The organism is Halomonas campaniensis, from assembly GCF_002211105.1.
Classification (GTDB): domain Bacteria; phylum Pseudomonadota; class Gammaproteobacteria; order Pseudomonadales; family Halomonadaceae; genus Vreelandella; species Vreelandella campaniensis_A.
The window spans coordinates 242,955-294,616 of the sequence record NZ_JPUA01000034.1; the positions used below are offsets into that span (position 1 = coordinate 242,955).

The 51,662-nt window shown below is 52.3% G+C and carries 49 protein-coding genes and 1 pseudogene (1 of these 50 only partly in view); 31 read left to right on the forward strand and 19 right to left on the reverse strand.

Translation table 11 applies throughout. The features are described 5' to 3' along the window. A protein-coding gene (gene argA, locus JI62_RS13630) for an amino-acid N-acetyltransferase (protein WP_088700676.1) crosses the window boundary here: on the forward strand, positions 1-723 show its 3' portion. 591 nt of this gene lie to the left of the window's left edge; only the last 723 of its 1,314 coding nucleotides appear in the window; its start codon lies off the left edge, out of view; it ends in the stop codon at positions 721-723. A gap of 37 nt (positions 724-760) precedes the next feature. On the opposite strand, the gene JI62_RS13635 is transcribed toward argA, so the two are convergent. Further along, positions 761-1,327, reverse strand: coding sequence for a carboxymuconolactone decarboxylase family protein (locus JI62_RS13635; protein WP_088700677.1), 567 nt, complete (start codon positions 1,325-1,327; stop codon positions 761-763). A gap of 59 nt (positions 1,328-1,386) precedes the next feature. After that, the gene (locus JI62_RS13640; protein WP_088700678.1) at positions 1,387-2,712 is read right to left on the reverse strand and encodes an aspartate aminotransferase family protein; all 1,326 of its coding nucleotides are present in this window, start codon (positions 2,710-2,712) and stop codon (positions 1,387-1,389) included. 140 nt (positions 2,713-2,852) lie between these two features. On the opposite strand from JI62_RS13640, the gene JI62_RS13645 reads away from it, so the two are divergent. Beyond that, on the forward strand, positions 2,853-3,740 hold the full coding sequence (locus JI62_RS13645; protein ID WP_088700679.1) for a MurR/RpiR family transcriptional regulator: 888 nt from the start codon (positions 2,853-2,855) through the stop codon (positions 3,738-3,740). Between the two features lie 43 nt (positions 3,741-3,783). On the opposite strand, the gene JI62_RS13650 is transcribed toward JI62_RS13645, so the two are convergent. The 3 genes from JI62_RS13650 to JI62_RS13660 all read right to left on the reverse strand — a co-directional run bounded on the left by JI62_RS13650 (position 3,784) and on the right by JI62_RS13660 (position 6,368). Then, on the reverse strand, positions 3,784-5,043 hold the full coding sequence (locus tag JI62_RS13650; RefSeq protein ID WP_088700680.1) for a type II toxin-antitoxin system HipA family toxin: 1,260 nt from the start codon (positions 5,041-5,043) through the stop codon (positions 3,784-3,786). Continuing rightward, a complete protein-coding gene (locus JI62_RS13655) occupies positions 5,030-5,284 on the reverse strand; it encodes a helix-turn-helix transcriptional regulator (protein ID WP_088700681.1) in 255 nt (84 codons plus the stop codon). The genes JI62_RS13650 and JI62_RS13655 overlap by 14 nt, the downstream gene beginning before the upstream one ends. 229 nt (positions 5,285-5,513) lie before the next feature. After that, the gene (locus JI62_RS13660) at positions 5,514-6,368 is read right to left on the reverse strand and encodes an SDR family oxidoreductase (RefSeq protein WP_088700682.1); all 855 of its coding nucleotides are present in this window, start codon (positions 6,366-6,368) and stop codon (positions 5,514-5,516) included. Between the two features lie 432 nt (positions 6,369-6,800). Between JI62_RS13660 and JI62_RS22640 the strand changes: the two genes are divergently transcribed. Beyond that, complete coding sequence (locus JI62_RS22640; RefSeq protein WP_170938554.1) at positions 6,801-6,944, forward strand: hypothetical protein; 144 nt, start codon at positions 6,801-6,803, stop codon at positions 6,942-6,944. Positions 6,945-7,016: 72 nt separating this feature from the next. Here JI62_RS22640 and JI62_RS13670 read toward each other — a convergent pair whose 3' ends face one another. The 3 genes from JI62_RS13670 to JI62_RS13680 are packed head-to-tail and all read right to left on the reverse strand — an operon-like array spanning position 7,017 to position 9,971. Next, entirely contained in the window at positions 7,017-7,988 is a 972-nt protein-coding gene (locus JI62_RS13670) for a hypothetical protein (protein ID WP_088700684.1), read from the reverse strand. A 44-nt stretch (positions 7,989-8,032) separates the two neighbouring features. Then, the gene (gene xseA / locus JI62_RS13675; RefSeq protein WP_088700685.1) at positions 8,033-9,376 is read right to left on the reverse strand and encodes an exodeoxyribonuclease VII large subunit; all 1,344 of its coding nucleotides are present in this window, start codon (positions 9,374-9,376) and stop codon (positions 8,033-8,035) included. Positions 9,377-9,380: 4 nt separating this feature from the next. Then, positions 9,381-9,971: a DsbA family oxidoreductase gene (locus JI62_RS13680; protein WP_088700686.1), complete on the reverse strand. Its 591-nt coding sequence runs from the start codon at positions 9,969-9,971 to the stop codon at positions 9,381-9,383. 170 nt (positions 9,972-10,141) lie between these two features. Here JI62_RS13680 and guaB point away from each other — a divergent pair, with 170 nt between their 5' ends. From guaB to JI62_RS13700, 4 genes are all read left to right on the forward strand, one after another. After that, positions 10,142-11,611: an IMP dehydrogenase gene (gene guaB, locus JI62_RS13685; RefSeq protein ID WP_088700687.1), complete on the forward strand. Its 1,470-nt coding sequence runs from the start codon at positions 10,142-10,144 to the stop codon at positions 11,609-11,611. Between the two features lie 96 nt (positions 11,612-11,707). Then, a complete protein-coding gene (guaA, locus tag JI62_RS13690; RefSeq protein ID WP_088700688.1) occupies positions 11,708-13,285 on the forward strand; it encodes a glutamine-hydrolyzing GMP synthase in 1,578 nt (525 codons plus the stop codon). 154 nt (positions 13,286-13,439) lie between these two features. Next, positions 13,440-15,992, forward strand: coding sequence for a toll/interleukin-1 receptor domain-containing protein (locus JI62_RS13695; protein WP_088700689.1), 2,553 nt, complete (start codon positions 13,440-13,442; stop codon positions 15,990-15,992). A gap of 360 nt (positions 15,993-16,352) precedes the next feature. Next, on the forward strand, positions 16,353-16,787 hold the full coding sequence (locus JI62_RS13700; RefSeq protein WP_088700690.1) for a TIR domain-containing protein: 435 nt from the start codon (positions 16,353-16,355) through the stop codon (positions 16,785-16,787). Between the two features lie 129 nt (positions 16,788-16,916). On the opposite strand, the gene JI62_RS13705 is transcribed toward JI62_RS13700, so the two are convergent. Further along, positions 16,917-18,158, reverse strand: coding sequence for a tetratricopeptide repeat-containing protein (locus JI62_RS13705; protein WP_088700691.1), 1,242 nt, complete (start codon positions 18,156-18,158; stop codon positions 16,917-16,919). Between the two features lie 559 nt (positions 18,159-18,717). Here JI62_RS13705 and JI62_RS13710 point away from each other — a divergent pair. Then, positions 18,718-19,068 carry a DUF808 family protein gene (locus tag JI62_RS13710; protein ID WP_240513242.1) on the forward strand — a complete coding sequence of 117 codons (351 nt, stop codon included), beginning with the start codon at positions 18,718-18,720 and terminating at the stop codon, positions 19,066-19,068. Here JI62_RS13710 and JI62_RS13715 read toward each other — a convergent pair. Continuing rightward, a complete protein-coding gene (locus JI62_RS13715) occupies positions 19,065-19,985 on the reverse strand; it encodes a DMT family transporter (RefSeq protein ID WP_088700692.1) in 921 nt (306 codons plus the stop codon). The two genes, JI62_RS13710 and JI62_RS13715, sit on opposite strands and share 4 nt — an antisense overlap. Positions 19,986-20,078: 93 nt before the next feature. Here JI62_RS13715 and JI62_RS13720 point away from each other — a divergent pair, with 93 nt between their 5' ends. The 3 genes from JI62_RS13720 to JI62_RS13730 all read left to right on the forward strand — a co-directional run bounded on the left by JI62_RS13720 (position 20,079) and on the right by JI62_RS13730 (position 22,366). Continuing rightward, positions 20,079-20,987, forward strand: a complete 909-nt coding sequence (locus tag JI62_RS13720; protein WP_088700693.1) for a LysR substrate-binding domain-containing protein — start codon at positions 20,079-20,081, stop codon at positions 20,985-20,987. 359 nt (positions 20,988-21,346) lie between these two features. Further along, the gene (locus JI62_RS13725; protein ID WP_082072634.1) at positions 21,347-21,616 is read left to right on the forward strand and encodes a hypothetical protein; all 270 of its coding nucleotides are present in this window, start codon (positions 21,347-21,349) and stop codon (positions 21,614-21,616) included. Positions 21,617-21,619: 3 nt separating this feature from the next. After that, complete coding sequence (locus JI62_RS13730) at positions 21,620-22,366, forward strand: hypothetical protein (protein ID WP_240513243.1); 747 nt, start codon at positions 21,620-21,622, stop codon at positions 22,364-22,366. A gap of 40 nt (positions 22,367-22,406) precedes the next feature. On the opposite strand, the gene JI62_RS13735 is transcribed toward JI62_RS13730, so the two are convergent. Further along, positions 22,407-22,781 carry a GFA family protein gene (locus tag JI62_RS13735; RefSeq protein WP_088700694.1) on the reverse strand — a complete coding sequence of 125 codons (375 nt, stop codon included), beginning with the start codon at positions 22,779-22,781 and terminating at the stop codon, positions 22,407-22,409. Positions 22,782-23,012: 231 nt separating this feature from the next. Between JI62_RS13735 and JI62_RS13740 the strand changes: the two genes are divergently transcribed. Beyond that, positions 23,013-23,834 (forward strand): type IV toxin-antitoxin system AbiEi family antitoxin, encoded by an 822-nt coding sequence (locus JI62_RS13740; protein WP_088700695.1) that lies wholly within the window; start codon positions 23,013-23,015, stop codon positions 23,832-23,834. A 102-nt stretch (positions 23,835-23,936) separates the two neighbouring features. Then, positions 23,937-24,887 carry a DUF808 domain-containing protein gene (locus tag JI62_RS13745; RefSeq protein ID WP_205737522.1) on the forward strand — a complete coding sequence of 317 codons (951 nt, stop codon included), beginning with the start codon at positions 23,937-23,939 and terminating at the stop codon, positions 24,885-24,887. 30 nt (positions 24,888-24,917) lie between these two features. Here JI62_RS13745 and JI62_RS13750 read toward each other — a convergent pair whose 3' ends face one another. Next, a complete protein-coding gene (locus JI62_RS13750; RefSeq protein ID WP_240513244.1) occupies positions 24,918-25,853 on the reverse strand; it encodes an AraC family transcriptional regulator in 936 nt (311 codons plus the stop codon). Positions 25,854-26,053: 200 nt separating this feature from the next. On the opposite strand from JI62_RS13750, the gene JI62_RS13755 reads away from it, so the two are divergent. Together JI62_RS13755 and JI62_RS13760 are read left to right on the forward strand one after the other, a co-directional pair. Further along, on the forward strand, positions 26,054-26,788 hold the full coding sequence (locus JI62_RS13755) for an SDR family oxidoreductase (protein ID WP_088700698.1): 735 nt from the start codon (positions 26,054-26,056) through the stop codon (positions 26,786-26,788). A 906-nt stretch (positions 26,789-27,694) separates the two neighbouring features. Continuing rightward, positions 27,695-28,828, forward strand: coding sequence for a GGDEF domain-containing protein (locus JI62_RS13760; protein WP_088700699.1), 1,134 nt, complete (start codon positions 27,695-27,697; stop codon positions 28,826-28,828). 145 nt (positions 28,829-28,973) lie between these two features. Here JI62_RS13760 and JI62_RS13765 read toward each other — a convergent pair whose 3' ends face one another. Continuing rightward, positions 28,974-29,282: a hypothetical protein gene (locus JI62_RS13765; RefSeq protein ID WP_088701336.1), complete on the reverse strand. Its 309-nt coding sequence runs from the start codon at positions 29,280-29,282 to the stop codon at positions 28,974-28,976. Between the two features lie 142 nt (positions 29,283-29,424). Next, complete coding sequence (locus tag JI62_RS13770) at positions 29,425-30,054, reverse strand: TetR/AcrR family transcriptional regulator (RefSeq protein ID WP_088700700.1); 630 nt, start codon at positions 30,052-30,054, stop codon at positions 29,425-29,427. 249 nt (positions 30,055-30,303) lie between these two features. On the opposite strand from JI62_RS13770, the pseudogene JI62_RS13775 reads away from it, so the two are divergent. The 6 genes and pseudogenes from JI62_RS13775 to JI62_RS13800 all read left to right on the forward strand — a co-directional run bounded on the left by JI62_RS13775 (position 30,304) and on the right by JI62_RS13800 (position 37,280). Then, positions 30,304-31,448 (forward strand): annotated as a pseudogene (locus tag JI62_RS13775) (MFS transporter). Positions 31,449-32,061: 613 nt separating this feature from the next. Continuing rightward, entirely contained in the window at positions 32,062-33,072 is a 1,011-nt protein-coding gene (locus JI62_RS13780) for a TRAP transporter substrate-binding protein (RefSeq protein ID WP_088700701.1), read from the forward strand. An 84-nt stretch (positions 33,073-33,156) separates the two neighbouring features. Beyond that, positions 33,157-33,660 carry a TRAP transporter small permease gene (locus tag JI62_RS13785; RefSeq protein WP_088700702.1) on the forward strand — a complete coding sequence of 168 codons (504 nt, stop codon included), beginning with the start codon at positions 33,157-33,159 and terminating at the stop codon, positions 33,658-33,660. Between the two features lie 4 nt (positions 33,661-33,664). After that, positions 33,665-34,945: a TRAP transporter large permease gene (locus JI62_RS13790; RefSeq protein WP_088700703.1), complete on the forward strand. Its 1,281-nt coding sequence runs from the start codon at positions 33,665-33,667 to the stop codon at positions 34,943-34,945. 24 nt (positions 34,946-34,969) lie between these two features. After that, entirely contained in the window at positions 34,970-36,568 is a 1,599-nt protein-coding gene (gene ggt / locus JI62_RS13795) for a gamma-glutamyltransferase (protein WP_088700704.1), read from the forward strand. 25 nt (positions 36,569-36,593) lie between these two features. After that, the gene (locus JI62_RS13800) at positions 36,594-37,280 is read left to right on the forward strand and encodes a TetR/AcrR family transcriptional regulator (RefSeq protein ID WP_088700705.1); all 687 of its coding nucleotides are present in this window, start codon (positions 36,594-36,596) and stop codon (positions 37,278-37,280) included. 37 nt (positions 37,281-37,317) lie between these two features. On the opposite strand, the gene JI62_RS13805 is transcribed toward JI62_RS13800, so the two are convergent. Then, on the reverse strand, positions 37,318-38,157 hold the full coding sequence (locus JI62_RS13805; protein WP_088700706.1) for an AraC family transcriptional regulator: 840 nt from the start codon (positions 38,155-38,157) through the stop codon (positions 37,318-37,320). Between the two features lie 107 nt (positions 38,158-38,264). On the opposite strand from JI62_RS13805, the gene JI62_RS13810 reads away from it, so the two are divergent. The 3 genes from JI62_RS13810 (at position 38,265) to JI62_RS22915 (ending at position 40,707) form a co-directional block, all read left to right on the forward strand. Beyond that, entirely contained in the window at positions 38,265-39,074 is an 810-nt protein-coding gene (locus JI62_RS13810; protein WP_088700707.1) for a sulfite exporter TauE/SafE family protein, read from the forward strand. A gap of 176 nt (positions 39,075-39,250) precedes the next feature. Next, the gene (locus tag JI62_RS13815) at positions 39,251-40,174 is read left to right on the forward strand and encodes a bifunctional helix-turn-helix transcriptional regulator/GNAT family N-acetyltransferase (protein WP_088700708.1); all 924 of its coding nucleotides are present in this window, start codon (positions 39,251-39,253) and stop codon (positions 40,172-40,174) included. A gap of 236 nt (positions 40,175-40,410) precedes the next feature. Next, positions 40,411-40,707, forward strand: a complete 297-nt coding sequence (locus JI62_RS22915) for a hypothetical protein (protein ID WP_240513245.1) — start codon at positions 40,411-40,413, stop codon at positions 40,705-40,707. Positions 40,708-40,785: 78 nt separating this feature from the next. On the opposite strand, the gene JI62_RS13825 is transcribed toward JI62_RS22915, so the two are convergent. Next, the gene (locus JI62_RS13825; RefSeq protein WP_088700709.1) at positions 40,786-41,160 is read right to left on the reverse strand and encodes a GFA family protein; all 375 of its coding nucleotides are present in this window, start codon (positions 41,158-41,160) and stop codon (positions 40,786-40,788) included. A gap of 533 nt (positions 41,161-41,693) precedes the next feature. On the opposite strand from JI62_RS13825, the gene JI62_RS13830 reads away from it, so the two are divergent. Both JI62_RS13830 and JI62_RS13835 read left to right on the forward strand, forming a co-directional pair. Further along, positions 41,694-42,704, forward strand: coding sequence for a hypothetical protein (locus JI62_RS13830; RefSeq protein WP_088700710.1), 1,011 nt, complete (start codon positions 41,694-41,696; stop codon positions 42,702-42,704). Between the two features lie 193 nt (positions 42,705-42,897). Further along, positions 42,898-43,848 carry a DUF808 domain-containing protein gene (locus JI62_RS13835; protein ID WP_088700711.1) on the forward strand — a complete coding sequence of 317 codons (951 nt, stop codon included), beginning with the start codon at positions 42,898-42,900 and terminating at the stop codon, positions 43,846-43,848. A 165-nt stretch (positions 43,849-44,013) separates the two neighbouring features. Here JI62_RS13835 and cml read toward each other — a convergent pair whose 3' ends face one another. Next, complete coding sequence (cml, locus tag JI62_RS13840; RefSeq protein ID WP_205737540.1) at positions 44,014-45,207, reverse strand: CmlA/FloR family chloramphenicol efflux MFS transporter; 1,194 nt, start codon at positions 45,205-45,207, stop codon at positions 44,014-44,016. A gap of 311 nt (positions 45,208-45,518) precedes the next feature. Between cml and JI62_RS13845 the strand changes: the two genes are divergently transcribed. The 3 genes from JI62_RS13845 (at position 45,519) to JI62_RS13855 (ending at position 47,403) form a co-directional block, all read left to right on the forward strand. Then, positions 45,519-45,863: a TSUP family transporter gene (locus JI62_RS13845; protein ID WP_276206574.1), complete on the forward strand. Its 345-nt coding sequence runs from the start codon at positions 45,519-45,521 to the stop codon at positions 45,861-45,863. 211 nt (positions 45,864-46,074) lie between these two features. Further along, on the forward strand, positions 46,075-46,602 hold the full coding sequence (locus JI62_RS13850) for a virulence RhuM family protein (protein WP_205737523.1): 528 nt from the start codon (positions 46,075-46,077) through the stop codon (positions 46,600-46,602). A 15-nt stretch (positions 46,603-46,617) separates the two neighbouring features. Further along, complete coding sequence (locus JI62_RS13855) at positions 46,618-47,403, forward strand: PhzF family phenazine biosynthesis protein (RefSeq protein ID WP_088700713.1); 786 nt, start codon at positions 46,618-46,620, stop codon at positions 47,401-47,403. Between the two features lie 229 nt (positions 47,404-47,632). On the opposite strand, the gene JI62_RS13860 is transcribed toward JI62_RS13855, so the two are convergent. Together JI62_RS13860 and JI62_RS13865 are read right to left on the reverse strand one after the other, a co-directional pair. Then, positions 47,633-48,724 carry an ATP-binding protein gene (locus tag JI62_RS13860; RefSeq protein ID WP_240513246.1) on the reverse strand — a complete coding sequence of 364 codons (1,092 nt, stop codon included), beginning with the start codon at positions 48,722-48,724 and terminating at the stop codon, positions 47,633-47,635. Then, positions 48,709-49,482, reverse strand: a complete 774-nt coding sequence (locus JI62_RS13865; protein ID WP_240513247.1) for a response regulator — start codon at positions 49,480-49,482, stop codon at positions 48,709-48,711. The genes JI62_RS13860 and JI62_RS13865 overlap by 16 nt, the downstream gene beginning before the upstream one ends. Positions 49,483-49,612: 130 nt before the next feature. Here JI62_RS13865 and JI62_RS13870 point away from each other — a divergent pair, with 130 nt between their 5' ends. Both JI62_RS13870 and JI62_RS22920 read left to right on the forward strand, forming a co-directional pair. Continuing rightward, positions 49,613-50,773: an efflux RND transporter periplasmic adaptor subunit gene (locus JI62_RS13870; RefSeq protein WP_088700716.1), complete on the forward strand. Its 1,161-nt coding sequence runs from the start codon at positions 49,613-49,615 to the stop codon at positions 50,771-50,773. 18 nt (positions 50,774-50,791) lie between these two features. After that, positions 50,792-51,662 (forward strand): efflux RND transporter permease subunit (locus tag JI62_RS22920; protein ID WP_240513248.1); only part of this gene is annotated, 871 nt, incomplete at its 3' end.

Consider the following 51,662-nt stretch of genomic DNA (forward strand, 5'->3'; position numbering starts at 1 on the left):
CTAAAGGCCGACAAGCTGATTCTGCTCGGTGAGTCAGAAGGTTTGGAGGATGAGCAGGGCGCGCTGTTGCGCCAGCTTTCGCCAGCGGAAGCCGAGCCGCGTTTAAGCGCCGCAGTGCCAGGCAGCGAGCTCGCCCGCCATTTGCAGGCCGCCTGCACCGCCGCACGGGAAGGCGTGGCGCGCACGCACCTGCTCTCCTGGCACAACCACGATGCTCTGCTGGGTGAGTTGTTCACCCGGGACGGCGTGGGCACCATGATTACCCAGCACCGTTACGAACAGCTGCGTCCGGCCACGCTCAATGATGTGGCGGGCCTGCTGGAGTTGCTGGAACCGCTAGAGCGCCGAGGTATGCTGGTGGCGCGTTCAAGAGAACGCCTGGAGCACGAAATCGATGACTACATGGTGATCGAGCGCGACGGTATGGTGATTGGCTGCGCGGCGCTGCATGTATTTACGGATACCACCATTGCCGAACTCGCCTGTGTGGCGGTTCACGATAGCTACCGCGGCGGCGAGCGGGGCGAGCGCCTGGTGGAGGCCATGGAGCGCCGCGCCCGCCAGCGCGGCTTAACTGAAATATTTGTGCTGACGACTCACACCGCCCACTGGTTTGTGGAGCACGGCTTCCGCGCCGCCAGCCTGGAAGACCTACCTACGCTAAGGCGTGAAACCTATAACCACGCCCGCAAATCGAAGGTGCTGGTTAAGCAATTGGCGTAATGCGCTTTTAAAAGGGGGAGCCGGTAGCACAGCTGTTTTATGAGCTGGAACCCGGCGCTATTGAAAATAGCGCTGGCTGTTTTTGCGCCTGTTGCTGAATAGCGTCGTCAATCGGTGTGTCGTAGGTTTTGAGCAGATAGCCCAATACCGAATAAAAACCCACCATGGCGATCAGGTCGATCACTGCCTTGCGCCCGATCGCCTCAGCAAGTTCTGCTTCCTGCTCCTGGGCCAGCATGCGTTCATCGAACAGCGCATCCACGGCGTTGACGATAAGACCGTCAACGCCTTCGGGAGTACCGCGAATAGCAGTGATCCGCTGTTCGGAGAATCCCTGCGCGAGTGCACGACTAACATGATGGGCCCATTCGTAGGCTGAGCCCATACGTAAACCCGCGCGTAAAATCACCACTTCGGTCAGTTCCGGGCCTAACGCATTCTCCTTAACCACGTGTTGGCGCAAGGGTGCCCACGCCTCAAGCAAGGCCGGGTGATGGGCCATGGTGCGATAAACGTTGAGTGCGCCCGCAAAGCCCTCGCGTAAATCAGCGATCTCCTCAGGCCAGTCGGCGTCGGAAACAGGCGGGCAGGGAGAAGAGGGCATGGGTGGTCTCCTTTCAGTCGTCATTCAGATCTTAGTTTAGATAGCTGTTGAGTGAGTTATCACTCGGCGATGGCAGCGTCTATGGCGTCGGCAATACGCTCAATGATCAGGTCTACTTCGCTAGGCGCAATGATATAGGGCGGTGCCAGCAAGATATGGTCACCGTTAATGCCATCAATGGTGCCGCCCATCGGGTAGCTGATCAGGCCACGCGCCATGGCCTGCCGCTTGATCTTGGCGTATATCTTTCTAGTCGGATCGAAAGGCGTTTTGCTTTCCCTATCCGCCACCAGCTCGATACCGCGAAACAAGCCCCTGCCGCGAATATCGCCCACATGAGGCGATTCGCCGAGCGCCGCTTCAAGGCCGCTCTGCAATCTCATGCCCATGGCATTGACGTTAGCCAGCGTCTCCGGCCGTGCGATGATCTCAACCACTTTGTTAGCGGCAGCGGCGGCCACAGGGTGACCAAGATAGGTATGGCCATGCTGAAACAGACCAGACCCATTGGCGAAACTGGCGTAGATGTTGGCCGATAGCATCACCGCGCCAATAGGCTGATAGCCGCCGCCCAAACCTTTGGCGATCGTAACGATATCCGGTGTTACTCCATCTTGTTCGCAGGCGAAGACGGTGCCGGTTCTTCCCATGCCGCACATCACTTCGTCGAGAATCAGCAGTACGCCGTACTTATCGCAAATGGCACGCACGCGCTTGAAGTAATCCGCCTCAGAGGCAACCGCCCCTAAGGTGGCGCCGACGACGGGTTCGGCAACGAAGGCCATGACCTCTTCAGGGCCAAGTTCCAGAATCTTTGCCTCAAGCTCCTCGGCAAGCCGTGCAGTATAGGCCTCGGGCGTCTCGTCGGTGGCCTTGTCACGATACGCATAGCAGGGCGATACATGGTGGGTTTCTGGCAAAATGGGCTGAAACTGCTGGCGCCGCATAGCATTGCCACCGGTTGCCAACGCGCCAATGGTATTACCATGGTAGCTCTGGCGTCTGGCAATGATATGTCGCCGCTGGGGCTGATGAATCTCGACAAAGTACTGCCGGGCCATTTTCAGCGCCGCTTCAACGGCTTCTGAACCGCCCGACACCAAGTAGACGTAATCCAGCCCTGAGGGGGCTAAATCCACGAGCTTTTCAGCAAGCGCTTCGGCGGCATCGGTAGTGAAAAATGAAGTGTGGGCGTAACAGAGGCTATCGATCTGCGCACGCATGGCGGCCAGCACTTCCGGGTGGGCGTGCCCGACGCTGGTGACCGCAGCGCCTCCCGACCCATCCAGGTAGCGACGCCCCGTGGTATCGGTGATATATACACCCTGTGCCGACGCAGCATGAGGCAGTTTCCCGCCGATACTGCGGTGAAGAATACGCGTCATAGCCTCTTTTCCTCATTATCAAACGGTGAGCCCTTCATATGACAGTGAGATTGGCACACTCATAAAGATATTTGCAACAAGTAAATCATTTAAATATAGTGTGAAACACATGGATCATTATTTCTAAAAGAGCCCCCACAATGCAGCCGAGCAATTCGCTAAGAGAGCAGATTATTGCCCAGTACGATGCCATGTCTGCGCAGCTGCAACAGGCCGCTCGCTACGTGCTTGAGCATCCGGAGGAAGTGGCGCTGGTGTCCATGCGCGAGGTGGCGCGCCTGGCGGGTGTGCAGCCCGCCACGATGACACGGCTTGCCAAGTACTTGGGGTTACCAGGCTACGACGAACTTCGGGCGCAGCATGCGGCGGCGTTACGTCAGGGGGGCGATGGCTTTGCCGCCAAGGTTCGCCAGCGGGTAGATGAAGGCAGTGAAAGGGGAGCCAGCGATACCGCCTCGCATATGCTTCAGGGGCTAAGTGCCCAACTTGCCAAGCTCTGTGAGCCCGATTCGCTGCGGCGGCTGGAAGCGACAGCCGATAGGCTGAGGTCAGCGAGAAAGGTATACGTGCTGGGTTTACGTTCCAGCCATGCCGTTGCCTGGCACTTCCATTACGTGATGACCCTACTGGGCGAGCGTTCGGTTCACCTGGATGGGCCTGGAGGAACCGGCGGAGACGCGTTAATTCGCGCTACTCCTGAGGATGTCATGCTCGTTATCTCCATCAAACCATATGCCACAGGGACGATGGAACTGGCCCAGCTGGCAAAAGAGCAGGGAGTGGGGATTGTTTCGATCACCGATAGCGAGGTGTCGCCGCTGGTAGCGCTGTCAGAGCAGGCTGTTTTTTGCCCCACGGAAAGCGATAGCTTTTTCCATACGCTAACCCCGGCATTAGCGGTCTCAGAAGTGCTGTGCAGCTTATTAGCGGAATTCGACCGGCCTAAGACGCTAGAGGCTTTGCAGCAAGCGGATGAACACCTCTTGCAGCTCAATACCTATTCGGAGGCTATCCCCAGGCGGCAGTGAGACGCGAGGCCAGTCAGTCATATTGATCTGGATAGAACATTACTTAAGCCGACCAGCGTTTTGTCATTTTTTGGCAGTTTTGTTTAATGCGCCGAGACAGGCGCTCTAACAATACATGCTCTGTACCTGGCGTTGCGACCTCCTGCAGGGCCTCTATCACAGCGGGTAAAACGCTGAGTATCTCATCGGCGAGACGTGCGCCTAAACTCATGAAGTAAGCAGGTTTAAATCCCAACGCCTGGGCGAGAGAAGCAAGGTGTGAGCGTTCGATACTGCCGGGCTGATCAATGCCTGACACTCGAAATGCAAAGCGGTTCGAGAGACCGCTATAGAGCGTCGTGCACATGAGATCGTAAAACGGGGCTAGTTGAACGCTCTGCGGCGTTTGCAATATAGAGAGGTTTTTGGCGTGGCTGTCATTGTTACCAATAAACAGGTTGAAAAAAAACCACTGAGAAAAACGTAGCAGGTCTTTTGCGGGTACGCCCGCCGCCTGAAGTAACTGCCGACACTCAATGAGACCAGGCCCTCCGTCGCTTTCGTATTTGAGGGTGGAAGGTGTCCCTGCTAATTGGCAAATATCTAGCTGGTGATAACGCTGTAAGTTGCCGTGCTCATCGTAAAAACGGTCATAGCGCTTAACTAAACAGGCGCGTGTTTGAGGCTGGAAGGTCGTTTCAGCTACTCCTAGCGCTAATGCGGCGGCTAGTTGCATACAGAGCGTTTCATTTAGCGCAGAACACCAAACGCCTTTCAAACCCCGGATATCCGGTTTCAAAATATGGCTTGAAGGCGCGGCCCCTTCAGGCAGCGCCGGGCTGCCATCATCGAGTACCATTAGTAGCAGTTTATTTTGAGCGCCCGCTAATGAAATTCGCGCTTGGGGAGCAAGCTGCCCGGTTAATTCACCCTGGGTTTCATTATGCAGAAAGTCGTTTATAGCTTCCCAGTTCGTCTTGCGATAGCTGGCTGGTCGAGGCGTTTCACCTTGCGGGAGTAGGGCGTAGCCACTCGCCGTATCACCGCCAATCGACTTTAAAAGACCAAAAACAGTGGTGGTGTGGTGGCGTAGCTCAATATAGCGACGTAGTTCGCCCTCAGGCAGTAGGTTTTCGAAGTATGCCAGCACACTATCGCCGCTATGCCGTTGTTGAGTCAGCGGTAGCTGGGGCGAAAGGCTATTCGCTTGATTATTGGCTAGCCACTCCTGGGTATAGTCAAATCGCAATGGCTGAGTGTTATACAAACGCCCGACATGCAGTTCCCCCCAGAACAGGTCAAGCGCTTCGCTATGGGCGGCCATGGTGATTCCCTTTGCGCTGTATAACCACTTCCAATCCCATTAGATCCAACACATCGAGTACTTTTTGTAGCTGCAGGGTTGGCTTGCCGCGCTCAAGATCGACGATAAAGCGGTTGCCTGTACCCGCAAGCCCGGCAATATCACTTTGCAGCAGTGATTGATCACGCCGGGTTTGTTGAACTAGCTTGCCCAGCTCTTCACTGCTGCGAATACGTTTTGCACTCTCTATTTGGGAGGTCATAGCGACTGTCCGATAAAATTACCGTACGGTAATGATAGACCAAATTAGTGATCAAAGCGCTATGATTATTCCCGATCGGTAATTTTCAGTGATTGGAGAGGCTTTCTGGAAGGAAATATTCCCGAGCGGGAATATTGTAGTAGTGCAGTGCTTTTATGCACCGTGTTCTAACAAAAGGGTGGCTTAAAGCCACCCTGGAAATGCGCGCTATATCTTATATAAGAAACGCTTAAGTATTTAAGATAACGCCACCATTCAAGTGCATGGTCTGGCCACTCATGTAGGAGGACTCCTCGCTGGCCAAGTAAACATACGCAGGCCCCATTTCGCTAGGCTGCCCGGCGCGCTTCATGGGTACCTGGCCACCGAATGAAGCCACTTTCTCATCCTCAAAGCTTGCCGGAATCAGCGGCGTCCATACCGGCCCCGGCGCTACGGCGTTCACGCGGATACCGCGATCCATCAGTGACATCGCCAGCGAGCGCACCAGCCCCTGAATGGCGCCCTTGGTGGCGGTGTAATCGATCAGCGTATCGTTGCCCTTAAAGGCATTGATTGATGAGGTGGCAATAATGGTGTCGCCTTCACTGAGATGCGGCAGGGCTGATTTGGTGAGATAGAAGTGGCTGAAGATATTGGTCTGGAAGGTGCGCAGCAGCTGATCATCGGGGATCTCAGTAATGTCGTCCCAATCGTACTGCTCTGCGGCGTTATTGATGACGATATTGATCTTGCCGAAGTGGTCGAGGGTGCGCTTGACGATCTCACGGCAAAACGCTGGCGCTGCCACATCGCCTTTCAAAACCAAGCAGCGACGACCTTCGGCTTCCACCAGCCGCTTGGTCTCTTCCGCATCTTTGGTTTCTTTAAGGTGCACGATAACGCTATCGGCACCTTCGCGGGCATAGTGAACGGCGACTGAACGCCCTATACCGCTGTCGCCGCCGGTAATAATCGCGACTTTGTCCAGTAACTTATCGGCGCCCCGGTAGCTTTCACGGATGTATTCGGGTTCTGGGCGCATGGCGTATTCATCGCCAGGCTGTTTATCCTGATGCTGGGGAGGTTGGTGTTGATCACTCATGTGCGGTCACTCCATTGTTGGCACAATTTGGTTTGCACATACGGTTAGTCATCGTAAAACATCACGGATTAACCGCTGCTCTGGCCCTCGTATCCTCGAGTGCCTTCACGCTGTTAACGTAGACCAGGGTAGTAATAACGGCAAACTGGGGACAAACGCATAGCGATAAAAAGGTTGGTCACCCATAGGCCTGATAGCGATAGGTTATTAATGCTATCAAGTTTGCTCATATACTTGGTGTGACGTCTTTTTTAATTTTAAGTTTTTGTTTTAATTATTTTTTAATTGATGGTGGGACGGGCAGTGTTGTCGGTTCAGCACGCAGGGGAATTGCAACTTGAAGAGTAAACACTACAGTTAAGTCAGCCAGGATAGGAGGCAGCACAAATGCCTCCCACCCTTTCGCTCACCCATAATGGTAAGGAAGAAGCGATGACTCAAGTTCCCGAGAACGATAAGAAGGCCCCTAAAGAGAAGGATGACCATCACGATGAGGCCAATCCGATGCCGGATACCCATCATGTAAACCCGGAGTCCGATGACGATAAAAAGTCAGGTAGAGATTCCAAGAAGTAAGCTATGCAACATTGTTTAAGCCAACGCTAAACAACAAAGGCGCTACTTCCGGTAGCGCCTTTTCTATTAGCGCTAAACCTCTATGTTGATAGAGGTCGTAGATACGGAAACGTCACCTAGCGAGGTAGGCAGCAACTGCCCCAGTGAGGAGTAGAGGGCCTCTGAAGTGGATGCTGCAACCGCTCGATCCGTCTTTTCCATCGCTTCTTCAGCTTTCTTTAGCTCGCGGCGGGCTTCCTTGTCTTCTTCATTCAGCCGAATCTTGAGTTCGTTAACCGCTTCGCGCAACGCTTTCTGCGCGTCAGTCAGTACGCCGCGGAGTGCGTGTTCACTAGCGCTGGGGCCATTGGATTTTGAGCGGTTGTCTTCATTCTGAATGAGAGTGGGTAGGCTAGGTAATACGCCGAGCTCGGTGGATTCATCACGGTCAGACTCGCCCGCTGCTTTTTCGGCCTCTTGTTCAGCAGCCTTTTCAGCATCGTCTTCGGCTGTTTCCGCATTCGCTTCGGCTTGCTGCGCGTCACTGGAAACCGTTGCCTGGGTGCTTTCATTGCCACCCGTCTGAGCCCCGGCGGATTCGGCTCCGCTGGTTTGAGTCACGGCCGGTTGAGCTGCTGTCGTGGGAACTGCTGGCGTTGCAACCACGGACGGGATAGCGGTCATGCCTGCACCACCGCCACCTTGATTGTTCAACAGCTTAGCCGCACCGGCAAGCTCGCGGGCGATGCTCTTGAGCTCCTTGGCCATGTTTTTAAGCTGTTCAGGAGAGGCGAAGGCCATCATGGCTTTCAGCATTTCAATCCGCTGGCGCAGGAAGCCCACTTTATTGGTGGCCTGCTGCTGGGCGGCTTCCTTTGGCGTGGGTAGTGACGCTAATTTCTCCAGCGCTTCCTGCTGCTTTTTAAGACGCTTGGTGAACGGGTCTTCTTCCGCAGGCGTGGCGGCAGGCTCTCTCTTCTGCGGTTCAGCGCGGGTAGAGGCTAAAAACTGCGGCTTATCCTGGCGATGATTAATTAGTGTAAATGACGAAAATCCAATCTTCATGGCGGTATCCTCTCCTCATTGTTAGAAGATATCGGCCATTTAACTTAGGTCTTTAGACGCCGCTTAACTTCCACGCTTAGCCTGCCTTCGCCAAGCTTCAGTTTCAGCTTCTGGCCGGGCTGGGTATCTTCCGCGCGGCGAATGACCTGGCCCTGCTCATCCTGGGCAATCGCATAGCCCCGCCCCAGTACCGCCAGCGGGCTGACCGCGTTTAACTCCCGCGCCGCGGCTTTCAAACGTGCCTGTCGGCTCTCCAGCTGGCGCTGCATCGCACTCCCCAAACGGCGCTGTAACTGGCTCACACGTTCGCTTTCCGCGCGATGCAACCGCGCCATATCCTGGCTGGCCAAGCGCCTGCTCAACTGCGTCACCTGGGCTTTTTGTTGGCTAAGCGTTTGCTGCATGGCACGATTCAAGCGCTGATTGAGGGCGGTTAAGTGCTGGCGCTGACGGTTGAGCTGCTCGCCGGGGTGGCGCAGCTTGGCGTGCAGGGTATCCAGCCGCTGGCTGTCGCGCTCCAGGCGCGCCTGCATGGCCCGCTGCAAGCGGCTGTGTTGATGCTCCAACTGGCGCTTAAGGGTGTTTTGATCCGGCACCAGGCGCTCGGCGGCGGCCGAAGGCGTAGGCGCTCGCATATCCGCGGCGAAATCCGCCAGGGTGACGTCCACCTCGTGGCCCACCGCCGACATCACCGGCAGCCGGGAGTGAAAAATCGCCCGCGCCAGATGCTCGTTATTAAACGCCCAGAGGTCTTCCAGGCTACCGCCACCGCGAGTGATCAGAATCACGTCCCGCTCTGGATCTAGTCGCGCCTGACGGTTAAGCAGCGCCAGCGCCGATATCATCGCAGGTGCCGCCTCGGCGCCTTGCACGGGCACCGGTATCAGTGTCACGTCCGCCAGCGGCCAGCGCGCTTCCAGCACCGCCAGCACATCGCGAATCGCCGCCCCGGTGGCAGAACTCAAAATCAGCAGCTTGCGGGGCGGGAAGGGCAGCGGCCGGGCGTTGGCAAACACGCCTTCGCCTTCCAACTGCGCTTTTAAGCGTTCAAACGCCGCCAACAGCTCGCCCAGGCCTGCCGCCTGAACGGCGTCAGCAATTAGCTGGTAATCGCCCCGCGGCTCGAACAGCGACACCCGCCCACGCAGCTTGACCTGATCGCCGTCGCGCATGGGGGCCGAAACAAACCGCGCCCGCTGACGAAACAGCGCACAGCGAATCTGCGCCCGGTCATCCTTCAGGGTGAAATAGACATGCCCCGACGCCGGGCGGGAAACGTTAGAGAGCTCGCCCTCCACCCACACCTCGCCCACATCGCGCTCAAGGGTTTGCTTGGCGCGCTGGTTGAGCTGGCTGACGGAGAGTGCCTGGGGAGTAGGGGAGGCCATAGGGTTAAGCCCGCTCTAATAGAAAACGTTTGAGAGCAGCGGGATCAGGCACGCCCTGAATCACTTCGCCATCGATGACCAAGGTCGGCACTGACTGAATAAGCGCCTCTTCCACTGCGTGGCGCTGAGCCGTTTGGTGCTGCTCCCGGTAGGTGCCCTGGGCCAGAGCATCAAGCACAGCCTGGCGCTCCAAACCCACCGACTCGGCAATATCCGCCAGCACTTCTGGGTCGCCGATATCGCGCTCCTGCTGGAAAAACGCTTTTAAAGCCGCCATGGAGTAGGGGTGGCCCAGGCCCTGCTCTTCGGCCATGGCAAACACTTCAAAGGCTTTGTCGGTGCGTGGCTGGGGCGAGATATTGGGCAGCGTAATGGGCACGCCGAGCTTTTTGGCCATGGGATAAACCGAATCCTGCCATATTTTAGGCAAGTAAGGGTCTTCCACCTTCAGCGTGGGCACCGGGGCTGGGCGCAGCTCGAAAGGCCGCCAGCGGATTTCCACATCCATACCCTCGGTTGCCTGAACAATGGCCTCTTCGGCTAGCAGGCAGAAGGGGCAAACGTAATCGGTGTAGACAATAATCTGTTGAGACAAAAGGCCCCCTTTACATAAAAAAATAACCCACTAACAGCCTACCAGCATACGTCATTAGCATTTGGTATAAGCACAACAGCCTGACTGCATTGCTGGGATGGCCCTCAAAACGCTATAATAGGCGATTAACCTTTCACGCCCCACTTCCTCTCAATCAGGGTGTTGCCGCTATGCTACGTATGGCCCAAGAAGCACTAACGTTCGATGACGTTCTCCTCGTTCCCGGCTTCTCCGATGTCCTCCCCAAGGATGTCAGCCTCAAAACCCGCCTGACCCGCAATCTTTCGCTCAATATTCCGCTCCTCTCTGCCGCGATGGACACCGTTACCGAAGCGCGTCTAGCGATTGCGATGGCCCAGGAAGGCGGCATCGGCATCATCCATAAGAGCATGGCCATGGCCCAGCAAGCCGCTGAGGTGCGCAAGGTCAAAAAGCACGAAAGCGTGATTGTAAAAGACCCGGTCACCGTTAGCCCTAAAGCCAAGCTCGAAGACCTGCTCGCCATGGCCCGTGAATACGGCTTCTCCGGTTTCCCCGTGGTAGAAGGCGAAACCCTGGTGGGTATCGTGACCGAGCGTGACATGCGCTTCCAGCCTAACCACGGCGACAGTGTAGAAGCGATCATGACGCCGCGCGACCGGCTGGTTACCGTCAAAGAGGGTACCGACCTCGAAACCAGCAAAGCCAAAATGCGCGAACACCGCATCGAGAAAATGCTGATCGTTGATGACGAGTTCCACCTGCGCGGCCTGGTCACCTTCCAGGATATCGAAAAAGCCCGCACCTACCCGATGGCCGCCAAAGACAGCGACGGTCGTTTGTTAGTTGGCGCAGCGGTCGGCACCGGCCCGGAAACCCCGGATCGCGTGGCCGCCCTGGCTGAAGCAGGCGTTGACGTGATCATTGTCGATACCGCCCACGGCCACTCCCAAGGCGTTCTCGACCGCGTTCGCTGGATTAAAGAGCACTTCCCGCAGATTCAGGTGATTGGCGGCAACATCGCCACCGCTGGTGCAGCCCGAGCGCTGGCCGAAGCAGGCGCGGATGCCGTTAAAGTCGGTATCGGCCCTGGCTCGATCTGCACCACGCGCATTGTAGCCGGCGTTGGCGTACCGCAAATTACCGCGGTTTCCAACGTGGCCGAAGCGCTTAAAGAGTACGACATTCCGCTGATTGCCGATGGCGGCGTCCGCTTCTCCGGTGACCTGGCCAAGGCGATTGCCGCTGGCGCTAGCGCCGTAATGGTCGGCGGCCTGCTGGCCGGTACCGAAGAAGCGCCGGGTGAAGTCGAGCTTTACCAGGGCCGTACCTACAAAGCCTACCGTGGCATGGGTTCCATGGGTGCCATGTCGCAGAGCCAGGGCAGCGCCGACCGCTACTTCCAGGATAAGAGCGAAGGCGCCGAGAAGTTGGTGCCGGAAGGCATTGAAGGCCGCGTTCCCTATAAAGGCATGATGAGCGCCATCGTTCACCAGTTGATGGGTGGCCTGCGCGCCTCCATGGGCTACACCGGCTGCCGCGATATTCAGGAAATGCGCACCAAACCGGAGTTCGTACAAATTACCGGCGCTGGCTTTAACGAATCCCACGTCCACAACGTGCAGATCACCAAAGAAGCTCCCAACTACCGGGTGAGCTAACCAGCAAGATTAGTTATATGGCGCGGCGGGCATTGCCCCGCCGCTTGCTTTTTGGCCTTACCAGCGGCACCCACACCGCTTAACCGAGACCCCGCCATGAGTGACATTCACGCCCATAAGATTTTGATTCTCGACTTCGGCTCGCAGTACACCCAACTGATCGCCCGCCGAGTTCGCGAGATCGGCGTTTATTCCGAAGTCCGCGCGTTTGATATCACCGAAGAAGAGATCCGCGAGTACAACCCCAACGGCATTATCATGGCCGGTGGCCCGGAATCCGTGACGGAACTGGACTCCCCGCGTGCGCCCCAGTGCGTGTTCGAGATGGGCCTGCCGGTGTTTGGTATCTGCTACGGGATGCAGACCATGGCTGAGCAGTTGGGCGGCAAGGTAGAAGGCTCTAATCAGCGTGAATTCGGCTACGCACAGATTCAGATCGACGAAGATAACGCGCTGTTCAAAGACATCAAAGACCACGTAGACGCGAAAAGCGGCAAAGCCCTGCTGGACGTATGGATGAGCCACGGCGACAAGGTCGCCGAAGCGCCCACCGAGTTCACCGTGACCGCCTCCACGCCGAGCTGCCCGATTGCCGCTATGGCCTGGGAAGAGAAGCAGTTTTACGGCGTACAGTTCCACCCGGAAGTGACCCATACCCTGCAGGGCCAGCGCATTCTCGAGCATTTCGTGCTGGATATCTGTAAAGCCGAAAAGCTGTGGACACCTGCGCAAATCATCGAAGACCAGGTACAGCGCGTGCGCGAGCAAGTGGGCGACCGCCACGTATTGCTTGGCCTCTCCGGTGGTGTGGACTCCTCTGTAGTAGCGGCACTGCTACACAAAGCGATTGGCACCCAACTGACCTGCGTGTTCGTCGACAACGGCCTGCTGCGTAAATCGGAAGGCGACCAGGTAATGGAAACCTTCGCCAAGCACATGGGCGTGAAGGTGATCCGCGTAGACGCCGAAGACCTGTTCCTCGGCAAGCTGAAGGGCGAAAAAGACCCGGAAGCCAAGCGAAAAATCATCGGCAATACCTTCATCGACGTGTTCGATGAAGAGGCCAGCAAAATTGAAGGCGTCGACTTCCTGGCCCAGGGCACCATCTACCCGGACGTGATCGAATCCGCCGCCTCCAAGACCGGCAAGGCGCACGTGATCAAATCCCACCACAACGTAGGTGGCTTGCCGGAGACTATGAAGCTCAAACTGGTCGAGCCGCTGCGCGAACTGTTTAAAGACGAAGTGCGCAAACTCGGCCTGGAACTCGGCCTGCCCTACGATATGGTCTATCGCCACCCGTTCCCTGGCCCCGGCCTGGGCGTGCGTATTCTTGGCGAAGTGAAGAAAGAGTATGCCGACATCCTCCGCGACGCCGACGCTATCTTCATCGAAGAGCTGCGCGCCTCCGGCTGGTACGAAAAAACCAGCCAAGCCTTCGCCGTGTTCCTGCCGGTAAAATCCGTAGGCGTAGTCGGCGACGGCCGCCGCTACGAATGGGTCATCGCGCTACGCGCGGTCGAAACCATCGACTTCATGACCGCACGCTGGGCGCACCTGCCCTACGAGCTGCTGGAAAAGGTTTCTAACCGGATTATCAATGAGTTGGAAGGGGTTTCACGGGTGACCTACGATGTGAGTAGTAAGCCGCCTGCTACTATAGAATGGGAGTGAGTTTCCTTCTGAATTTTTAGATGATAAAAAACCACCAATCTAGGTGGTTTTTTATTAAATTTAAGTACAGAATAGTGGCGTTAACAGATAGCTTTTATTTATCCTAAGGTCTGTTTTAAAGACTATAATTATTTGGCCTTTATTGAGTATTTTTATGACTTCTATAAAAGTTTTTATTAGCTATTCACATAAAGATGAAAGTTATAAAGAGTCTCTGTTAGAGCACATGGCATCATTGAGAAGAAGTGGTCTTATAGACGAATGGCATGATAGAAAAATTATTCCTGGCCAGAATTGGGCTGAAGAAATTTCCGAAAACGTGGCTAGTTCTAATTTGATAATTTTTCTAGTAAGTGCTAGCTTTCTGAATTCTGATTATTGCATTACTAAAGAAGCCTCAAAAGCAATGGAGATGCATGCGAATGGAGAAGCTATCCTAGTTCCAATTTTAATTCGCCCTTGTAAGTGGGATATAGACGAACTGTCGGCATTTCAAGGATTGCCAAAAGATACATTGCCTGTTTCAAAGTGGAATAATGAAGATGAAGCCTGGCTTGATGTGGTTAACAGCATTGAAGATTTAATTAAAGACTATAATTTAACTAAAGGTTCTTCTGGCCAATCGTTGATAAAGAAAAAAGAATGTATCACGCAAGATAGCTTTCTAGAATGGCTAGATAACACGGAAATAGTTTTGACTCATAGAAGAGTTGATAAGGTTAAATTAAGTGATATTTATACATCGCCTGATATAGAGTTAGACTCAAATGAGACTGCGAAAGATATCGATATAATTGATTCAAAAAAACTTTTAGATATTGACGGAAATTTTCTGTTGTATGGTGAGGAGCAGCAAGGTAAAACCGCTCTTTTAAAAATGTTTTTTAAAGAAAGTTTAAAGATTAGCGCTTTGCCTATTTATATCGATGCTGAAGATGTGAATAAGTCTGATCTTGAGCAAGTGCTTAGTAAATTATTATCTGTGCAATATGATTCGGTGGGCTTTGCTAATCTGAAAGATTATAATTACAAGATAGCATTGGTTGATAACTTTGATTTAATTAAGCTAAATTCTAAGTTTAAAGATATTTTTTTAAGTAGTTTAGAAGATTTCTTTGATAAAGTTATTATTACATGTCATGATTCATTCAGCTATATTGTTGCGGATGTGCCTAGCTTCTCAAATTTTGATTCTGGAAAGATTTTAGGCTTTGGTAATTTAAAAAGAGAAGAAATCGCTCGAAAATGGGTTTCACTAGGAGTAGAAGAATCTATAGAGGAAGTCGATTTATATGATGAGTGCGATGAAATTAAAAAACATCTGAATACAGTTATTAAAAAGAATGTGGTTCCAGCCAAACCTATATATGTTTTGATTTTAATGCAAATGTTTGAAGCTTATTCTAAACAGAATATAGAGCTAACTTCATATGGTCATTGTTATCAACAATTAATTTATCAATCTTTAGAGAAATCTAAAGTGAAATATTCAGAGTACGAAAAATATTTAAATATATTAACTGAGATTTCTTGGGCAATTTTTAAGAATGAAGGGCAGGGTTTGAATGAATTTAAAATATCAAGTTTTTTTAAAGATTATAGTGCTCGGTTTTTAGTTTCAGATTTTGATGCTGTGATTAAAAAGCTAAAAAATTGCTCGATACTTATGGAAAAAGATCTAAAAGTTAATTTTAGGTATCCATATATTTACTATTTTTTCGTTGCAAAAAAAATAGCTGAAGGTTATTCAAGTTCTCAAGAAATAAAAAATGATGTTGAGCTGCTTTTGGAAAAGCTACATAGAGAAGATGCCTCAAATATACTAATATTTATAACTCATCATAGTAAGGATGCTTGGGTTATTGATGAGATTAAAAAGGTATTAGATTTTCTTTTTTCTGAAAATGGTAAAGCAGAGCTCACAAAAAATCAGTTATCTTTTATGGATGATTTCATAAAGCAAATTCCTGACCTAGTGATTGAGCAAAGAGAGATTCAAAACGAGCGTGAACAACATAATAAGAAGCTAGATGAGATTGAACGTTCTGAAAGAAAAGATGATGAAGAAGGTGAGCCGCTGGATGTATTAGCAAATATAAACAAGGCTTTTAAAGGTATGGAAGTGGCTGGACAAATAATTAGAAATAGGCATGCCACTCTAACCAAAGATACTTTGTTTGATATCGCTAACTGTGGTGCTTCAACGGGCTTAAGATTCTTAGATTATTTTATTAGAATGTCTGATACTTCAAAAACGGAAATAGTTAATGTAATCGAGACGCATCTCGCTGAGCACCCGAATCTATCAGACAGTGAAGTCCAGGATCATGCTCAAAAGTTGTATTTACACCTCACATATGGAGTGATAAACGGTGTCATTAGAAAAATAGCTTCTTCAATTGGTTCTAGAGAAGCATTCGAAGTATATCAGAAGCTAGCTTTGCATGAGAATAAACCGTCATTTACGTTATTGAAACAGGCTATTGAATTGCAGTTTACTCGCAGCTTGATTTATTCAAATATTGAGGAAACAGCTAACAAATTAAGAAATAATCCAGTATGTCTTAGAATATTGAAAGAAATGGTAATTCAGCATATTTATATGTTTCCTGTTGATATAAGAACTAAGCAGCAATTGTCAGGGTTGCTGAAAATTTCGGTTAAAGGACAGCAGTATCTAGATTACAAGAAGCGCGGTAAGGGATAGGCTATTTTCCTCAATTTAGGCTCCATGTTTAGTGCGGTTTTATATGGGAATATACATGCTTTAATTAAGTTGGCGAAAATTATTCTAACTATTCAAATGTTATTGAAATAAATATGGTTTCGCGGCATAAAAACATCAAATACAACATGTTGTTTAAAAGCCATAGAATTGCTGTTCTCTTTGCTGTATAACATAGCTAATCATAACTTCCTAATTGTGAGATTTTCTATGAGGCGCTATTGAAGAGAGTGTCTTAAGAATTAGGAGGTATGCATTAATCCAATGTTTAGGGTTTCGATCATATATATTGGAACGCTTTCCAATACTTAGTTTAATTTGAAAATAGAATAAGGATATAGTATGTCGACTTATCATGTTTTTATCAGTCATGCTTGGGCCTATAGTGAAAGGTATAATGGAGTCGTTAATCTATTAGATATTGCTAGTAATACTTGTTCTAATTTTTCCTATGTAGATTATAGCGTTCCGAAGCACGATCCTGCTGTCGATCCGAATAGCGAGATAGGTATTAGACAATTGACGGCTATACTGAAAAACCAAATTGCCAGAGCAAGTTCAGTAATTGTCCCTGCTGGAATGTATGTAAATAATAGATACTGGATTCAAAAAGAGATAAGCTTGGCAAAGAATGGGTTTGAAAAGCCTAAAAAAATAATAGCTATTCGTCGACGTGGCCAACAAAGAACACCTCAAGACCTTATTGATCTTTCTGATCAAGTGGTTAGCTGGAATAGTGCCTCATTGGCTAAAGCAATTGCCGGGACTGCTGAATAACACATAAAATATATCAATTAAAAATCTTAAATGTTTTTATCTTAGCTACTTTCCTATGAAGAACTTGAGGATGTATTATTAGTCATCCATCCTCATTTAATTAAAGATAAGCTAAATATTGAAAAATGTTTAACTAGATTTTTCACTGTATTCGATAGCACTTTCCTTTCCGGATAAGTATGTTTGCTTCTCCCAATCTGCAGGTGACAGTGCTATAAATTCCTGCTCATAGTTCTCGCCATCAGAGTGTAACCCTAATGCAAAGTGACAATTTGCTAGCGTGGCATAGATCCAGAGTTTATCGGAACGCTCCTGAAAATTCTCTGTTTCAATAACTTCTAATAGTTGCTCAATAGTTTTCTTACGAATCTTTCTGGCCGACATCTGGTCGAACAAAGCTTCGTCGACAGAGCTTTGAAGCAAAGATCTTATTTCATAACATGTAGCAGCATTTTCGGCATTATAGTAGTCCCCTTTAAGAATAAAACCTCTCTCATAAAAGTTAATTGCTAAATCAAGTGCGTGGCTATCCTTATTTAATTTCCATAAGCGTTTGTGTATTGCACCAGTTAAACCAAGTGTTTCTGGATCATTTGACTCTTTGGGTTCTAGGGGTTCTAAAATATTAATGGCTTCGACTAGAGCTAATAGTTCTGAGGGATGTTTGGATTTGTATGTATGCAGAGCAGTTTGTTGGCGCAAATATGAATTGTCTGGCCGCATATTAAGAAGATTGTTGAAATTTTTCATCGCTTCTCTATGATTTGATGCATCGGCCGCTGCTTCAGCAGCTTCTAGAAATGACGAAAATCTTTCTTGCTCATCCTCGGCATCTTCCAATATTTCCTCGAATTCTTTATCTGTAAAGGAAGGCTCCTTTAAGAAAGGTATATATGTATAAACTGGGCTATCAGTTTGTGGGTCTTGTGATACTGTCTTTATAAGTCTGGAAAGCTCTTCTTGAGCACGTTTAGCCTCTCTATGTCCAATATCATCACCTAGATGGTCATACATGAATGTCGACGTATGATCCAAGTCAAAATGCAATTTTCCCTTTCTTTCCTTCATCACTATAGTTGAAAAAGGTCGTAATGCATGACGAACTCCTAGTTCGTAAACCGCATTTACGTTTCCTGTAGAAATATCAGCGACTACTAAATCTGCTTTAAGTAGCATTTCATACATTTTAAGATCTATTATACCCGAATGAAGAATTTCATTAGCTCGGATACATCTAAATCCACAGTCCTCTACGGCAGGCTGAATGATAGCTTCATAGGTGGCGTCTAAGTCGAGCAGCCGACCAGACTCGTAATCGGTTTTTTTGCCAAACCCCATTACAACAAAGCAAATTTTCTGTTTATTTACCATGTTTTTTATCTCCACTGTTTTTCGGTCTTGCTTTATTTTCCTAACCAATTGTAGTTTATTGATTAATAAATAGTTAAAATTTTTATGGCTTTATATGTGTGCTTCCGCTCTTAATATAGATGCCCACTGACGATGCCGATGAAATATGGTGCTCAGGTGATGTAAAGTAGTTTTGTGCTATGTTGTTCTATCGAGCATAAAAGTCGCCCCACTGAAAAAGTATGTTGGCTTACTACTCAATTGTGTGGTTTCAATCTCCACTGAAGAGGGTATGTCTGACGCACTGCTTTATAGTTGGTTGAAACATTCCACATCTTTTCTTGGTTAGTATCACTGTCTCAATTAATAAACCACTTTATTATACTATTACAGCATACTCAACTTGTAGTGGCATAGTTGATAGGTGATTGAGTGAGCAAGCTATGAGGGCGAAAGTTACCATCATGGTTTCGCCCAGGTTAAGAGAGGAATGAGAGAACACGACCCTTCCAATGAAGAGATACTCTTCAGCCACCCTGTGATTTACTATCTGCAATGTTTATTCACGGAGGAAACACCCATGGCCATAGGCGGCTTGATAGGATTACTGGACGACATTGCCGCATTGGCGAAGTTGTCCGCAGCATCACTGGACGATGTGAGTGCCGCCGCTGGGCGTGCAACGGCGAAGGCGGCCGGGGTGGTGGTGGATGATACGGCGGTGACGCCGCAATATTTGCAGGGGGTAACAGCGGAGCGGGAACTGGCGATTGTGAAGAAGATCGCGCTGGGCTCGATTCGCAACAAGCTGATTTTTATCCTGCCGGTTGGCGCTGCTGCTGAATCACTTTTTGCCCGCGCTATTGCCGATCATTCAGGCGCATGCCGGGTAGGTATGGGCTGCGATGAAGTAAGCAGAAATATCGATTAGCCCCGCCGTTGCCGTAACACCATCACTCCCGCCATTAAGATCATACCCATACCCAGCCAAGTCATGGCATCGGGCACTTCGCTGAATAGCAGGTAGCCCCCAAGGCTGGCAAAGATGAGGTAGGCGTAATCAAAGGTGCCGATCAACGCCGAAGGGGCAATTTGATAAGCCCTTGCCACCCCGGTATTCACAATGATCAGCAGTAGCGCGTAGGCGCCCACGATCAATAACGCTGTGGCGTTTAGCGGTTGCCAACCGGCGAACAGGAACGGCGCGCGTTCGGCAAGCGTTGCTGTGCTGTTGATTGCCACCAGCACACTGAAGAGACTGCCTGCTGCCAGGAACGCTAGATTTAATCCCAGGGTTAGCAGTAAGGGGTGTTCTCTTTGGCAGTGGTGGCGAGTGACCAGCATTGCTAGCGCATAAAAGAGGGCGGCAAGCACGGGTAGCAGTGTCGCAGGTGTGAAAGTGTCGCCGCCAGGGCGCAACACCACCACCACGCCCAGAAAACCGCAGAGAATGCCTAGCCAGGCCTGGCGTGAAAGATGCTCGCTCGCTCCAAAAGCAGCCAGCACGGCAATAAACAGCGGCGTGGTGTAAATGGCGACCGCTGCCACCGAAAGCGGAATCAGCGGCAGTGCTGCGTAATAGGCTATCCACATCAGCAACAGAAGCAGGCTTCTTATCGCCACCCAGCGGTGTGATTTTACCTTGGGTCGGGGGCCAGAATGGCCAATGATCAATCCAAAGAGTATCGGCAGCGAGAGTGTTGAGGCGATGACATAGAGTTGCCATAGCGACATACTGGCACTTAGATACTTAACCAGGGCGTCGGTCAACGCCAGCAGAAAGACAGCCCCCACGATAAGGCTTATGCCCTGTAGGATATTATCTTGAGGTTCAGCGGTGGCCTTCATTGCAGCGTTCCAGGTATGAATTCCGCTCTAGAGTGCCGCTGCCTCTAGCAGCACTTCAAACGACTTCTGCGTCACAATGCATGAGCTCAGATTATGGATAACTTCATCAAGTCTCTTCCACCGCTGGCGACGCTGCGCCCCTTTGAGGCTGCCGCCAGGCTTGAGAGCTTTTCGCGCGCGGCCGATGAACTCCACCTGACCCAGGCGGCTATCAGCCGGCAGATCCGTGCGCTGGAGGAAGATCTTGGCGTGATGCTTTTCGAGCGCCGTAATCGCAGTGTGTTTCTTACCCGCGAAGGGCGTGAGTTTGGCCGTACGGTCTCCCAGGCGCTGGAAAGTATCGCTACGGGGGCTCAGGAGCTGCGTGGCGACCCGGATGATAAGCGCGTTGTGTTGTTCTGCCAGTTATGCGAAGCGTTCTATTGGCTGATGCCACAGTTGGCTGACTTCAATCGTCGCTATCCTGACATTGAGATACAGCTGGCGACGTCGACACGGCCGATTACCGAATTTAGTGGCAGCTTCGACATTGCGCTGCAAACCAACGGACGACCCAGCGGGAGCCATCGATTGGTGTTTACCGCCGAGGATGAGATATTTCCGGTCTGCAGCCCTGCTTACCTGAAAGGGGTCACTACGCCGTTGAGCCTCAACACTTTGCTGAACCAGCGGCTACTGCACTACCACGCTGACCCGGCGGATTGGCTGGAGTGGGATGACTGGTTGCGTGCCATGGGGCACTTTGAACTTTCATCAGCGGAGAGTGCTGTTTTCGACAGCTACCCTCTGCTACTGCAAGCGGCTGTCGCGGGGCACGGTATCGCCTTGGGATGGCGGCGCACAACGCAACGATTAATTGAAAATGGCGAACTGATCCGCCCGGTGGCAGAGAGCTTGCCCCAGCACGATGCCATCGCCCTATACACACGCCAGGGCGCACCCCAACGCCCAGGCAGCGAAGCGTTATTGGGTTGGCTGCGTGAGGTGTTGGGTGATGAGTAGATTGCTGAAGCGACAGGCCTGGCGCTAGATGAAGTGGTGAAGCTGCGCACTGAAGGTAAGCGCTGACCTGCTTTTATTTATGTATTCCCGCTTCATACATCAAACGAAAGGGCAGTCCAATTGGCTGCCCTTTCTGTATTTGGTTGCTGAGGATGGCAGACATTCCCCATGCCATGAAAGCCCCCAGCGTCAGGTTAAGTGTTGCACCTACTGATATTCTTTCTTAAATTTTTATTAGGGAGTTAAAAGAGACACTTGGGTCTATCTATTTAGATGAACGTCGGCAAGGATATGAATTGCTGCCTCAATGGTTGTCAATTGACAACCATTGAGGGGGGCTTCATACTCAGAGGCAAATAATGACTCGTCCATCACATCCGAAAAAAGAGATCGAAACTGCCCTCAAACATGCGGAAGCGGAGGGCTGGCGAGTTGAAGTCGGCGGTAGCCATGCCTGGGGCAAAATTTACTGTCCTTATAATGATGATGAATGCCGCTGCGGTGAGTTTTGTATCGCGAGCGTGTGGAGTACACCGAAAAATCCCGGCAGCCACGCCCGGGCAATTCGGAGAGTAGTGGACAAGTGCTCGACCCACAAGCATCGAGACGAAGCGGAGCCGGAGGATTGAAGAATGGAATATGTTTTTACGCTGAAATACCAACTGGCTGACTGCGACAGCGACCTAGATGCACTGGTGGAGCGTTTGGGCGCCGCTGGTTGTGATGATGCTCTGGTGGGCGTAGGGCAGCCGGGCCGCTTGGCGCTGGAATTCTCTCGTGAAGCGGGCAGCGCCGAGGAAGCGGTTCGCACTGCCCTGGTTGACGTAAAAAAAGCGATCCCTTCCGCGCGGCTGATCGAGGCTTCGCCGGATCTTGTTGGCCTGACGGATGTAGCAGACGTTGTGGGCGTTTCGCGACAGGCAATGAGGAAGTTGATGCTCACCCACCGAGCGACGTTTCCTATGCCGGTTCACGAAGGCAGTGCCTCAATCTGGCACCTGGCGGAGGTGCTTGACTGGCTGATGACCCGAGGGGGCTACCAAATTGATGTTGGCGTGCTAGATACTGCGAAAGTGGCATTAGAAGTGAATATAGCCAAAGAGGCGATCCGCCATCCGGTTCGTAGCCAACAGTTCAATAGTTTGGTGGAGGATAAAGACATGTTGGCAGAAAATTTGGAAAACTGGGCTCAGCAAGAGCGCCAAGTAGGCATTCAGGAAGGCGAGAAGCTGGGTATTGTGAAAGGCGAAAAGCTGGGTATTGAGAAAACGGCCCTTAATCTGCTCAAACTGGGAGCGCTGAGTGATGAGCAGATTGCTGAAGCGACAGGCTTGGCGCTAGATGAAGTGGCTAAGTTGCGCACTGAAGGTAAGCGCTGATCGATTGCCTTCTGATCTAAGCGGCAGCCCTTGAACCTGCTCAAACTTCCCTATCCCGTTCGTATCGCTCCACGTTTGGAAATGGCGGTAGCCAATGTTCTCGGCGAATGTTCCAAAGCTCATATGTCGGTTTCAGTTGATTGGGTGAATCAAGGGCGCCCAGGTGTATTTCTATTTCGTCCTCGCTTACCGAAAAAACCGACGAACCGCATGCCGAGCAGAAATAGCGCCCCTGATAACTGTGCGGTTCGCCTTCGATCATGACAGCTTGCTTGGGATAATCCGCCGCCGCGTAGAAAAGCGCCCCGTGATGCTTACGACAATCCATACAGTGGCAAATACCTACCCGGAGCGGCTCGCCATTGGCCACTATTCGGATCTTACCGCAGAGACAGCCACCCTTTAGTTGAACCATTGTTAATCTCCAGAAGATTCATACATTCAAAGTAGGTGGCACTTTTGGTTTTGTCTTGCTGCTGTCTCGTATGTATTTGATGCCAGCAAACTGACATAAATCGAACTGTTGCAGGAGTCGGATTTTCCCTGCGCTCCCGGAACCCAGTCGTATCGCGACTACAAGCAGGCGGGCCTTAAGTTGGTAAACCCCCTTCCCGTGGTTCTTTAAAAGATAGATGATTTGTGAACCATGAGTACACTTAAAGAAGAAAAGCTAAAGAAGGTGCTTGAAGCCATACCTTCAGGATTCATGGTCGACACCGCATGGCTTGAACGCCACGGTGTAAGCCGTTTCCTTGCTCGCAAATACGTCGATAACGGCTGGCTGGAGCGCGTTAACCGCGGCGTCTTTCGACGCCCTGCGCCGAACGCAACAACATCGGGCGCAATCGATTGGAAAACTTGCCTGCTCTCCATGCAGCATATTATGCGCTATGACATCCATGTCGGTGGTACAACGGCGCTTACCCAACAGGGCTACGATCACTATCTGCGGCTGGGTAGCAGTGCGCCTGTCTGGGTATATGGCAACGCCACACCCAACTGGCTCAGCAAACTGCCACTAAACGCACTCATCGTCACCCGCAGCACCTCACTGTTCGCCGACCCATCACTTGGGCTTGCCAGAAACAACATCAACGACGAAGACACGCTGCCATGGAACTGGATTCTTAAGATGTCGGCACCTGAACGGGCGATTATGGAAGCCATGGACGAGTTGCCTGACCATGAGAGTTTTCATAACCTTGATATGGTGTTCGAGAGCTTGACGACACTGCGGCCGAAAGTACTGTCGGCGTTGCTACACAGTTGTAAGAAGATCAAGGTCAAGCGGTTGTTCTTTGTCTTTGCGGATCGCCATGACCATCCCTGGCGCAAGCGCCTCGATCCTGCAGAGTTCAACCTTGGCAGTGGCGACCGCGCACTAGTGACCGGGGGCAAGATACATCCGCGCTATCGCATCATGGTGCCAGAAACGTTTTTAAAGGCGGAGGTAGATGATGGCGCGTGAAACCTATGAAGCGCAGGTCGGAATCTTGAAGCAAAAGAGGCGATCCGCCCCAGCCGCTATATGAGTTACTATCTGCAACTGTTATTCACGGAGGAATCACCCATGGCCATAGGCGGCTTGATAGGATTACTGGATGACATTGCCGCATTGGCGAAGTTGTCCGCAGCATCACTGGACGATGTGAGTGCCGCCGCAGGGCGTGCGACGGCGAAGGCGGCCGGGGTGGTGGTGGATGATACGGCGGTGACGCCGCAATACTTGCAGGGGGTGACAGCAGAGCGTGAACTGTCGCTTGTGAAGCAGATCGCGTTGGGGTCGATTCGCAACAAGCTGATTTTTATCCTGCCGGTGGCGCTGCTGCTGAATCACTTTTTGCCCATGCTATTGCCGATCATCCTGATGGTGGGCGGCACCTACCTGGCCTTTGAGGGCGCGGAGAAAGTCTGGCACAAGCTTTCCGGCAAGCATGACGACGACAAGCCAGCGGTAGAGAAGGGGCCGGAAGCCGAGAAAACGATCGTCAGTGGTGCCATTCGCACCGACCTGATTCTGTCCGCCGAAATCATGGTGATCGCGCTTTCCACCGTTTCCCATCAGGGGTTCTGGTCACAGATGGTCAGCTTGGTGGTGGTCGCATTTGTCATCACTATCTTGGTGTATGGCGTGGTAGCGCTGTTGGTCAGGATGGATGATATCGGTCTGAGGCTCGCCCAACGGGAAAGTTCGGGCGTGCAGAAGCTGGGCCGTGGTCTGGTGACGGCCATGCCCAAGGTACTATCGACCATCGCAGTGGTGGGTACCATTGCCATGCTGTGGGTGGGTGGGCATATCCTGATGGCCAATCTGGGGGCCGATGGCACGGGTTGGTTCAACGCCCCCTATGAGTGGGTTCACCACATTGAGCATGGCATTCGCGAGGCAACCGGTGCCTTGGGCGGCACGCTGGGCTGGAGTTTCAATACGCTGTGCTCGGCAGTGATTGGCTTTGTGGTCGGCTCGGTGGTGGTGGGCGTGGTGCATCTACTCCCTGTTAAGAAGGCGCATGTCGAATAGGGTTGACGCCGGTGTTTGCGGTGGTGCTTTTTAACGGCTCAGAGCACTGAAAGTGTCGGGATCAGTGAACTCTGTTGGCTCTCCCTCTCGTGCCTCTTGGCGAAGCGTTCTTATGTCACGCGCAGGGGGCGCGCCGAACAGCCGAGAATATTCTCGACTGAATTGCGACAGACTCTCGTAGCCAACCGATAAAGCGACGGCGGTGACACCGCCAGATTCAGTGAAGAGCATTCTGCGCGCTTCATAGAGTCTGATCTGTTTTTGATACTGAAGAGGCGACAATCTAACCGTCGCTTTGAAGCGTCGATGAAACGCTGAAGGGCTCATATTCACTGTCGCCGCAAGCTCCTCAACCCGGAATGCCGTTGCGTAATTTTGCCGAATCCATGTGATAGCACGCCTGATTTGGAAAAAGCGATCATCGATGCCTGCTATTTGTCTTAGCACCGTACCTTGTGGGCCGCGCAGCATTCGATACAGGATCTCATGTTCGATGAGAGGCGCGATTAAAGCTATATCCTCCGGCTGATCGGTAAGGCGAACCATCCTGTACCAAGCATCGGCAAGATCGTCACTCACGTAGTCAATGCAGAAGCCTCTCGTCTCAGACATGCTCAAAGGACTATCCACCTTGCACAAAATCTCAGTGACTAAAGCTCGGTCAAGAGATAGGCGCAACGCCAAGTAGGGAGTGGCCGGACTCGCTTCTTCGACTTCTCCAACCACTGGCAGCTCGACTGATGTAATAAAGCTTTGGCCTGCCTGATAGTTGACGACTTGATCTCCGATGACAATCCGCTTGCTCCCTTGCAGGATCAGGCTAATCAGGGGCTGATAGATCTCAGGAAAAAGCTCGGTCGGTGCGCAAACCCGGAGAATATCCAAACGCGGGATATGAGTTTGGGTAAGCACGGATTTCGCACGTTTCTCTACAAGTGATCTGAGTTTTTCAATCGAATTATTCATGTCATTACTTCTAGCATGGCTTGCATAGCGCATCCATGAATTAAGCAGAAATGTGCAATTTACAGGCTGGAATAGACACGCCACCGTTTAGGTGCCCTGTTATAAATATTGACGATCCCGTTGGGCTCTTTCATGGGCGCTCTAGCGTTACAGCCCTGTTTATTTCCACAACTTCACGTCTTACAGAAAGGGAATACGCTATGGAACTTAAAAATTCGGTAGTCCTTGTGACGGGGGCTTCGTCAGGCATTGGTGAAGCGACAGCACGCGCGGTCGTTCAAGCTGGCGCGCGTGCTGTGTTGTTGGCGAGACGTCAAGATAGGCTCGACGATTTAGCGAGTGAGCTGGGAGATGATGTTCTTGCCTTACCCTGCGACGTCACCAATCCAGTCGAGGTTAAAAAAGCTGTCCAGATCGCGCAGGAGAGGTATGGTCGAATCGATGTCTTGATTAACAATGCAGGGCAGGGGCTATATGCCTCGATTGAAGACATCGGCATTGAAGATTTTCGGGGACTGCTCAATCTAAATACAGTTGCACCACTGATTATGATGCAAGCGGTGATCCCTCTTATGCGCAAACAAGGTGCCGGATGCATCGTCAATGTTAGCTCCGGCGCGACCTTAGCAACTTACCCCGGTGTGGCAGCTTATACGAGCTCAAAGTCAGCACTCAACATGATCTCAAAAGTTGCACGGCTTGAGCTGGCGGATGCAGGCATCACCGTCTCGTTGATACACCCTTTCATGACAGCGACAGAGTTCTATGGCTCGGTGAAATCAGGCCTGAGCACAGCACAGGAGCAAGAGGTTGGGGCAACGTCGATAGCTCACCCACCGTCCTTGGTCGCGCAAATGATCATCAACCTTATCAGGACTGGCGACGAAGAGGCTGATCTTGTCCCGAGAGAATATGGGGGAAGTTTCGAGGGGTAAGAAGGGCTACTAAAGCAGCGGCATAGAAAAGCGCTGCGTGAGGAGGGGCATGGGGTTTGGGCGCAATCACTTTACTGCTTAATAGATCGTGAACAGGTTCTAAGGGGGCATTCAGAGAAGTGAAGTGGTTCACTGACTCCGGACACCCATCGCCCCAGCACGATGCTATCGCCCTATACACACGCCAGGGCGCGCCTCAGCGCCCAGGCAGTGAAGCGTCATGGGGCTGGCTGTGTGAGGTGTTGTGTGATGAGGTTTGTACGAACTCACAAAGAGCATATCGATAAGATGTTTACTCGCTGGCTTAAAAGCCACTTGCAGCGGTTCGCGGCTGAGGTCAACTTCAATTAGCTAAACAGTTTGGTGGCGGATAAAGCCATGTTGGCCGACAACTTCTTATGTGTACTTTAGTCATAAGGCTTTCTTGAATTAGTGTTGGGGTTTAAAAGGGAGTGTTGTTAGATTTAATCGAATTTTTTAATTAAGTATAATTTATCATTTTTTTAGTGTCGTAAGGGCTGCCTCTCTCAGTTTATGCGCTGCTGAAGCGCCATTATTTAAACTATTCTTGGCGTAAGTGTGAGGCCGGTCTTATTTTAAAATGACGCTGGGAACACGAAATTACATAAGCTTTCGATGTAACATTTGTTCACTTTTCAATGGTGACAGCTTCGAATTTTTTTATGATAATGACAAAAAGGTGCTACAAAGTTGGGAGCATGTGAAAAAAATCTGAATCAACTGTAGTACAGCACGTTAGCGTGCCTATGTCTAAAAACGGACTTATTACCAATAACCCCACGGGGGATAAACTTACTCTGCCTGTTTTGGCCAAGATCTGAGTATCCTGAGAGAAGGTTTGCACCTCATGCTCGCTTTCCACGAGGAAGCAAGAGGGAGTCGGCGATGCTTAATATAAAAAGACTCTGGTCGCTTGGTGTTCAAAAAAACTCGCCAAGAACGAGGAGACAGATACAGCTTTGTAATCAGATTGCGCTACTTTTTACCCTGGCTACCGTGTTTCCGTACCAGCTCTTTTATTTTATCTATGATTATACTCTTTATCACGATGTGTTTGTTGCCAATCTGATCTTTATAGTCGTGTACTTGTCGGTTCTGCTATTAAATCATAAACGTCGATACGCTACTGCAAAAAAAGTGTTACTGGTTAACACCTGCTGTCAGCTGTTACTTGTTAATTATTACATCAGCTCGGAGGCGGGGGTGCATCTATATTATTTTACCCTAGCTGGCATATTGCTTTTTCTTTATCAAAATCTTCGTACTCTGGTGTATTTTGTACTCCTGGCAACACTCGGGACGCTTTTTACGATCACCCATTTTCTCTTTTCACCGGACACCGCGATCACACCGATTCCTTCTCCATGGGTCGAGATCATGTATGCAGGTAGCGTGGCGGCTGTGCTGGGATTGTTGGGTGTCTTTTTAATGTTCTTTCGAAATCAAATTAATCAGGCTGAAAAAGAACTAAATGAGAAGAATGATTACTTAAAAATGTTAAGCAATACCGATCCATTAACGGGGTTAGCGAACCGCCGTGTACTGGATGAAGCCCTTGATACGGAGTGGTACCGGCTGTCACGAAACCCTACGCCATTGTCCGTCATTATGTGCGACGTAGATCATTTTAAGCTATTCAATGATCGCTATGGTCATAACAGCGGCGATCACTGTTTGAAACAAGTTGCGGCTGTGTTGAAAGGTGTTCTGTTTCGGCCTTCTGACTTGGCGGTGCGCTATGGTGGAGAAGAGTTCGCGGTGGTTTTACCTGGCACAGATGAAGCAGGGGCCCGGCACATAGGGGAAAGGCTACGTGAGGCAGTGGAGTGCCTGAATATTCCCAATGAAGATGTCGGGGCTGATGCTTATGTGACTGTTAGCGTCGGTGTTTCTAGCTTTGATCATTTTAATTGCCACTCGGGTGGCCCTGTTCGCCTGCTGAACAGCGCTGATAAAGCACTTTACCGGGCGAAGTCCAGTGGTCGTAATAAGGTGGTTTTCCTGGGCTATGACAGTTAGCGTTCTTTTGTCGGTGATGCCTCCTAAAGCGGCTCATCTAGAGGGATCACTTATCCCGGCTGGGCTCTTTCGTATTTCTCCTTAGCACAAATAGCGTAACCCCCTAACAAGCTATCCGTAAGATAGATCTGAAAAGCCTAAGGGTTCATTCAGAGACGCTCTCGCAGTTGTCGCGATAAAGAGGGGCATCGATGCCCAAGGCCAGTTGCTTGGTGGCGCTGTTGTAGTAGAAGTGGCCGAGCTCGACGCTTGAATGCGCATAGTCGCCGCATACACCATAGCCCTTGTTGACTCGCTTCAAGTTGGAAATCTCAGCGGGTGTCTGGCTGTCGAGGCTGTCAGATATAGTCGCGGCGATGTGGGCATCACGCTGTGCCTCGGAATAGGCCTGGCTACCGAATACCAGGCCAGCAACGATGAAAATGGCAACGACGGGAATCCATAGGTTATGCATTGAGTGTCCAGTTAAAGGATATAAGCGTGCATGATGCAGCAGAAAAATTAGCGGCAGAAACATTATTTAGCGGGAGAATAACTTTTTAACCATCCCATCCCATCCCATCCCATCCCATTTCATTGGCTGGCTAATACTTGGTTTACATAAGGGCCTGCGAACCATTGCATGCGGCGTCCCACAGCTTCATGAGCTCGGTAATAGAGGCATTGAAGACCGATATCTTGACGCCGTCTCTCGCTGATATCGACACACCCAGCAGAAAGCTACTGAACGCCGTACCCATGGCCTGGGCATCGGTACCTTCCGAAAGCTCGCCCATAGCAATGCCGCGCTCAACGCAGCGTACAAACCCGGCATGAGTACGCGCACGTGAGACGGCCAGCGGCTTTGTGACATGAGCATGCTCATTTTTTGGCGCACTCATGGTTCCCAAGGCCACCATGCAGCCTTTTGGATGTCCCGATTCGCACTGCATTTTCGTTGAGCGACGCAGCGTCAATTCGACCGCGTCTCTGGGAGCTATTTCATCGTCCCATAGGCCGTCTGTCACGCGGGCATAGCTCTCCAGGTAGCACTGCACAGCCTCTTTGAATAAGGCCTCCTTAGATCCGAAAGCGGCATAAAAGCTTGGCGCAGAGATGCCTCCACCGATCTGAGCTTTGAGCTGGCTCAAAGACGTTGTCTCGTAACCCTGCTCCCAGAAAAGGTGCATCGCTTGCTCGATGGCTTGCTGCCGATCAAACGCTCTGGGACGCCCCATCTGTGCCATTGATAACTCCAGTACGTCACTAAGATATGTGAGTTATAGACTACTCGATACAAAACTTATTGACAATAATCTGGCGGGTACCTCATATTTATACCGATCGATACATAAGTTTCATGGAATGCTCTGGGTGCTTGCTGCCTAGCGCTAAACTTCATCTTCGAAAAGGTATTTTTTGTGGACTCCTCATCTATTCAGGCTGAATCGGCGGCGGCCGATAATCTTCCCATGTCTGCACTGCTGGCCTTGGCCATGACGGGCTTTATCTGCATCGTGACAGAAACGCTGCCTGCGGGCTTGTTACCTCAAATCAGTGAAGGCCTCGGGATCAGCCAGGCTTTGGCAGGTCAAATGGTGACGGCTTATGCGCTGGGGTCGTTGTTAGCGGCGATTCCTTTGACGATTGCGACGCGTGGTTGGCGACGACGTAATGTCTTGCTGCTCACCATTATCGGGTTCTTGGTTTTTAACTCGATCACGGCGCTATCCAGTAGCTATGCCATAACGTTGGTTGCCCGCTTCTTTGCGGGTGTTGCCGCTGGGTTGGCTTGGAGTCTTCTCGCGGGTTATGCGCGGCGTATGGTTGCTCCCCATCAACAAGGGCGCGCCATGGCTGTAGCGATGTCGGCATCCCCATTGCGCTTTCTCTAGGGGTGCCTCTTGGGACATACATGGGCTCTGTCGCCGGTTGGCGTACCGCTTTCTGGGTCATGTCTGCTTTGACACTGGTGCTGGCAGTATGGGTAATGGCCAAGGTTCCCGACTATCCCGGCCAGCCGAAAGGCGAGCGTATGCCATTGCGAAAAGTCTTTACGACCCCGGGCGTGCGGCCCGTGCTTGCCGTAGTCATGGCATGGATGCTGGCACACAATATTCTCTACACCTACATTGCTCCGTTTGTGGCGACAACGGGCCTCGGCGAACGGGTTGATCTGGCGCTATTGACCTTTGGCGTTGCATCGCTGGGTGGCATCTGGATGGCCGGCAAGCTGGTGGACAGCCATTTGCGAATCACGGTACTGGTAAGTCTGGCGGCGTTCGCGATCACCGCATTCATCTTTGGTGTCAACACGCAAAGCTCCGTTGTCGTCTTTATCGGTATTGTGGTGTGGGGGGTTACCTTCGGCGGTGCTTCCACATTGCTGCAAACGGCGCTGGCCGATACGGCCGGAAGTGGCGCGGATGTGGCGCTTTCCATGAATGTAGTGGCCTGGAATGGCGCGATTGCGGGCGGTGGCGTCGCTGGCGGTATGCTCCTTAATGCATGGGGCGTCAGCGCCTTCCCCTGGGCTCTGGTGGTCTTGCTGATTATCGGTTTCATCGTCGCATGGGGGGCGCGTTCACATGCTTTCAAACCAGGCCGCCGACATGGAGACACCCAGGTTGCTGCGCATTGAGCCAAGGTTGCTCGGTCGATGAATGCTTGCCATCGCTGAAGAGCTCCACGTCGCTCGTGCGGTAGAAAAACTGAACACTAGGTAGTTGCCACTGTCGCGCACCACCCAGGAAGTGGAGGAATATCTGGGCTGAGACAGTACCCGTAATCTGCTCAAACTGAGGGTCGTAGTGATGGGCAGATTGCTGAGGTGGCAGGCTTGGCGCTAGATGAAGTGGTGAAGCTGAGCATGGAGAGTAAGCGCTGATCTGCTTTAGTTCCCGTATTCCCGCTTCCTGTATAGAACGAAAGGGCAGTCCAAGTGACTGCCCTTTCTGTTTCTGTATTTGCAACAACTGCCGGGCGGCAAAGAGCCGCCAGCCTGATCCTGCCAAGAATTGATTAAGAGTACGATGGCTTGATGGGGGCATCAGGCCCCGAATAAATGCGCACCATATTGAGCCCTTTAGCACAAAGTTGGTGCGAATTTAGGCATAGATACGTTCAACAACCCGCAGAATCCCTTATTTTTCAAAGTGGCATGATAATTGCCAATTCTTTAAGTAAGTAAATAGTTACTTAACTCGCTCCATGAAGAGTGTTTTCTGAATGGGCGCAATGGCAAGGATCACACCATGAAAAAGCAATTTAAGAACATGAAGTTGAAGGCTCTCGCTTGTAGTTTTGCGTTGGGCACCTTGGTACACACCGGCATGGCGAGTGCCGATATTAATATCAAGTTTCACCATGATTTGCCTGAAGATAGTGCGCAACACTTGGCGGCTGAGCGCTTCAGGGACATGGTAGCTGAGCGTAGCGGCGGTGAGATTTCAGTCGAAATTTTCCCCAATAACACTCTCGGTGATGATGTCGAAGTCACCCAACAGTTGCAGATGGGGGCTGTGGAAGCTGCCATTATTCCGACCGCCAAGCTATCGGGCTTCGTTCCCGCCATGCAGATCGTCGACCTGCCTTTCTTGTTCCCTTCGCCTGATGTTGCCCACACCGTTCTTGATGGGCAGGCCGGTGATGATCTCTTGGCGACGGTAGAGCAGGTGGGGCTGAAGGGGGTTACTTTTTGGGAAAGTGGTTTTAAGCAATTTACCTGTGACCAGCCTGTTAATGGCCCGGAAGACTTCGCAGGCCAAAAGGTACGCGTGATGCAAAGCCCTATCATCATGGAGCAGTTTAAAGCGATGGGCGCTAACCCGGTACCGATTGCCTTCGGCGAAACCTACAACGCGCTGCAACAGCGCATTGTCGACTGCCAGGAAAATCCGCTGGTATCGATTACACAAATGAAATTTTATGAAGTGCAGTCGGATGTGGTCATCAGCAACCACGCTTATCTGGCCTATGCATTTCTGTTTAGTCAGAGTTGGTTCGATAGCTTAAGCCCCGAGAATCAGGCGCTATTAACGGACGCTGCACGTGAAACTACTGCATTCCAGCGTGAAGAAACCGCTCGCCGTGAAACGGGCTACATTGCCACTATCGAAGCCAGTGGCACTAACGTGAGTACACTGGATGATGCCCAACTGATGGCTTTCAGAGAGTCGACAGCGTCGGTGCACGATGAGTTTGCCAATGAAATTGGCGCAGATCTAATGGCGGAATTCCAGCAAGCCATTGCTGATACCGAATAGTAGCGCGTCACCCATTAAAGGGCTGGTCGGTGATCCCGGTAGCCCTTTCTTCCTCGTTGTTTTTCATTGCTGGTGGAGACCGCTATGCGCAAACTTGATCGCCTCATATCGCGTGCCGAGGAGGTTTTGATTGGCCTGCTGATTTTATCTGCCTCTTTCATTCTTTTCGCCAACGTCATTGCCCGCTACGTGTTCAACGATGGTTTTTCATGGGCTGAAGAGTTGGTGCGTTACCAAATTGTATGGATGGTGCTGCTTGGCGCTAGTGTCGCGGCGCGGCAAGGGATTCATATCGGCATCGATATTCTGCAAAGGTTTTGTCCTCCACTGTTAGCGAAATGGATAGGGTTGCTCGTTCATGCGGTTTCTATCGCTTTTTGCCTTTTCCTGGTGTTTTACGGTTTTCAGTTAACCGAGCAAACCCATCGGTTTGGTCAGGTGAGTTCTGCTCTACAAGCGCCCATGTGGATCGTTCAGTTGGCCATTCCGGTGGGCGCGCTCTTAATGGGTATTCGCTTTACCCAGCATTTCTTCCGGACGTTGCTTGGTCGAGAGCAAGCCTCTGCCCACCTTGATCAAATTGGATAAGAACATGGTCATCACATTCCTGGTGCTATTAGCTGTTTTGATGTTAGTGGGAACGCCCATCTTTATTGCATTGGCGGGTTCCGTCACGGTGGCGATGGGGAGCTTTAGCCATATTCCATTGGCGATCGTGGCTGAGCGCTTGTTTGCCGGGTTGGATAAGTTCCCATTGATGGCAATACCCTTTTTTATTCTCACCGGTAGTTTGATGAGTGCGGGTGGGTTATCGCAGCGTATCATCCGCTTGGCCAACTTGTTGGTAGGACGTTTTACCGGTGGCATGGGGATGACGGCGGTATCCGCGAGTATGTTTTTTGGCGCTATTTCCGGATCGAGCCCGGCCACTGTGGTGTCGGTGGGCTCACTGCTCTATCCAGCCATGCGTAAGGAGGGTTATTCCGGTCAATTTTCGATTGGCGTGCTGGTGTCTGCCGGTTCATTGGGCATCATCATTCCTCCTTCAGTCGTAATGATCGTCTACGCGGCTGTCACTGGGGTGTCGGTGGGTGCGCTGTTCATGGCGGGGGTGGGCGCCGGTTTATTATATGCAGCATGCTTATTGCCTTACTGTTGGTACCGCGCCAAGAAGGACGGTGTAACGCCCGTGGAGCCGCCCAGTTGGGGCGAGGTTTTAGCAGGATTCAAAGATGCTTCGTGGGGGTTAGGGGTTCCTCTCGTCGTCTTGGGTGGAATTTATCTCGGTATCTTTACGCCCACTGAAGCCGCCGCTGTATCGGTGATCTATGCCCTGTTGGTCTCAGCCCTGATTTATCGTGAGAAGAGCTTTGCAGAGCTATTCCAAAGCATGATTGAAGCGGCGACCACAACGGCTCAGGTAATGATTATTCTTGCTGCTGCCTCGGTGCTGGCGTGGTTTTTGTCCAGTAATGGGTTAGCGGCCATGTTGGCCAACGCTATCCTGTCGTTATCCGAGAATCCGTACCATATCTTCCTACTGATCAATGTGACGGTACTGATTGCCGGCATGTTCCTCGATGCTTCCTCCATTATGGTGATTCTTGCCCCCCTGTTTTACACCGTGGGCATGCGCGTTGGTATTGACCCTGTCCACCTGGGGGCAGTGCTGACCGTGAATGGGGCGATTGGTATGTTTACGCCGCCATTTGGTCTCAACCTGTTTGTGGCGGGCACTATCAACGGCGTCGATTACGTCCAGGCGGTACGTGGTGCGTTGCCCTTTATTGGCATTGCTCTGTTTGCCTTGATACTGCTGACCTATATTCCTGCGATCAGCATGTGGCTACCCAATATGGTGTATGGCGGCTAAACAGCCCGAATAAGGAGGGTAGCAATGTCTATTAGCATCACTTCATCAGCGTTGGCGCATTCCCATGAGGGGGTGGTGACCAGTCCCCATACGCTGGCAACAGAAGCGGGTCTTAAGGTACTTCGTGAAGGGGGCAACGCGGTCGAAGCGGCGATCACCATGGGGGCCTGCCTGTCAGTGACGTATCCGCATTTTACCGGCCTTGGCGGCGATGCCTTCATGATCATCGCGGATGCAAACGGTGGTGTGCAAACCCTGTCAGGCATTGGCCAGGCGCCACAGGCTAAGTTGGAACTGTCTGGCCAATTGCCTGCGAGGGGCGCTGGTTCCATGTTAACCACAGCTGCCACGGTCGATACCTGGGGGCAGGCGCATGAGATTTCCCGTCAGAACTGTGGCGGCCAAATGGGCTGGGCAGCGCTGATGGAACCTGCGATACAGCTAGCGAGGGAAGGCTTCCCGGTGACGCCATCGCAGCGCTTCTGGCTTGATTTTCGTAGCGATGAGCTATCGATGATGCCAGGCGTACGAGAGCACTTTATGCCAGGCGGGAAGATTCCCCATGAGGATGAAAAACTGTACCAGCCACAGCTGGCCGCTTCACTGCAGTCCATTGCGACCCAAGGCTACCGGGACTTTTATGAAGGGCAGTTGGGGGCGAAAATCGCCGCTGGGCTGGAAGCGGCAGGGTCTCCACTCACCGGCGCTGATCTGGCGGCTACCCGAGCACGAATAGAAAAGCCGCTGTCTGTTCCTTACCGTGGTGGCGAGCTGCTGGCCCATCGTCCCCCAACCCAGGGTATGACGACACTAGAGATAATGGGCATCCTGGCGCGTTTCGATCTTTCCAACATTGAGGAGGGCAGCGCCGATTATTACCACCTGCTGGTGGAGGCGGTAAAACGCGCTTTCCTGGATCGTAATAGCTACCTGGCTGATCCCGATTTCGCGTCGGTGCCTTGTGAAAGGTTGTTATCTCCTGCCCATCTTGATTCTGAAGCGGCAAAAGTGGACGCGGGGAAAGCATTGGATTGGCCCTTTGCTTATCAGCATGGCGATACGGTTTATCTAGCGGCCGCTGATCGTTTCGGTAATGCCGTCTCCATGCTGCAGACGATTTATTACGACTGGGGCAGTGGTGTCAGTGTCGGTGATACGGGGATTTTGTGGCATAACCGTGGTGCCGCGTTCAGTCTTGATCCTGCTCATCCGAATGCGCTTGCCCCTGGAAAGCGTCCTTTTCATACCCTTAACCCGGGTATGTATCGTGTCGATGGAAAGCCTCGTTTACTTTACGGTACTCAAGGAGCAGATGGACAGCCGCAAACCCTCGCTGCCGTGCTGACGCGCTTGATAGACTATGGCATGGATCCGCTCAGTGCGCTTAAAGCGCCGCGCTTCCTACTGGGGCGAACCTTTTCCGATGGACGTGACACGCTAAAACTGGAGCAGGATGCAGGAGATGCTATTTTCGCTGAATTGATCCGGCGTGGTCATCAGATGAGCTCGCTTCCCGTTCAAAGTGCCCTGGCTGGCCACCCCGGCGCGGTCGTTATCGACCCGGCGAAAGGCTTTTACGCGGCTCATGACCCTCGCAGCGATGGCATCGCGTTAGGGCTATAGCACCAATAGAAACAAGGATGTGTACATGACAAAAAGCGATACGCTCGATGTGAAACAGAGTGCCCGTACCCGGGGAAAAAGCCGCCGTAATGCTCATGAAACACGCGAGCGCCTGCTTCAAGCGGCGACTCAAGAGTTTTCCGAGCGCGGCTACGATGGTGCTCGCATGGAACGTATCGTGCGTGCAGCCGATTGTAATGTGCGCATGGTGTATCACTACTTCGATGACAAGGAAGGTCTTTACCTGACTGTTCTCGAACGAGTCTATGAGGAGTTGCGCGCCAAGGAGCAGGCACTCAATTTAAGCTATCTCGAGCCCGTTGCAGGTATGCGCGCGCTGGTCGAATTCACCTTCGATCATATGGCCGAGCATCCCGAGTTCACCAGCTTGGTGCGCAATGAGAACTTGCTGGGTGGGCGCATGCTGCGTAAATCGAGCAAAGTCGTCCAACAAACGACGCCGCTCGTAGGCATGATCCGGGATACCCTAAAGCGAGGGGAAGCAGCAGGGGTATTTCGCTCGGCTGTAGACCCTACCCAGCTCTACATTTCTATTCTTTCGCTATCCATCATTCACATCAATCAACGCGACACGCTATCCATCATCTTCGAGCAGGATCTGGCTGACCCGGATTGGCTTGCCGAGCGGCGTGCCCATGCCGTCGAGGTAATACTTTCCTATCTATGTGTTGAGTCCCGGGTGATCAAGTAAGCGACAAGGACTATCTGCAGGGCTCCGAATACCTCATCTACTTGCCCATCTGCTGCATAAATTTACGACAGCAAACCAAGCCAGAACCGCCGCCTTCCTCCGGCGGGCGACTAGCCGCCCGAACAAAAGTGCTGGGAGATTGACCGAGTACCTTGCGAAACATGCTGGAGAAAGCGGCTGGGCTGTCGTAGCCGAGTTCCAGTGCGGTTCGGGTAACGGAACTGCCAGACAGCAGCCTGGGAATTGCTGCCATCAGGCAGGCCTGCTGGCGCCATACGCCAAAGGAGAGTCCAGTTTGCTGACGAAACAGACGATTGAAGGTGCGCTGACTGCAATGTAACTGCCGCGCCCACTCCTCCGGAAGAGTGTGAATGCTCGGCTGGCCGAGAAACTCTCTGCACAGGCGGGCGAGCGGAAGGTCATGGGGCAAAGGCGCAAACAGTGGCAGGGCCTGAGCCTGTTCCAGTTCGTATAGGAGTAGCTTAGCCAGGGCACCATCGCGGCCGTTTTCGTCATAGAGTGCGGGGATGTGGGCGGAAGCCAGCAGCAGGTGATGCAGGAGAGGCGTCACGACCAGCACCTCGCAGTTGCTCGAAGCGCGTGGCGCGACGTGGGGTTCGATATACAAGCTTCGGGTGCTCACCCCGTTCATGCGCACTTGGTGGCGCTTGCCTGCAGGTAGCCAGACGCCGCTATAGGGCGGCACCATCCAGGTACCGTCATCCGTATTGACTTCCATCAAGCCGGTCATGCCATAGAGAAACTGGGCACGGCGATGGGTATGAAAGTCCAGGAGGGTGCCGGGGCGGTAGTCAGTGCCGATGGCCACCACGGGACGTGCAACATGATCCACCTCTGACAGGGGCGTATTGAGCATTAGCGTGAACCTGGCTGAAACGCGTTGATGGTTGTCCGAATGACGAATGTCGGCCAAACCTCGCCAGCATATAGTGCCTGCTGTTTCGTTTCATCAGGAGAGTGCCGGTGTATAGCGTATTGCTACTTTGTGGCGGGGTGGCGGGAGTGACCACCGTATTGTTCGGTTTCGGTGGCGGGTTCGTGGTGGTTCCCTTGCTGTATACCCTGCTGATTTACGTCCACGGGCCGGAAAGTGGTATCGGTCAGGCGGCCATGCATATCGCGGTGGCCACCTCGACGGCGTTGATGATCTTTGCTGCTTCCCTGTCCACATGGCGCCACCATCTAAGGCAAACCGTGCAATGGCACCTGGTGCGGCAGCTGGTGGGCTATATCGCCGTGGGCGCTGTGCTTGGTGCGGCGGCGGCCGTGTCGTTAAGTGGCGAGTGGGTGCGCTGGGCGTTTATCGGCTATCTGAGTATTACGATTGCGGATGCTGTTCTGCGACCCGGTTTTCTGCATCAGGCGGAGAGTGATGTGCGTCCTATGGGTCGTGGGGTAACGGCGATGACGGGGACACTGATTGGTGCGGTGGCCGCCTTGCTGGGCGTTGGCGGCAGTGTGATGACCGTACCGCTCATGCGCCGTAGAGGCGCGAGTATGACGGCAGCCACTGCCATGGCCAATCCGTTGTCGTTGCCCGTGGCGGTGAGTGGCACCGCGACGTATGTGTTGCTGTCGGCAAATCACCCAGCGTTAGGGGACGGGTATGCCGGTTATGTGGATCTGCGCGCCTTGCTGGTACTTGCATTGGGCTCATGGCTCGGTATCCGCTTGGCGCCGACCTGGATTGGGCGCATTCCTGACCGTCTTCATGCCCGGGTGTACTTGCTATTGCTGACCATGGTGCTGGTGGTGATGGTTTTTGTTCATTGAGTGTTGCTTGCTTGGGAGATGCCTGTTTGGGAGATGTGTGGCGCTTGATATTCAGGGCGTCGCGCAGTCGAGAGAGCTTGATTTATTTTGTCAGTAGTTTCTTATGAGATCTTGTTGACATAGTTGCCAAAAGCAATTAAATGTGTGCTTAAGGCAACTAATTGGAGGTTTCTCCCATGTCCGCAGAGCAACGCTTGCATGAGCGAGCTGGAACGGTGCGAAGCTTCAACCGTTTCTACACGCGTCAGATCGGAGTGCTGCACGAGCATCTGCTGGAAAGCTCATTCTCGCTAACGGAGGTTCGCATTCTGTATGAGCTGGCGCATCGGCCGATGCTTACCAGCTCGGATATTTGCCAGGAGCTGGGGCTCAATGCCGGTTACGTGAGCCGGGTGCTGAAAGGCTTCGAGAAGAAGGGGCTCATCACCAGGATCCCCTTGCCCTCCGATCGCCGGGCGGCACAACTGCAATTGACTGATCATGGGCGGGAAACTTACCTGCCGTTGAGTGATGCATCGCAGCGTGAAGTTGTTGCCATGCTCAAGCGGCTTTCGGAGCCTGAGCAACACCAGTTGATCGAGGCTATGCATCAAATCGAGAGCCTGCTTGGCGATACGGATTCGAACTACATGCTGCGCGACCCGCAGCCGGGCGATATGGGATGGATCGTCCATCGGCAGGCGGTTCTGTATGCCCAGGAGTATGGCTGGAACAGTGAATATGAAGCACTGATAGCAGACATCGTCGCCAAGTATCTGCGTGATTATGACCCGCAATGGGAACGGTGCTGGGTCGTCGAGAAGCAGGGAAGCATCGTTGGCTCCGTGTTCGTCGTTAGGGAGGACGAAGCGACCGCAAAGCTGCGGTTACTCTATGTCGATCCCTGCGCCCGGGGTCTTGGAATAGGTGGCCGTCTCGTCGATGAATGCCTAAGATTCGCCCGCCAAGCTGGCTACAAAAAAATCATCTTGTGGACCAACAGCGTACTTATCGGTGCGCGAAAGATCTATGAAAGGGCGGGTTTCGAACTGGTTGAGGAAACGCCCCATCACAGCTTCGGTAAGGATCTTGTCGGTCAGGTGTGGAGCCGTGAGCTGTAGTACCCACGCTGTGAGGCATCGTTCTGCCTAGGCAAAGGCCGTATACCTGATTCTTCGGTGGATCGCACCATGCCGGAACCGCCGGGTCTCCTACAGATCTACCAGCCACGCATGGGTTATTATTTAGTCGATGAAGGGCGCTATGCTGATGAATAGTTAGGCTTGGTGCAGTCGCCGTTAAGCGGGGTTTCAGTATCGAGAAGGCGTCCACAAATCGCCAGAGGCTTCAGCAAGCCGTGGATCGGATTGTGGCGATTATTCAGGCCGACCCTCACAAAGAGCGTATCGACAAGATTATTACCCGCTGGCTTAAACGCCACCTTCAGCGGCTAGGGGCTGAGGTCAACCTCAATCAGCTCAACAGTTTGATGGAGGATAAAGACATGTTGGCAGAAAATTTGGAAAACTGGGCACAACAAGAGCGCCAAGTAGGTATTCAGGAAGGCGAAAAGCTGGATATTGAGAAAACGGCCCGTAATCTGCTCAAACTGGGAGTGCTGAGCAGATTGCTGAAGCAACAGGCTTGGCGTTAGATGAAGTGGCTAAGTTGCGCACTGAAGGTAAGCGCTGATCGATTGCCTTCTGACCTAAGCGGCAGTCCTTGAACCTGCTCAATCTTGCCGATCTCGTTCGTATCGCTCCACGTTTGGAAATGGCGGTAACCAATGCTCGCGGCGAATGTTCCAAAGCTCATACGTCGGTTTCAGTTGATTGGGTGAATCAAGGGCGCCCAGGTGTATTTCGATTTCTTCCTCGCTTACCGAAAAAATCGACGAACCGCAGGTCGGGCAGAAATACCGGCCCTGATAACTGTTGGGTTCGCCTTCGATAATGACAGCTTGCTTGGGGTAATCCGCCGCCGCGTAGAAAAGCGCCCCGTGATGCTTACGACAATCCATACAGTGGCAAATACCTACCCGAAGCGGCTCGCCATTGGCCACGATTCGGATCCTACCGCAGAGACAGCCACCTGTTAGTTGTTCCATTGCCAATCTCCAGAAGATTCATACATTCAAAGTAGGTGGCACTTCCTGTGTTGTCTTGCTGTCGTCTCACTCGTATTTGATGCCAGCAAACTGAAATAAATCGAGCTATTGTAGGAAGCGAATGAGTCCTCTAAGCCCGGAATTCAGTCGTATCTCGGTTACAAGCAGGCGTTGGTCTTAACGGCGGTAAAGCGAGCAACTCGCTTTACGGCGACTCTTTAAAAATAGCTATTTTGTGAACTATAAGTACACAAAATTTGATGATATCAAAGAGGTTTTCGGCGAGCTATTGGGTTAAAGATTAATTTTTGAACCATTAGGTTTTGTCTGGAAAATCGGCAAAAAAACGGATCGGAATCGCCTAGACTACAAAGATGAGTAGCAGCAAAGTATAATTGGCTAGGGCGTATTGGAAGTGTTCAAAGTTTGAATGATTTTATCAACACGCTTCAACAACTGCTGGTCAATATCCTGCTTGTTGTTCAGCATCTGTACGCCCACCTCGAATGTTACTGTAATACCAAGGGAATGATATGTTTCACATCTTGAAAGAACTTTACTGGTTCCGCTCAAAGAGCGAGCCGCGCATGGATCGGCACCGCTACTGGCTGGCTGCCTACCTGTTATTGAGCGTCCAATTAGGGGGGGCGCTTCTTGTGAGCCAAGACCGTCTCTTATGGGACATGACATCAAGCTACTATCCTGAAGCTTTTTTTTGGATTCACTATTTTACGCCTCACTTCTCAATGGATCTCGCATTGATCGTGCTGCACATCATTGTAGGTATTAACGCCTTCGGCCGGGTTGCGGGTAGCCTCGCAGGGATCGGCACTTATTCATTAGGGGCTTTATCCTCAATGAGCAATTGGGCGGCATCGAACAGTATGGATGAGGGTCTTGGCTACCCACTGCTATCGATAGTGTTGCTGGCCATAATAGGCGTCGTGGCACTGTTCATGGGTTTCACGTTGCGCTCTCTTCGCGATGTCGAACCGTCACATGCACTTTTGCGTCAGCGGCCGGACATGCCTGCGGAAAAACAGCTGAACTGCCTGGCCTTCTTGCGTCGCTACCTGTTTGTCCATTTGATAATCGGCGTGGTGGGCGTTGCCATTAGCGGCATTATGGTTTGGCGCCTCAACAACCTATCAGTGATGGATTACTACGGGGCAGCCGATTCAACGTTGCAGACCGGTGGCTTTTTCCTGCTGCTACTGGCAGTAGTGGGAGTTATCTGGATCCTCGCGCTAATCGCCAAGCGATTAAACAGTTTCACCGATGCTACGGCGGTAATTTTCTGCTGGGGTATAGCCCTGACGGTCGTCATCGGAGGCGGTACGGTCTGGCTGGCAGTAAACGGGTTTTATGATAATAAGTGGCTGTTTCTACTGGCCAAAACAGTCGGTCTCAGCTTGTTGCCTATCAGCGTTGGCGCTCAGATTTATTTGCTAACCAAGCCTTCTAAACAGCTCTCATCGGCAGAAGCGGCAATGGTGGAGCCATCAGGGCAGGCAACTGCTACTTCACCGCAGATCGCTACCTGACGTTCCCCTCTAAGCGACCATATCCAGCTTAACAGATACGCGGGCATGGTCGCTTATTATCAGATAATAGCCGTTAGCAAGAGCCAGCAGGGCTGCTTTGGGCTGTCGTGCCCGATACTTACTCTTATTGGTGCTCTTACCCAGCCGCTTTTTGCTCTACTATCTGCACCTGTTATTCACGGAGGAAACACCCATGGCCATAGGCGGCTTGATAGGATTACTGGATGACATTGCCGCATTGGCGAAGTTGTCCGCAGCATCACTGGACGATGTGAGTGCCGCCGCAGGGCGTGCGACGGCGAAGGCGGCCGGGGTGGTGGTGGATGATACGGCGGTGACGCCGCAATATTTGCAGGGGGTAACCGCTGAGCGTGAATTGGCGATTGTGAAGAAGATCGCGCTGGGCTCGATTCGCAACAAGCTGATTTTTATCCTGCCGGTGGCGCTGCTACTGAATCACTTTTTGCCCGCGCTATTGCCGATCATCCTGATGGTGGGCGGCACCTACTTGGCTTTTGAGGGCGCGGAGAAGGTCTGGCACAAGCTTTCCGGTAAGCATGAGGACGACAAGCCAGCGGTAGAGCAGGGGCCGGAAGCCGAGAAAAAGATCGTCAGTGGCGCCATTCGTACCGATCTGATTCTGTCTGCTGAAATCATGGTGATTGCGCTTGCCACGGTCTCCCATCAGGGGTTCTGGTCACAGCTGGCGAGTCTGGTGGTGGTTGCGTTTGTCATCACACTTCTGGTGTATGGCGTGGTCGCGCTGTTGGTCAAGATGGATGATATCGGCCTAAAGCTTGCCCAGCGGGATAATTCGGGAGTTCAGACCCTGGGCCGTGGTCTGGTGACAGCCATGCCCAAGGTGCTAGCGACCATCTCTGTGGTGGGCACCATCGCCATGCTCTGGGTGGGTGGGCATATCCTGATGGTCAATCTGGGTGCCGACGGCACGGGTTGGTTCAACGCGCCCTATGAGTGGGTACACCATATTGAGCTTGGCATTAGCGAGGCCACCGGTGCCATGGGCGGCACGCTGGGATGGAGCTTCAATACGCTGTGCTCGGCAGTGATTGGCTTTTTGGTGGGCTCGGTTGTTGTGGGGTTGGTGCACCTTATTTCTACTAAGAAAGCGCATGCCGAATAGGTGCGCTCCATCATGATCGGCACACTCGAAGTGAGAAAGCTACTGATGGTGGGCGAGCTAACGGCTCAGGCCATTCATTTTGGAACGAATGGCCTGAAAAGATAAGCAGTGCCTCCGGGAGAATAACTGCAAATCTGTATTGGCGTTAGGGCTGATTGAATCAACCTACCTCTGCTGTTTATATCGCGTTAGTCCTATAAGCATAGCAAGCGTTATCGCTGCCATGCCGCCGGTATAGGCGATAAGTGGCCAAGCGCTGCTTCCATCAAGTGCTATCACTGCCCCTGTGCCTACCACACCGACGATAAGGCTCTGAACGCAGAAGTGCAGGGCAACGGCAGTGCCTGCCATCTCGCTGAATTCATGAAGCGCACCGTTGGCTGTCACCGATGTTGTGAACACGATACCGACCGCAACCAGCCACATGGGGAACACGAAAGACCAGATGCTGGGTGTCAGGAAGATCTCGCCTACCCCAAGCAAGCCCGCACTAAAAAGTAGCATTAGCATGCCACGAGTCACGCAGCCAGAGATTCCCCAGCGTGCCACGAAGCGCTTGGCGAAGCGTGTTGTGGCAATCATCACGACAGCTACCGTGGCAAAGGCAACGCTAAAACCCATTTCGGATAAGCCAGCTCCTTCGATGAGTACCCTAGGCGCAGTAGAGAAAAACACAAAAAAAGACCCCATCGCCGTGCCGAAAGCCAGCGTATAAACCCAGAAGTAAGGGTTCCTAAGCACTACGCTAAAATCGGCTCTGCTGGAGTGTTCTCTGCTTTGTCGTGTCTCATGCCATTTCGGTAATACCAACGGGAGCGCTATGAGTGCAGAGAAACAAAGGGCAAGAAATATGCCTTCCCAGCCGCAATATCTCGCAATTAAGGCTCCTGCAATCGGCCCAAGCGCGGGCACGAAAGCCAGCATCGCGTTCATTAAGCTGTAGATGACCGCACTCTCGGGGGTATCCGCATAAACGTCGCGCACCGTTGCGAAAATGGCCACCAGCATCGCGGCCGCCCCAGCAGCCTGTACTAATCGTAGTAACACGAAAAGCCAAGCTGACGTGGTCATCGCGAGTGCCAATGAAGTCACAGCGAATACGCAGACCCCGCTAACCAGAATCGGGCGCCGACCCAAGCGGTCTGAAAGCGGCCCGAAAATAATCTGACCGACGCCAAGCATAATCATGTACAGAGTAAGCGTTAGCTGAACTACCTCGGGTGTTGTGCCGAGAATCGCTGGCATAGCGGGCACAATCGGCAGGTAAATATCCATGCCGAGCGACGCTAAAATATTAAAAGGAGCCAGTAAAACCAGCGCTACCGGAAGGCTGTAAGTCCACAGCCGGGGATGTTTAATAGGCACGATAAAATCTCCGCGCAAATAAAATGATTTGGCGGCGGCCTACATGTAAGGAAGTGGTTTAAGCAGGCGGCCGCAACAACGAAAAAGCAAAGTTGTTGCGGCTCAGCGATCTGTCTTTTTTGAACCCATATATCGGTGCTTCATGACTGGCTTAACGACATTAACAGCTTAACAGGAATAAGCAGCGCAGGGCTATTTCATCCTTGAGCCGAATAAAAAGCCTATTCGGCTCAATTTGTGATCCGAATATATCATTTTAAGGCGCCGTCCTCTTTTAACGCCTCCCGGACGAAAGCGCTGGGAGACTGGCCGCCTTGCTGGGTGTTGGCGGAAGTGTGATGACCGTACCGCTCATGCGCCGCAGAGGCGCGAGCATGACGGCAGCCACAGCCATGGCCAATCCGTTGTCATTGCCCATGGCGGTGAGTGGCACCGCGACGTATGTGTTGCTGTCGGCAAATCACCCAGCGGTGGGGGACTGGTATGCCGGTTATGTGGATCTGCGCGCCTTGTTGGTACTTGTGGTGGGCTCATGGCTCGGTATCCGCCTGGCATCGACCTGGATCGGGCGCATCCCTGACCGTCTTCATGCCAGGGTGTACCTGCTATTGCTGACCATGGTGCTTGTGGTGATGGTTTTTGTGCGTTGAAGCGCCCACTTTTACTTAGCAGATTTGCTTGGCAGAACCATGGCAATATTTAGCTGTATGAATAAACAGTTTTTGTGGTAAGGTTTACTTAACCCCTAATGAGAAGCGCGCTTGAGTATTTGCTCTGATAGGCAAAGGTGAATGTTGCTGCATTAAGTGATGCTTGCTTTAGGGATGCATAGGACTTGATGTAAGCCTGGAGGCAACACTTATGAATAACCAGCAAATACAGATATTCACCAGCGAAGATGGGCAAGCACATCTAGAAGTGACGCTGGAGCAGGAGACCGTTTGGTTAAGCCAAGCGCAAATGTGTGAATTGTTTGGACGCGAGCGTTCGGTTATTACAAAGCACATTCGCAACGTTTTTAAAGAGGGTGAGCTGGAGCGAAATTCAGTATGTGCAAATTTTGCACATACTGCCGAAGATGGCAAAACTTATCAGGTTGATCACTTCAATCTTGATGTCATCATCTCAGTTGGCTACCGCGTGAAATCTCAGCGTGGTGTACAGTTCCGCAAGTGGGCTACAGATGTACTCAAACAATATCTTGTTCAAGGCTACACCCTAAATCAACGCCGTTTGACCGAGCGTGGCATAGAGTTCGAACAGGCGTTAACACTGCTCAGCCGAACCTTGACCAATCAAGGCTTGGTATCCTCAGAAGGCGAGGCCGTAGCGAGTGTGATTAGCGACTACGCACGCTCATGGAGCTCCCAAAGTCGCCTCTTGAGTTAGAAAAGGCTATCTGTGATGAACATTGATCTTTACCAAGTAGATGCGTTTGCCTCTAAGCCCTTTGAGGGCAATCCCGCGGCGGTTTGCCCGCTTGACGTGTGGTTGGATGATACGCTGCTGCAAGCCATTGCGTCGGAGAATAACCTTTCCGAGACCGCGTTTTTTGTACCCACGGAGGCAGGCTACCATCTGCGCTGGTTTACCCCTTCGGTAGAAGTGGATCTGTGCGGTCACGCTACCTTAGCTGCGGCGTGGGTAATTTTTAATGCCCTAGGTGATAGCTCAGAAACTCTGCAATTTCAGACCCGCAGTGGGCAGTTATTGGTAAAGCGTGAGGGTGACGAGCTGGCGATGGATTTTCCCGCGAAAACGCTAGAACCCTTGGCAATGCACGCTGAGGTAGCGGCGGCGTTCAACGGCATCGACATTGAAGAGCTGCTGATCTCTGACGATATCGTGGTGGTGATTAATGATGCGACGTTGATTGAGTCGTTAGCACCGGATATGCAACAGCTTAAACAGCTGCCGGGGCGAGGAGTGGCGGTCACCGCTAAAAGCCATGATGTGGACTTTGTTTCCCGCTGGTTTGGCCCCAAGGTGGGCGTTGAAGAAGACCCGGTGACAGGCTCGGCCCATACGTCGCTTGCACCTTATTGGGCTAAGCGGTTAGCCAAGCAAACCCTAACCGCACGCCAGGGCGGCGCCCGAAAAGGCGCGCTCAGCTGCGTCGTGGAAGGCGAGCGCGTGATTATCAAAGGCCGCGTGGCCCCTTATCTGAAAGGGGTTATCACCTTGCCGTAGAGTAATTGAAAAAAGCTAGGTATGTTGAGGCAGTTATTCCTTTTGGCGACTAGCCGCTCGAACGAAGGCCGTTGAAGATTGATTGGCCGAGCACCCTGCGAAGTGGGCCCGCGCTGCGATAATAGAAAAAAACGGTATCCAGGCTATCGCTTAACGCCCATTTTTTAGCAGCGGCTCGCGATTGTGCTGCCACCAACCGCCGCCCATTCAGCAATCACGCGCTATGTGATCATGTACTGTGTGATTGAGAAGGCCAGCGCAATTCGAAACAAGATCCACCCTCATCAGAGGGGTAGCATCTGGCCTCTCCATGATGGGCTCTGGCAATAGCCGCCACCACCGCCAATCCTAGCCCGCTTCCTCGCTTGTCTCCTGGCATACCACTGTCAGTGTCCCGCGCATGCCGGAATGCCGTGAAAATCTGCGAAGCATATTCCTGAGGAATACCTGGGCCGGCATCCATAACACGCAAAACACACCACCCGTTATTCTGGCGCGTTTGGATGATGAGTGTCCCTGGGGATGCATGCTGGCGAGCGTTTTCCAGCAACGCAAGCAATGCCTGACGAATACGGACAGGGTCGCAATACACGGCGCCAGATTGCAGATCAAGGGTTGGATAATGATTTGATGCATTTAGGGCATGTCTACAAAACTCAACAACTGATTCAATTTCAGCAGAAAGATCACATTGCTTGATCTCAAGGTTCAGATGGCCGCTTTCGGCCAAGCTCACGGCGCGAAGGTCTTCAATCAGTTGTGCCATGCCGTCGATTTGGGTAAGGAGACTTTGAAACTGGGGTTTTTCGGGGGGGAATACGCCTTCTGCCAAGCCTTGCAGGCGTCCGCGTAAAATAGTAACGGGCGTACGCAGCTCATGGGCAATCGCCGCGTTCCAGAACGTCATTTCCTTGGACATACGCTGTAATTGGTCTGCCAAGGCATTGAAGTCGTTTGCCAAAACGGCGGCCTCGCCTAAAGAGCGATCACCCGTCGTGGCGCGTGCCTCCAGATCGCCTTGCGCGACGCGACGCATGCTTTCTGTGACGGAGTTTAGCGGTACCAGAATGCGACGTGCCAGGTGAATGCCCACTATCACGGCGAACGCCAGCCCAACCAACGTAGTGCTAACGAGCCAAGCCCACTCTAGCCCCGACGGGAACATGTTGGGTTCGCTAATCGACCCCTGCCAAAAATGGAAGGTAATGAAATAGAACACATAAGAGGTCACCACGACTAGCAGTGTTATCCCAAACGCCATCGCTGCCATTGTTAACGCGATTGTCCGGCTCAATCCAATGAGTTTCATTCTGTTCCCCATAGTCGATACCCAACGCCGCGTATGCCAACGGGTATGCCTCTCACATCGACGTCTTCCAGTTTTTTACGCAGCTTGCTTATATGGCTGTCGACAGTGCGCTCAAGCGCCTCGCCCTCGGGGAGGCAGGCGGCCAACAACTCTGCGCGTGTGCATACCTTTTTTGGTGCGCGTGCAAGGTGCGTCAACAACCTGAATTCGGTGAGCGTTAACGCAAGGCTGTGCGAGTCTCCTCTCACCTGAACAAAGGCTTCGTGTTGTTCCAAGTCGATCTCAAAAGGCGGAACCCTGAGCACAAGAGGTTGATGGCTAGCATCAGCCATGGTGCGTCTTAACACTGCCTGAGTGCGTGCGACGACCTCGGCAGGGTTAAACGGCTTGACGACGTAGTCGTCGGCACCAAAACGCAAGCCCATCAGCTTATCGATGTCCTGATCCATCGCGGTCAACATGATGACGGGCGTCTCACCAAGATGGCGAATCTCTGACAGCACCTGCCAACCATCCATTTTAGGCATCTTTACATCAAGTAAGACGAGATCGGGTTTCATCGACAAATGCATGTCCAATGCTTTGCGTCCATCTTCTGCGTAGATGGTTCGGAGGCCCGCACGTTTCAGGTAAGCCTGCAGAATATCAGCGATCTCAGGCTCGTCTTCGGCGATGAGAATCAGTGCTTGCTGACCAGAATAAGAATTTGGCGACTGATGAGTCGTGGACATGTAAGTGCCTAATGAAACATTAATTGTGTTCTCCATCATATCTACACATACCGTCGACGTTAATACCACGCTACAGCGATATAGTCCCCTTCAATTTTATTGCTAGGCAAATGTTTACCTATTTCTCAATGAGCTAGGTCTGAAAGAACGATGCCTGAAGGGACGATGCATGACGATCCGACATATTTACCGCAATGGTGGCCTCTGTGCCTTACTGCTAAGCGTGTTAACCGCCTGCGGGCCAGTTGAGCAAGAAGTAGCACCGCCGCCTGCCCGAGTGTCTGTTGTTACCTTGGAACCCGTTAGATTAGAGCTGACCGAAGACTTGCCGGCCCGGGTCGCTCCTTTTCAAGTGGCGGAAATTCGTCCGCAGGTCAGCGGGATTGTCCAACGTCGATTGTTCGAACAGGGAACCGACGTGAGTGCGGGGCAGCCATTATTCGAAATCAACCCAGCGCCATTTCGAGCTGAAGTGGAAACGGCAGAAGCCGCTTTGCAGAAGGCCGAAGCTGAGCTGGCGCATGCCCTTTCGCAGTCGGCTCGGTTGGAGTCGCTGGTCAGAGGGCAGTCGGTGAGCCGCCAAGCGTATGACGATGCCGTCTCCAGCAGCCAGCAAGCTGCCGCTGAGGTAGCCCAAGCGCGTGCCACGCTGTCGCGCCGCCGCCTTGACTTGGAGTTCTCCACGGTGGTGTCCCCCATTGCAGGCCGAATTGATCAGGAGTTGGTAACGGAGGGAGCGCTTGTCGGCAGCAGTGATAGCACGCCCATGGCCCGTGTTCAGCAGATCGATAAGGTCTATGTCGATGTTCGGCGCTCGGCTTCCTCGCTCGAATCGCTTCAAGATGCGATGGCGGCGCAACCCTCCCTCGATAGTGGCTTACCGGTCACCATCCTCGGCAGCAACGGTACACCCTACGATGTCACCGGACGCATTCTTTTTTCGGGCATCAATGTGGATGCCAGCACGGGTGACCTGTTGCTGCGAGTACTCGTGGACAATCCCAATCGGCGCCTGCTGCCCGGTATGTTTGTGCGCGCCCGCGTGCCCTATGCCCGTTATGACAAGGCATTGACGGTGCCGCAACAGTCCGTGGTGCGCATCGGCGGTAAGCCCTACGTTTGGTTGATTGGTGCCAGCGACAAGGCGGTGATGGTCTCAGTGGAGCTTGGTGAATTGGCGAACGGCAATTATCGGATTCAAACGGGGGTGACAGAGGGGCAGAAGGTTGTCGTCGAGGGTATAGAGCGACTTTCTGATGGTGTCGACGTCAGCGCGACTGATTGGCATAGGTCATCGCCTCTTGAGGCTTCAGTGGCATCTTCTTACTAAGCGTCAGGAGTCTCCGCAATGCCTCAGTTCTTTATCCAGCGCCCGGTCTTCGCGTGGGTGGTCGCGCTGTTTATCATCCTGCTGGGCGTGATCGCCATTCCGCAGTTGCCGGTCGCTCACTACCCCTCGGTCGCGCCCCCTTCGGTGACCATCACTGCGACTTACCCCGGCGCAACACCGCAGACCATGAACGATGCCGTGCTTAGTCTCATTGAACGAGAACTGTCCAGCGTCAAGAACCTGCTGTACTTCGAGTCGTCCGCCGATGCATCGGGATCGGCCTCTGTCACCGCCACCTTCAAGCCAGGAACCAATCCGGAGCTGGCCCAAGTGGATGTACAGAATAGACTCAAGGCCGTTGAGCCTCGGTTACCCCAGGCGGTTCGGCAGGATGGGCTGAGCGTAGAGTCAGCGTCATCCAGTTTTCTGATGATTGTGGGGCTGAATTCCGATGATGGGCGCTTTGATGAGATCGCCCTGAACGATTATATGGCGCGCAATATCGTCGAGGAGCTGCGCCGCATTGACGGTGTTGGTCGTGTGCAGCTGTTCGGTGCTGAGCAGGCAATGCGAATCTGGATCGAGCCGGAGAAGTTGATTGCTTTCGGCTTGTCGGTGAATGATCTCTCGACCGCGATCACGGAGCAGAACGCACAGATTGTGCCGGGCAGCATCGGCGCGTCTCCGGTCTTACCCGGCCAAAAGGTGTCCTCACTGTTGACCGCACAGGGGCAATTGAGCACGCCGGAAGCGTTCGCCGCTATCGTACTTCGCGCTAATGTCGACGGCTCCAAAGTGGTGTTGGGCGATGTGGCGCGAGTCGAGTTGGGCGCCCAATCCTACGGCTTCTCCAATCGTGAGAATGGCCAGCCAGCGACGGCGGCAGCCC

Coding starts and splice junctions, on each gene's coding strand:
- JI62_RS13635 (WP_088700677.1), bottom strand. CDS start 1,327: ATGCCCTCTTCTCCCTGCCCGCCTGTTTCCGACGCCGACTGGCCTGAG.
- JI62_RS13640 (WP_088700678.1), bottom strand. CDS start 2,712: ATGACGCGTATTCTTCACCGCAGTATCGGCGGGAAACTGCCTCATGCT.
- JI62_RS13645 (WP_088700679.1), top strand. CDS start 2,853: ATGCAGCCGAGCAATTCGCTAAGAGAGCAGATTATTGCCCAGTACGAT.
- JI62_RS13650 (WP_088700680.1), bottom strand. CDS start 5,043: ATGGCCGCCCATAGCGAAGCGCTTGACCTGTTCTGGGGGGAACTGCAT.
- JI62_RS13655 (WP_088700681.1), bottom strand. CDS start 5,284: ATGACCTCCCAAATAGAGAGTGCAAAACGTATTCGCAGCAGTGAAGAG.
- JI62_RS13660 (WP_088700682.1), bottom strand. CDS start 6,368: ATGAGTGATCAACACCAACCTCCCCAGCATCAGGATAAACAGCCTGGC.
- JI62_RS22640 (WP_170938554.1), top strand. CDS start 6,801: ATGACTCAAGTTCCCGAGAACGATAAGAAGGCCCCTAAAGAGAAGGAT.
- JI62_RS13670 (WP_088700684.1), bottom strand. CDS start 7,988: ATGAAGATTGGATTTTCGTCATTTACACTAATTAATCATCGCCAGGAT.
- xseA (WP_088700685.1), bottom strand. CDS start 9,376: ATGGCCTCCCCTACTCCCCAGGCACTCTCCGTCAGCCAGCTCAACCAG.
- guaB (WP_088700687.1), top strand. CDS start 10,142: ATGCTACGTATGGCCCAAGAAGCACTAACGTTCGATGACGTTCTCCTC.
- guaA (WP_088700688.1), top strand. CDS start 11,708: ATGAGTGACATTCACGCCCATAAGATTTTGATTCTCGACTTCGGCTCG.
- JI62_RS13695 (WP_088700689.1), top strand. CDS start 13,440: ATGACTTCTATAAAAGTTTTTATTAGCTATTCACATAAAGATGAAAGT.
- JI62_RS13700 (WP_088700690.1), top strand. CDS start 16,353: ATGTCGACTTATCATGTTTTTATCAGTCATGCTTGGGCCTATAGTGAA.
- JI62_RS13705 (WP_088700691.1), bottom strand. CDS start 18,158: ATGGTAAATAAACAGAAAATTTGCTTTGTTGTAATGGGGTTTGGCAAA.
- JI62_RS13710 (WP_240513242.1), top strand. CDS start 18,718: ATGGCCATAGGCGGCTTGATAGGATTACTGGACGACATTGCCGCATTG.
- JI62_RS13715 (WP_088700692.1), bottom strand. CDS start 19,985: ATGAAGGCCACCGCTGAACCTCAAGATAATATCCTACAGGGCATAAGC.
- JI62_RS13720 (WP_088700693.1), top strand. CDS start 20,079: ATGGATAACTTCATCAAGTCTCTTCCACCGCTGGCGACGCTGCGCCCC.
- JI62_RS13725 (WP_082072634.1), top strand. CDS start 21,347: ATGACTCGTCCATCACATCCGAAAAAAGAGATCGAAACTGCCCTCAAA.
- JI62_RS13730 (WP_240513243.1), top strand. CDS start 21,620: ATGGAATATGTTTTTACGCTGAAATACCAACTGGCTGACTGCGACAGC.
- JI62_RS13735 (WP_088700694.1), bottom strand. CDS start 22,781: ATGGTTCAACTAAAGGGTGGCTGTCTCTGCGGTAAGATCCGAATAGTG.
- JI62_RS13740 (WP_088700695.1), top strand. CDS start 23,013: ATGAGTACACTTAAAGAAGAAAAGCTAAAGAAGGTGCTTGAAGCCATA.
- JI62_RS13745 (WP_205737522.1), top strand. CDS start 23,937: ATGGCCATAGGCGGCTTGATAGGATTACTGGATGACATTGCCGCATTG.
- JI62_RS13750 (WP_240513244.1), bottom strand. CDS start 25,853: ATGAATAATTCGATTGAAAAACTCAGATCACTTGTAGAGAAACGTGCG.
- JI62_RS13755 (WP_088700698.1), top strand. CDS start 26,054: ATGGAACTTAAAAATTCGGTAGTCCTTGTGACGGGGGCTTCGTCAGGC.
- JI62_RS13760 (WP_088700699.1), top strand. CDS start 27,695: ATGCTTAATATAAAAAGACTCTGGTCGCTTGGTGTTCAAAAAAACTCG.
- JI62_RS13765 (WP_088701336.1), bottom strand. CDS start 29,282: ATGCATAACCTATGGATTCCCGTCGTTGCCATTTTCATCGTTGCTGGC.
- JI62_RS13770 (WP_088700700.1), bottom strand. CDS start 30,054: ATGGCACAGATGGGGCGTCCCAGAGCGTTTGATCGGCAGCAAGCCATC.
- JI62_RS13780 (WP_088700701.1), top strand. CDS start 32,062: ATGAAAAAGCAATTTAAGAACATGAAGTTGAAGGCTCTCGCTTGTAGT.
- JI62_RS13785 (WP_088700702.1), top strand. CDS start 33,157: ATGCGCAAACTTGATCGCCTCATATCGCGTGCCGAGGAGGTTTTGATT.
- JI62_RS13790 (WP_088700703.1), top strand. CDS start 33,665: ATGGTCATCACATTCCTGGTGCTATTAGCTGTTTTGATGTTAGTGGGA.
- ggt (WP_088700704.1), top strand. CDS start 34,970: ATGTCTATTAGCATCACTTCATCAGCGTTGGCGCATTCCCATGAGGGG.
- JI62_RS13800 (WP_088700705.1), top strand. CDS start 36,594: ATGACAAAAAGCGATACGCTCGATGTGAAACAGAGTGCCCGTACCCGG.
- JI62_RS13805 (WP_088700706.1), bottom strand. CDS start 38,157: ATGCTCAATACGCCCCTGTCAGAGGTGGATCATGTTGCACGTCCCGTG.
- JI62_RS13815 (WP_088700708.1), top strand. CDS start 39,251: ATGTCCGCAGAGCAACGCTTGCATGAGCGAGCTGGAACGGTGCGAAGC.
- JI62_RS13825 (WP_088700709.1), bottom strand. CDS start 41,160: ATGGAACAACTAACAGGTGGCTGTCTCTGCGGTAGGATCCGAATCGTG.
- JI62_RS13830 (WP_088700710.1), top strand. CDS start 41,694: ATGTTTCACATCTTGAAAGAACTTTACTGGTTCCGCTCAAAGAGCGAG.
- JI62_RS13835 (WP_088700711.1), top strand. CDS start 42,898: ATGGCCATAGGCGGCTTGATAGGATTACTGGATGACATTGCCGCATTG.
- JI62_RS13850 (WP_205737523.1), top strand. CDS start 46,075: ATGAATAACCAGCAAATACAGATATTCACCAGCGAAGATGGGCAAGCA.
- JI62_RS13855 (WP_088700713.1), top strand. CDS start 46,618: ATGAACATTGATCTTTACCAAGTAGATGCGTTTGCCTCTAAGCCCTTT.
- JI62_RS13860 (WP_240513246.1), bottom strand. CDS start 48,724: ATGGGGAACAGAATGAAACTCATTGGATTGAGCCGGACAATCGCGTTA.
- JI62_RS13865 (WP_240513247.1), bottom strand. CDS start 49,482: ATGATGGAGAACACAATTAATGTTTCATTAGGCACTTACATGTCCACG.
- JI62_RS13870 (WP_088700716.1), top strand. CDS start 49,613: ATGACGATCCGACATATTTACCGCAATGGTGGCCTCTGTGCCTTACTG.